This window comes from Mycobacterium xenopi, from assembly GCF_009936235.1.
In the GTDB taxonomy this organism is placed as follows: domain Bacteria; phylum Actinomycetota; class Actinomycetes; order Mycobacteriales; family Mycobacteriaceae; genus Mycobacterium; species Mycobacterium xenopi.
Map to the genome: position 1 here is coordinate 2,349,058 of NZ_AP022314.1, position 57,384 is coordinate 2,406,441.

Annotated in this window: 54 protein-coding genes, 1 tRNA gene, 2 pseudogenes and 1 riboswitch (1 of these 58 only partly in view); of the genes and pseudogenes, 41 read left to right on the top strand and 16 right to left on the bottom strand. The window is 65.9% G+C overall.

Annotated elements, in window-relative coordinates:
* The first annotated feature begins 339 nt into the window (after window positions 1-339).
* The 5 genes from MYXE_RS10915 to MYXE_RS10935 all read left to right on the top strand — a co-directional run bounded on the left by MYXE_RS10915 (window position 340) and on the right by MYXE_RS10935 (window position 5,123).
* The gene (locus MYXE_RS10915; RefSeq protein WP_014379994.1) at window positions 340-813 is read left to right on the top strand and encodes an ArsR/SmtB family transcription factor; all 474 of its coding nucleotides are present in this window, start codon (window positions 340-342) and stop codon (window positions 811-813) included.
* A 171-nt stretch (window positions 814-984) separates the two neighbouring features.
* Complete coding sequence (locus MYXE_RS25285; RefSeq protein WP_075362272.1) at window positions 985-1,461, top strand: DUF1490 family protein; 477 nt, start codon at window positions 985-987, stop codon at window positions 1,459-1,461.
* Window positions 1,462-1,466: 5 nt separating this feature from the next.
* Entirely contained in the window at window positions 1,467-3,833 is a 2,367-nt protein-coding gene (locus tag MYXE_RS10925; protein ID WP_224120009.1) for a heavy metal translocating P-type ATPase, read from the top strand.
* A gap of 48 nt (window positions 3,834-3,881) precedes the next feature.
* The gene (locus MYXE_RS10930) at window positions 3,882-4,163 is read left to right on the top strand and encodes a DUF1490 family protein (protein ID WP_369798138.1); all 282 of its coding nucleotides are present in this window, start codon (window positions 3,882-3,884) and stop codon (window positions 4,161-4,163) included.
* Window positions 4,164-4,586: 423 nt separating this feature from the next.
* Complete coding sequence (locus MYXE_RS10935; protein WP_033712782.1) at window positions 4,587-5,123, top strand: HD domain-containing protein; 537 nt, start codon at window positions 4,587-4,589, stop codon at window positions 5,121-5,123.
* A gap of 10 nt (window positions 5,124-5,133) precedes the next feature.
* Here MYXE_RS10935 and MYXE_RS10940 read toward each other — a convergent pair whose 3' ends face one another.
* Complete coding sequence (locus MYXE_RS10940) at window positions 5,134-5,601, bottom strand: NUDIX hydrolase (protein WP_014379999.1); 468 nt, start codon at window positions 5,599-5,601, stop codon at window positions 5,134-5,136.
* A gap of 7 nt (window positions 5,602-5,608) precedes the next feature.
* Window positions 5,609-6,424 (bottom strand): helix-turn-helix domain-containing protein, encoded by an 816-nt coding sequence (locus tag MYXE_RS10945; RefSeq protein WP_019733121.1) that lies wholly within the window; start codon window positions 6,422-6,424, stop codon window positions 5,609-5,611.
* A 236-nt stretch (window positions 6,425-6,660) separates the two neighbouring features.
* On the opposite strand from MYXE_RS10945, the gene MYXE_RS10950 reads away from it, so the two are divergent.
* The 4 genes from MYXE_RS10950 to MYXE_RS10965 all read left to right on the top strand — a co-directional run bounded on the left by MYXE_RS10950 (window position 6,661) and on the right by MYXE_RS10965 (window position 11,861).
* Window positions 6,661-7,005, top strand: a complete 345-nt coding sequence (locus MYXE_RS10950) for a hypothetical protein (protein WP_014380001.1) — start codon at window positions 6,661-6,663, stop codon at window positions 7,003-7,005.
* Window positions 7,006-7,092: 87 nt separating this feature from the next.
* Window positions 7,093-8,526 (top strand): FtsK/SpoIIIE domain-containing protein, encoded by a 1,434-nt coding sequence (locus MYXE_RS10955; protein WP_085193352.1) that lies wholly within the window; start codon window positions 7,093-7,095, stop codon window positions 8,524-8,526.
* Window positions 8,523-10,028, top strand: a complete 1,506-nt coding sequence (locus MYXE_RS10960; protein ID WP_014380003.1) for a replication initiator — start codon at window positions 8,523-8,525, stop codon at window positions 10,026-10,028. The genes MYXE_RS10955 and MYXE_RS10960 overlap by 4 nt, the downstream gene beginning before the upstream one ends.
* 186 nt (window positions 10,029-10,214) lie before the next feature.
* A complete protein-coding gene (locus MYXE_RS10965; protein WP_023899425.1) occupies window positions 10,215-11,861 on the top strand; it encodes a recombinase family protein in 1,647 nt (548 codons plus the stop codon).
* Here MYXE_RS10965 and MYXE_RS10970 read toward each other — a convergent pair.
* A tRNA-Leu gene (locus tag MYXE_RS10970) sits at window positions 11,843-11,928 on the bottom strand. The two genes, MYXE_RS10965 and MYXE_RS10970, sit on opposite strands and share 19 nt — an antisense overlap.
* Window positions 11,929-12,056: 128 nt before the next feature.
* Here MYXE_RS10970 and MYXE_RS10975 point away from each other — a divergent pair.
* Complete coding sequence (locus tag MYXE_RS10975; protein WP_085194034.1) at window positions 12,057-13,412, top strand: M20/M25/M40 family metallo-hydrolase; 1,356 nt, start codon at window positions 12,057-12,059, stop codon at window positions 13,410-13,412.
* 19 nt (window positions 13,413-13,431) lie between these two features.
* Window positions 13,432-13,962 carry a YbhB/YbcL family Raf kinase inhibitor-like protein gene (locus MYXE_RS10980; RefSeq protein WP_003919017.1) on the top strand — a complete coding sequence of 177 codons (531 nt, stop codon included), beginning with the start codon at window positions 13,432-13,434 and terminating at the stop codon, window positions 13,960-13,962.
* Between the two features lie 24 nt (window positions 13,963-13,986).
* Here the strand turns inward: MYXE_RS10980 and MYXE_RS10985 are convergent, their stop codons facing one another.
* From MYXE_RS10985 to MYXE_RS10995, 3 genes are read right to left on the bottom strand one after another with little or no spacing between them, the layout of a single operon-like run.
* Window positions 13,987-15,075 (bottom strand): quinone-dependent dihydroorotate dehydrogenase, encoded by a 1,089-nt coding sequence (locus tag MYXE_RS10985; RefSeq protein WP_112650032.1) that lies wholly within the window; start codon window positions 15,073-15,075, stop codon window positions 13,987-13,989.
* Between the two features lie 5 nt (window positions 15,076-15,080).
* Window positions 15,081-15,332, bottom strand: coding sequence for a DUF5703 family protein (locus MYXE_RS10990; RefSeq protein ID WP_003919014.1), 252 nt, complete (start codon window positions 15,330-15,332; stop codon window positions 15,081-15,083).
* Window positions 15,329-16,366: a YncE family protein gene (locus MYXE_RS10995; protein ID WP_086009134.1), complete on the bottom strand. Its 1,038-nt coding sequence runs from the start codon at window positions 16,364-16,366 to the stop codon at window positions 15,329-15,331. The genes MYXE_RS10990 and MYXE_RS10995 overlap by 4 nt, the downstream gene beginning before the upstream one ends.
* A gap of 130 nt (window positions 16,367-16,496) precedes the next feature.
* On the opposite strand from MYXE_RS10995, the gene MYXE_RS11000 reads away from it, so the two are divergent.
* The 9 genes from MYXE_RS11000 (at window position 16,497) to MYXE_RS11040 (ending at window position 23,451) form a co-directional block, all read left to right on the top strand.
* A complete protein-coding gene (locus MYXE_RS11000; RefSeq protein ID WP_003919010.1) occupies window positions 16,497-16,796 on the top strand; it encodes a hypothetical protein in 300 nt (99 codons plus the stop codon).
* Window positions 16,797-16,870: 74 nt separating this feature from the next.
* A complete protein-coding gene (locus MYXE_RS11005) occupies window positions 16,871-17,755 on the top strand; it encodes an undecaprenyl-diphosphate phosphatase (RefSeq protein WP_003919008.1) in 885 nt (294 codons plus the stop codon).
* Entirely contained in the window at window positions 17,752-18,456 is a 705-nt protein-coding gene (locus tag MYXE_RS11010) for a histidine phosphatase family protein (RefSeq protein WP_003919006.1), read from the top strand. The genes MYXE_RS11005 and MYXE_RS11010 overlap by 4 nt, the downstream gene beginning before the upstream one ends.
* Window positions 18,457-18,548: 92 nt before the next feature.
* Window positions 18,549-19,136, top strand: coding sequence for a DUF3090 domain-containing protein (locus MYXE_RS11015; protein WP_003919005.1), 588 nt, complete (start codon window positions 18,549-18,551; stop codon window positions 19,134-19,136).
* Window positions 19,120-19,935: an SCO1664 family protein gene (locus MYXE_RS11020; protein ID WP_003919003.1), complete on the top strand. Its 816-nt coding sequence runs from the start codon at window positions 19,120-19,122 to the stop codon at window positions 19,933-19,935. The genes MYXE_RS11015 and MYXE_RS11020 overlap by 17 nt, the downstream gene beginning before the upstream one ends.
* Before the next feature lie 37 nt (window positions 19,936-19,972).
* A complete protein-coding gene (locus MYXE_RS11025) occupies window positions 19,973-20,479 on the top strand; it encodes a DUF2505 domain-containing protein (protein WP_003919002.1) in 507 nt (168 codons plus the stop codon).
* A 62-nt stretch (window positions 20,480-20,541) separates the two neighbouring features.
* The gene (locus MYXE_RS11030) at window positions 20,542-21,318 is read left to right on the top strand and encodes a 3'(2'),5'-bisphosphate nucleotidase CysQ (RefSeq protein WP_003919001.1); all 777 of its coding nucleotides are present in this window, start codon (window positions 20,542-20,544) and stop codon (window positions 21,316-21,318) included.
* Between the two features lie 22 nt (window positions 21,319-21,340).
* The gene (mshC, locus tag MYXE_RS11035) at window positions 21,341-22,576 is read left to right on the top strand and encodes a cysteine--1-D-myo-inosityl 2-amino-2-deoxy-alpha-D-glucopyranoside ligase (protein WP_085194038.1); all 1,236 of its coding nucleotides are present in this window, start codon (window positions 21,341-21,343) and stop codon (window positions 22,574-22,576) included.
* Complete coding sequence (locus tag MYXE_RS11040; RefSeq protein ID WP_003918999.1) at window positions 22,576-23,451, top strand: SDR family oxidoreductase; 876 nt, start codon at window positions 22,576-22,578, stop codon at window positions 23,449-23,451. Before mshC ends, MYXE_RS11040 begins: the two co-directional genes overlap by 1 nt.
* 17 nt (window positions 23,452-23,468) lie before the next feature.
* On the opposite strand, the gene MYXE_RS11045 is transcribed toward MYXE_RS11040, so the two are convergent.
* Entirely contained in the window at window positions 23,469-24,320 is an 852-nt protein-coding gene (locus tag MYXE_RS11045; protein WP_415624486.1) for a PAC2 family protein, read from the bottom strand.
* Between the two features lie 96 nt (window positions 24,321-24,416).
* Between MYXE_RS11045 and metH the strand changes: the two genes are divergently transcribed.
* The 4 genes from metH to MYXE_RS11065 all read left to right on the top strand — a co-directional run bounded on the left by metH (window position 24,417) and on the right by MYXE_RS11065 (window position 31,753).
* Window positions 24,417-28,007 carry a methionine synthase gene (gene metH / locus MYXE_RS11050; protein ID WP_085194040.1) on the top strand — a complete coding sequence of 1,197 codons (3,591 nt, stop codon included), beginning with the start codon at window positions 24,417-24,419 and terminating at the stop codon, window positions 28,005-28,007.
* A gap of 285 nt (window positions 28,008-28,292) precedes the next feature.
* Window positions 28,293-29,258 carry a hypothetical protein gene (locus MYXE_RS11055; protein WP_232061794.1) on the top strand — a complete coding sequence of 322 codons (966 nt, stop codon included), beginning with the start codon at window positions 28,293-28,295 and terminating at the stop codon, window positions 29,256-29,258.
* Between the two features lie 141 nt (window positions 29,259-29,399).
* Window positions 29,400-31,199, top strand: a complete 1,800-nt coding sequence (locus MYXE_RS11060) for a putative alpha/beta hydrolase (protein ID WP_085194047.1) — start codon at window positions 29,400-29,402, stop codon at window positions 31,197-31,199.
* A gap of 140 nt (window positions 31,200-31,339) precedes the next feature.
* The gene (locus tag MYXE_RS11065; protein ID WP_085194043.1) at window positions 31,340-31,753 is read left to right on the top strand and encodes a hypothetical protein; all 414 of its coding nucleotides are present in this window, start codon (window positions 31,340-31,342) and stop codon (window positions 31,751-31,753) included.
* A 125-nt stretch (window positions 31,754-31,878) separates the two neighbouring features.
* On the opposite strand, the pseudogene MYXE_RS11070 reads toward MYXE_RS11065, so the two are convergent.
* The 3 genes and pseudogenes from MYXE_RS11070 to MYXE_RS11080 all read right to left on the bottom strand — a co-directional run.
* A pseudogene (locus MYXE_RS11070) lies at window positions 31,879-32,694 on the bottom strand (ISL3 family transposase); the annotation flags it as partial.
* Between the two features lie 62 nt (window positions 32,695-32,756).
* Window positions 32,757-34,003 (bottom strand): annotated as a pseudogene (locus MYXE_RS11075) (IS256 family transposase).
* 89 nt (window positions 34,004-34,092) lie between these two features.
* Window positions 34,093-34,566, bottom strand: coding sequence for a helix-turn-helix domain-containing protein (locus tag MYXE_RS11080; protein WP_197904896.1), 474 nt, complete (start codon window positions 34,564-34,566; stop codon window positions 34,093-34,095).
* Window positions 34,567-34,876: 310 nt separating this feature from the next.
* Between MYXE_RS11080 and MYXE_RS11085 the strand changes: the two genes are divergently transcribed.
* From MYXE_RS11085 to MYXE_RS11115, 7 genes are all read left to right on the top strand, one after another.
* Entirely contained in the window at window positions 34,877-35,296 is a 420-nt protein-coding gene (locus MYXE_RS11085) for a hypothetical protein (RefSeq protein WP_139821179.1), read from the top strand.
* 1,714 nt (window positions 35,297-37,010) lie between these two features.
* Window positions 37,011-37,622: a DUF5632 domain-containing protein gene (locus MYXE_RS11090; RefSeq protein ID WP_139821180.1), complete on the top strand. Its 612-nt coding sequence runs from the start codon at window positions 37,011-37,013 to the stop codon at window positions 37,620-37,622.
* 20 nt (window positions 37,623-37,642) lie between these two features.
* Complete coding sequence (locus MYXE_RS11095; RefSeq protein WP_139821181.1) at window positions 37,643-38,194, top strand: hypothetical protein; 552 nt, start codon at window positions 37,643-37,645, stop codon at window positions 38,192-38,194.
* 116 nt (window positions 38,195-38,310) lie between these two features.
* Complete coding sequence (locus MYXE_RS11100) at window positions 38,311-39,753, top strand: sugar porter family MFS transporter (protein ID WP_085196840.1); 1,443 nt, start codon at window positions 38,311-38,313, stop codon at window positions 39,751-39,753.
* Between the two features lie 58 nt (window positions 39,754-39,811).
* Window positions 39,812-40,093 (top strand): phosphoribosyl-ATP diphosphatase, encoded by a 282-nt coding sequence (locus MYXE_RS11105; protein ID WP_039889450.1) that lies wholly within the window; start codon window positions 39,812-39,814, stop codon window positions 40,091-40,093.
* Window positions 40,093-40,953 carry an ATP phosphoribosyltransferase gene (gene hisG, locus MYXE_RS11110; protein ID WP_085196842.1) on the top strand — a complete coding sequence of 287 codons (861 nt, stop codon included), beginning with the start codon at window positions 40,093-40,095 and terminating at the stop codon, window positions 40,951-40,953. Before MYXE_RS11105 ends, hisG begins: the two co-directional genes overlap by 1 nt.
* Window positions 40,954-41,032: 79 nt before the next feature.
* Window positions 41,033-41,515 (top strand): DUF4126 family protein, encoded by a 483-nt coding sequence (locus tag MYXE_RS11115; RefSeq protein WP_085196844.1) that lies wholly within the window; start codon window positions 41,033-41,035, stop codon window positions 41,513-41,515.
* Here the strand turns inward: MYXE_RS11115 and MYXE_RS11120 are convergent.
* A complete protein-coding gene (locus MYXE_RS11120) occupies window positions 41,512-42,414 on the bottom strand; it encodes a RecB family exonuclease (protein ID WP_112649958.1) in 903 nt (300 codons plus the stop codon). The genes MYXE_RS11115 and MYXE_RS11120 overlap by 4 nt on opposite strands.
* A 74-nt stretch (window positions 42,415-42,488) precedes the next feature.
* On the opposite strand from MYXE_RS11120, the gene trmI reads away from it, so the two are divergent.
* Complete coding sequence (gene trmI, locus MYXE_RS11125) at window positions 42,489-43,322, top strand: tRNA (adenine(58)-N(1))-methyltransferase TrmI (RefSeq protein ID WP_003918988.1); 834 nt, start codon at window positions 42,489-42,491, stop codon at window positions 43,320-43,322.
* A 25-nt stretch (window positions 43,323-43,347) separates the two neighbouring features.
* Here trmI and MYXE_RS11130 read toward each other — a convergent pair whose 3' ends face one another.
* The 3 genes from MYXE_RS11130 to MYXE_RS11140 are packed head-to-tail and all read right to left on the bottom strand — an operon-like array spanning window position 43,348 to window position 44,705.
* Window positions 43,348-43,644 (bottom strand): DUF503 domain-containing protein, encoded by a 297-nt coding sequence (locus MYXE_RS11130; protein WP_003918987.1) that lies wholly within the window; start codon window positions 43,642-43,644, stop codon window positions 43,348-43,350.
* Window positions 43,645-43,652: 8 nt separating this feature from the next.
* Window positions 43,653-44,195 carry a lipoprotein LppK gene (gene lppK / locus MYXE_RS11135; protein WP_003918986.1) on the bottom strand — a complete coding sequence of 181 codons (543 nt, stop codon included), beginning with the start codon at window positions 44,193-44,195 and terminating at the stop codon, window positions 43,653-43,655.
* Window positions 44,196-44,210: 15 nt separating this feature from the next.
* A complete protein-coding gene (locus MYXE_RS11140; protein ID WP_085196846.1) occupies window positions 44,211-44,705 on the bottom strand; it encodes an MTB12 family secreted protein in 495 nt (164 codons plus the stop codon).
* Window positions 44,706-44,856: 151 nt separating this feature from the next.
* On the opposite strand from MYXE_RS11140, the gene arc reads away from it, so the two are divergent.
* Complete coding sequence (arc, locus tag MYXE_RS11145) at window positions 44,857-46,671, top strand: proteasome ATPase (protein ID WP_039889448.1); 1,815 nt, start codon at window positions 44,857-44,859, stop codon at window positions 46,669-46,671.
* Window positions 46,672-46,730: 59 nt separating this feature from the next.
* On the opposite strand, the gene MYXE_RS11150 is transcribed toward arc, so the two are convergent.
* Window positions 46,731-47,363: a hypothetical protein gene (locus MYXE_RS11150; protein ID WP_003918983.1), complete on the bottom strand. Its 633-nt coding sequence runs from the start codon at window positions 47,361-47,363 to the stop codon at window positions 46,731-46,733.
* 587 nt (window positions 47,364-47,950) lie between these two features.
* On the opposite strand from MYXE_RS11150, the gene dop reads away from it, so the two are divergent.
* The 6 genes from dop to MYXE_RS11180 all read left to right on the top strand — a co-directional run bounded on the left by dop (window position 47,951) and on the right by MYXE_RS11180 (window position 53,771).
* Window positions 47,951-49,447 carry a pup deamidase/depupylase gene (dop, locus tag MYXE_RS11155; protein WP_003918982.1) on the top strand — a complete coding sequence of 499 codons (1,497 nt, stop codon included), beginning with the start codon at window positions 47,951-47,953 and terminating at the stop codon, window positions 49,445-49,447.
* Between the two features lie 95 nt (window positions 49,448-49,542).
* Entirely contained in the window at window positions 49,543-49,737 is a 195-nt protein-coding gene (locus tag MYXE_RS11160) for a ubiquitin-like protein Pup (protein ID WP_003918980.1), read from the top strand.
* Entirely contained in the window at window positions 49,734-50,633 is a 900-nt protein-coding gene (prcB, locus tag MYXE_RS11165) for a proteasome subunit beta (protein ID WP_085196848.1), read from the top strand. Before MYXE_RS11160 ends, prcB begins: the two co-directional genes overlap by 4 nt.
* The gene (prcA, locus tag MYXE_RS11170; RefSeq protein ID WP_003918977.1) at window positions 50,630-51,370 is read left to right on the top strand and encodes a proteasome subunit alpha; all 741 of its coding nucleotides are present in this window, start codon (window positions 50,630-50,632) and stop codon (window positions 51,368-51,370) included. Before prcB ends, prcA begins: the two co-directional genes overlap by 4 nt.
* A gap of 59 nt (window positions 51,371-51,429) precedes the next feature.
* Window positions 51,430-51,906: an NADAR family protein gene (locus tag MYXE_RS11175; protein WP_039889457.1), complete on the top strand. Its 477-nt coding sequence runs from the start codon at window positions 51,430-51,432 to the stop codon at window positions 51,904-51,906.
* A 112-nt stretch (window positions 51,907-52,018) separates the two neighbouring features.
* A riboswitch (M-box (ykoK) riboswitch) is annotated at window positions 52,019-52,192 on the top strand.
* 79 nt (window positions 52,193-52,271) lie between these two features.
* Entirely contained in the window at window positions 52,272-53,771 is a 1,500-nt protein-coding gene (locus MYXE_RS11180; protein ID WP_003918975.1) for a stealth family protein, read from the top strand.
* 44 nt (window positions 53,772-53,815) lie between these two features.
* Here the strand turns inward: MYXE_RS11180 and MYXE_RS11185 are convergent, their stop codons facing one another.
* Window positions 53,816-54,739: a phosphodiesterase gene (locus tag MYXE_RS11185; RefSeq protein ID WP_003918974.1), complete on the bottom strand. Its 924-nt coding sequence runs from the start codon at window positions 54,737-54,739 to the stop codon at window positions 53,816-53,818.
* A gap of 313 nt (window positions 54,740-55,052) precedes the next feature.
* Here MYXE_RS11185 and pafA point away from each other — a divergent pair, with 313 nt between their 5' ends.
* Window positions 55,053-56,411, top strand: coding sequence for a Pup--protein ligase (gene pafA, locus MYXE_RS11190; protein WP_003918972.1), 1,359 nt, complete (start codon window positions 55,053-55,055; stop codon window positions 56,409-56,411).
* 74 nt (window positions 56,412-56,485) lie between these two features.
* Window positions 56,486-57,384, top strand: partial view of a helix-turn-helix transcriptional regulator gene (locus tag MYXE_RS11195; RefSeq protein WP_003918971.1) — the 5' portion only. The gene runs 103 nt beyond the window's last position; only the first 899 of its 1,002 coding nucleotides appear in the window; its start codon is at window positions 56,486-56,488; its stop codon lies beyond the right edge, outside the window.

The following is a 57,384-nucleotide window of genomic DNA, read 5'->3' on the forward strand; positions in this document are numbered from 1 at the left end:
GCGGCGGGCTGGGCTCGGCGGCCGCCGCGGCTCTGGTCGGTCTGGCGATCATCGCCAGCTGGTCCGGCGGTTGGTGGTTCGACCCCGCGATCGGGCTGGCGGTCGCCGCCGTCGCGATTGGCAGGGCATCCGCTCCTGACGCGGCAAGGATTGCTCCTGCTGAAGGGACGCGAGGGCCGCACGCGATTCGCCGACTCTGTCAGCGGTTGTGCAAGTGTGAATCGGTCGGTCATCGTGGCCAGTTCGGTGTTGTGATCGCGTCACGTCAAAGCCGCCACCATGTGCGACGGTTGACACCGAAGGCTTGTAATCAATTAGCTGGGCCGCTATCATCGGGTTATGTCGATGAAAAGTCTCGATGCTGTCCCGCCCGCCGCGTCACCGCGTAAGGATTTGGCGGACGCGGTCGCGTTGTTTCATGGCCTGTCGGATCGGACCCGGCTAGCGATCGTCCGCCACCTCGCCCATGGGGAAGCGCGGGTGGTCGACCTCACCCGCATGCTGGGGTTGCCGCAATCGACGGTGTCTTCACACCTGGCGTGCCTGCGTGACTGTGGACTTATCGTCGGCCGACCCGAGGGGCGGCAGGTGTTTTACGCGCTGGCCGTGCCCGAACTGCTGGACTTATTCGCCGCCGCGGAAGCCGTCTTGGCGGTGACAGGCAACGCGGTGGCACTGTGCCCCACCTACGGCACCAAGGCCAACGCCCGCCCTGACGGAGCTGGAACGGGGGTCTCGTTGGACGAGCCGATTGAGGTGGGCATCGCCACGCCGACCGATGACGGGCCTGTGACGGCTGGGAGCAGGGCATGACGAACACGACATTTGTCGGTAGCAGTCATTCGTTCAGGCACGTGCGGCAGGTGATTGAGGCGTGATGCCAGCCACCGAGAGTTGGCCGGGGTCAGAAGTAGAAGGTGGCGGCGGGGGCTGTGACTGCCCGCAGCGCTGTGATGGCGCAACGTTTGGAAGGGAGCGGTCGGGATGGTGAAGCACGGACTTTCGGCGAAGGCGGCACCCACGGCGGGTTTTGTGGGGGCTGCGGCGTTTGAGGCCGTAGGCAGGGCATGGGCGAAGGTTCCCTGGCGGGAGGCGACGGTTTCCGCTAGCGCCTGTGGTTTGCGCGTTGCCCGTGAGGCCCAGAAAAGCGTCAAGCGGGCTCGACTCGCGGTCGTCGACGTGGTCGCCGAGGCGCGAGAGCGCGTCGGTGAGGAAGTCGAGGAGGAAGTTGCACCGCCGGCGGTGGCTGAACCTGCGCCCCGCAAGCGTCCCGGCAAAGCGGCCAAGCGGCCACCGCAGGCGGCGGCGGAACTTGAGCCTCGCAAGCGTCCCGGCAAAGCGGGCAAGCGGCCACCGCAGGCGGCGGCGGAACTTGAGCCTCGCAAGCGTCCCGGCAAAGCGGGCAAGCGGCCACCGCAGGCGGCGGCAAAATCCGGCGACGACCACCACCACGGAGGCTGATGATGCTGACCACTGACGTTCGCCCTGATGCCGGCGCCAAGCTGACCGTCGTATCCGACGCGGCGGGCCGGATGCGGGTGCATACCAGTGGGTTTCGGTTCGACGCAGTGCGGGCCGCCGCGATCGAGGACACGGTCGGCAAGGTGACCGGTGTGCGGGCCGTATATGCCTATCCGCGAACGGCATCGGTGGTGATCTGGTATTCGCCGGGGCGCTGCGACAGTGCTGCCGTGCTGTCGGCGATCGCCGATGCCCAGCACATCCCCGCGGCGTCGGTGCCCGCGTATGCCCCGCACTCGGCTGACATCCGCGGTGTAGTGCACAGCGTCATCGACTGGACCGCGCGAACGCTATCGGGCCGTCCGGCGGCTGTCGTCGCCGGGCAGCGACCGCGGGTGGTGAGCGATGCCTGCGGCTGCGACCACGATGACATTGAGTGCGAGCCGGAACGGCTCTGGCAAGTCTCCAAGTTGCGACGAGCCGCGCTGTCCGGGGTGCTGCTGGGCGCCTCGGTGGTTACCGCATGGGTCACCCCAGTTGGGCCGATCGCGCTGGGACTGAAGGTCTTCGCGTTGGCGGTGGGGGCCTCGACGTTTGTGCCCTCCAGTCTGCGACGACTGACCGAGGGCCGTATAGGCGTGGGCACCTTGATGACCATCGCCGCGGCGGGCGCTGTCGCACTGGGTCAGGTCGGCGAGGCCGCCATGTTGGCGTTTTTGTTCTCGATCAGCGAGGGCTTGGAGGAATACGCGGTGGCGCGCACCCGCCGTGGCCTGCGTGCCCTGCTGTCGCTGGTGCCGGATCAGGCCACCGTATTGCGCGAGGGCATCGAAACCGTGGTCGCCGCCGCCGACCTGCGTGTCGGTGATCAGATGATCGTCAAACCGGGGGAACGCCTGGCTACCGACGGCATCATTCGTGCCGGGCGCACAACCCTGGACGTCTCAGCGATCACTGGCGAATCGGTGCCGGTCGAGGCCGGACCCGGTGACGACGTGTTCGCCGCCTCGATCAACGGCTCGGGAGTGCTGCAGGTGCAGGTCACCGCGACCGCAGAGGACAACTCGCTGGCGCGCATCGTGCACATCGTGGAAGCCGAACAGGCCCGCAAAGGCGCCAGCCAGCGGCTGGCCGATCGCATCGCGCGACCGCTGGTGCCCGGCATCATGATCGCCGGGGCGTTGATCGCCGCGACGGGCATTGTCGTCGGTAGCCCGTTGATCTGGGTCGAACGTGCTCTGGTGGTGTTGGTCGCGGCTTCCCCGTGTGCGCTGGCCATCGCCGTGCCGGTATCTGTGGTGGCCGCCATTGGCGCCGCCTCCAAACTCGGCGTGCTGATCAAGGGCGGCGCCGCGCTGGAAGCGCTGGGCACCATCGGCGGGATCGCCCTGGACAAAACTGGAACGTTGACGGCCAACCGGCCTGCTGTCATCGACATCGCCACCACCAACGGCGCCACTCGCGAGGAGGTGCTGGCGGTGGCCGCCGCGTTGGAGGCCCGCAGTGAGCACCCCCTGGCCGCGGCCGTCCTCGCCGCCGCCCCAGCCCCGACGGCCGCCGGCGACGTGCAAGCCGTCCCGGGGGCCGGGCTGACCGGCCAACTCGACGGGCATGCTGTGCGGCTGGGGCGCCCGGGCTGGCTCGAGCCCGCCGACCTCGCCGATGATGTGGCGCGCATGCAACAAGCCGGGGCCACAGTGGTCCTCGTCGAACGCGACACGCTGCTGCTCGGGGCCATCGCCGTGCGTGACGAACTACGCCCCGAAGCCGGCGAGGTCATCGCCGCCCTACGCGCCGCCCGCTACGAGGTGGCGATGCTCACCGGCGACAACCACGCCACCGCTGCCGCTCTGGCGGCCCAAGCCGGAATCAAACATGTGCATGCCGAACTGCGCCCTGAGGACAAGGCGCAACAGGTCAGACAGCTGCGTGCCCGGCGACCGATCGCGATGGTCGGCGACGGCGTCAACGACGCTCCGGCCCTGGCCGCCGCGGATGTGGGAATTGCGATGGGGGCGATGGGAACCGACGTCGCCATCGAAACCGCCGATGTCGCGTTGATGGGCCAAGACCTGCGCCACCTGCCCCAAGCGCTGCAGCACGCGCGCCGCTCGCGGCGGATCATGCGGCAAAACGTCGGACTGTCGCTGGGAATCATCACCGTGCTGATGCCGCTGGCGTTGTTCGGGTTCCTCGGCCTGACCGCGGTGGTGCTGGTGCACGAGCTCACCGAGGTCATCGTCGTCGTCAACGGTGTGCGCGCCGGACGCACCAAACCACTTACAGCTCAGGGCAAGACACCCGAGAGTATTACGACTCACGGTGAGACGAGGATCGTCGCGACAGGTCGGTCGGCGCGGCAACCGACATAGTCTTCGCAGGATAGCGTGAACGGGTGCCAACCAGCAGAAAAAATGGCGGTGGAGATCCAGGAGTCCTTCGGGAAGTCGGGCACGATGGTACTCGCCGGGGTTGTCGGGGTGGGCGCCTACGAGCTGCTATGCAAGGTGGTGGGCAAGGCGCCGATTCATCAAGCCCGTGTGGCGGCGACGGAGTTGGGTCTGCGCGGGACTCGGCAGGCCGAAAGGGCTGCCGAGTCGGCCCGGCTCAAGCTCGCCGACGTGATGGCCGAGGCGCGTGAACGCATCGGTAAGGAGGCGCCGGCGCCTGCGGTCACCGGTGTCGACGAGCATGAACACTGATCCCCCGCCATGACTGTGGCGGCTGTGAGCAACGCTGCCCTGGAATCTGTTTCGGATACCTCGATATCAGTAGAGAAAGTTCTCACACCGTAGGTCGGAGGCGGTGTATGAGCGTTTGCGCGCCTGCTGCCACGGCAGCTCGGCGCGGCGAGGAGCGAGGACAGGTCTGGGTTGTCGTGAGACCCGGGGTGCTGAGGCCTTTGAGGTGTGGGCGCTGACTGGTCGTAGACAGCTGGTGGGGCGGCGGACGGAGGGCGAAGCGTAGCGACCGGCGCGGACGGCAGCGCCAGCGGACGGGAGCAAAGGGAGCGGAGCGAAGCCCGCAGGTAGCCGCCAGATTCCTGCGGGGCCTGTGCGGTCACGGCTGCGCTGAGCATCAGCTGTGGGTCTGCGCGGCGGCGATGAGACTCGTAGGCTGGTGGTGTGAGCGGGGTTCTGGCGCAGCGTGCGCGGCGGGAGGCCGAGGCCCGGTTGGTGGGGCAGCCTGGGCGGTTGGCGCATGTGCGGGGTGTGGTGGCGGCAGCGCAGCAGCTTGGTCGGCATTTCGACGCAGAGACTGCCGATTGTTTGGTGGCGGCGGCGTGGCTGCACGATATCGGCTACGCGCCGTCGGTGCGCCGGACGGGGTTTCATCCGCTCGATGGGGCGGAGTTTGTTCGATCGGCCGGATTTGGGAAGCTGGTTGCGTCTCTGGTCGCGTTTCATACCGGAGCGCATGTGGAGGCATCCGAGCGCGGTCTACAGGGGTTGTCAGAGTTCGGTGATCCGCCCAGCGACGTTCTGGATGCGTTGACGTTTTGTGATTTGACGACCGGGCCGGACGGGTCGCCGGTGTCAGCCGATGATCGATTAAGCGACGTATTGACTCGTTACGCGCCCGAGGATCCGGTGCATCGCGCGGTCGATGCGGGCCGCGAGGAGCTGTTAGCCGCGGTCCAGCGAGTGCGCGACTGGCTCTAACCGCGGTGGCTCAGCCGAGATAGGGTTTGTCGCGGTGTTGGAGGTAGTGGTCGATGCGCAGTCGCATCGACGGGTGCATATCCAGGGTGGGGATGTCGTCGGGATGGGCCCAGGCGATGTCGGTGCTTTCGTGGTCTATGGCTAGCTCACCGCCGATTAGGGTTGTGGTGAAGCACAGGGAGAATTGTTGGCGGACTTCACCGTCGGTGAACGCCACGACGTGGTGCGGGTTGGTGTAGACGCCGACCAGGGCGGTGACTTCGACGTCGAGACCGGTTTCTTCTTTGACTTCGCGCACGGCGGTGCCTGCGATCGTTTCGCCGATGTCGTGCCCGCCGCCGGGTAGCGCCCACAGGGTGTTGTCGCGGCGTTTGACCAACAGAATGCGGCCTTGTTCGTCGGTGACGATGGCCGAGGCGGACGGGACCACGCTGTTGGGCTGGGGGGCGTCGGGGTCGTTGTAGTAATCGGTCCGCATTCCAGAATCAGCCTTTCCTGATCAGTGGGTTGGCACTGTCCCAGATATGGGCAAATGCTTGTTCGAGGGTGGCCCACAGTCGGGGTTCGTGGTGGCGGGAGAGCACGAGCACAGGGTTGTTGCGTCCCGGTGAGCCGTAGATGTGGAAGTTGACGATCATGGTGTCGTCGACCCGGAAGGTTGACGTGTACAGCGTGGTGTCGTGGGTACGGATGTGCAGCCCCGGTGTGCCGGCGTGCGGAGCGAGCAGTTCGACGGAGGTGCGGCAGCGTGCGATGACGGCTTCGCCGATGCCTTCTTCCTCACCGCGCAGGATCGTGGCGGCGGTGTCGGGGTCACCAATGAGGAATCGCACCTGAACACCACGGGCGGCGGCGGCGAGCAGGGTGTCGAGAAATCCGTCGAGCGTGTCGAACAGGAACGTGGCCGCCAAGACGAGTATGTCGATACCTGTGGCGGCGTCGGCGAAATGCTGCTGCCACGCAGTGATCGGTAACTGGGTGCGGCTGGCGTACAGCGTCGCAGTGAACGGCCCACCCGGGTTTGTCGCCAGCGCGCGTGCGGTGGAGGGTTGGAATTGATTGGGCCACAGGTCGTGCGGGGTACAGCCGAGTACCTCGGCGGCACGGTGGGCGTTATCGTCGCGGACCTTGTAGGTGGCGTTGGCCAACCAGCGACGGACCGTTTTGACATCCACACCCGCCTCCGTGGCAAACCGCCGATGGGACAGCCCCTTGGTCCGTAGCCGTTGTGCTAGGCGATCGTTCGGGATTGCTGCGGTGCCAGCATCGCCGTCCTGATTGTCTGTCGTCTCAGCGCACATCTTCCCGTGTCGTCCCTGTCCGTCCCCAGCCCGTGGTTCCTAGTTTGCCACGCGCCGGTCTCAAACTGGGTCGGTGATGTCCCGCAGATGTCCGGCGTCATGTCCCTCTCGTGTCGGAAATGTCTGGGTCGTGTCGGCAATGCCTGCAAACGTCCTCGCAACGTCCGCGGTGTCCATGTGAACTGAGTCCAGCGCCTCACCTGGCGCAGACAGATCACGAAAGGAACAGCAGGACAATGCGTTTGAGAATCGACACGTCAGGAACCCGGTTCATCGTCACGCGGGCGGCCGAACCACGGCTGAACTTCGATACCGGCAGCCCCAAAGTCGACACCGCTACCGGCGTACCGCTCTACGCCGCGCAGCTGCTGGCGCTCGATGACAGCGGCGGTGAGGTGCTCAATGTCACCGTCGCTGGGGATCCGAAAGTAACAGTGACACAGCCAGTGTCGGTGTCGGGACTGGTGGCCATCCCGTGGGCTCAAGGCGATCGCAGCGGTGTGGCGTTCCGCGCCGATGCCATCGGCCCCACGAACCCCGCCGCTGTGCAGAGTGACCAGGCGTCCCGCGCGCAGAAGTAACGAGATTGCTGGGGCGCGGCGCTCGTGGGTGTCGCGCCCCCGCACCGGAGCTGCTATCGGCCATTCACTCACGGAGGGACGCCTGTCATGGCATCGAACAACAAGAACGGCAACAACTCTCAATCCAACGATGACGACTGGATCACCGACCTCATCCTCGCACTGTTCAAGGCGCTCGGATATCTGCTGTGGTGGGCGGTGCTCTTCCCGGCCGTCAGCATCCCGATCATCGCCAGCGTGGGGATAGCCATCACCCATGGCCCACGCTCGGGGCTGATCGTCGGTACTGCTCTCGTTGCTGCGTATGGGGTATGGGCGTGGCTGGAGCCGCGATCGTTTCGCGGATGGGTCACCGAGCCGGTGCGGCGGCGCTGGTTAGCCTGGTTGCGCTACACGCGCACCTGGGAATCGCTGTGCACCCTGCACGGGCTGACCGCCACACTTGGCGAACGCACTTTGGTGCCGACCTTGCAGTCGGTGCGCATCGGCAAGACGACCGACGTCCTGGCGCTGCGCGTGGTGACCGGCCAATCCCTGACCGATTGGCACAAGCAATCGGAGGCGCTGGCCGCCGCCTGGCGTGCCGACCGGATCACCATCCGCGCGACCGCGCCCGGAGAGCTACGCATCACCTTGATGCGAGGCGACGCGCTGGCCGACCCGATTGCTCTGCGCATGCCCACGACGACGACTGCGGTGGATGTGGGGTCGGTCCGGGTCGGCATCACCGAAACCCGCCGCTGGTGGCACCTACCTCTGCTCGGCAACCACCTGCTGGTGGCTGGCGCGACCGGCGCGGGCAAAGGCTCGGTGTTGTGGTCACTGATCGCCGGCATCGCCCCCGCAGTGAAAACCGGGCAGGTACGGCTCTGCGTCATCGACCCCAAGGGCGGCATGGAACTGGGCGCTGGAAGACCGATGTTCACGGTGTTCACCCACGACGCGACCGACTCGACCTTGCACCTGCTGCGGCAACTGGTGGAGGTGATGCACGCCCGCGCCAATCGGTTACGCGGCAAGACGCGCCTGCACACCCCCACCTCATCCGAACCGCTTTTTGTCGTGGTTATTGATGAGATCGCCGCTCTGACCGCCTATGTCACCGATCGCAGGGTGCGCAGCGAAATGGAACAACTGCTGGGTCTGCTGCTCTCCCAAGGCCGCGCCGTCGGCATTTCGCTGGTGGCTGCGGTACAAGACCCGGCCAAAGACACCCTGTCAGTGCGGCAGCTGTTCACCGTGCGGATCGGGCTGCGGTTGACCGAAGCCACTCAAACCGCCATGGTTCTCGGCCAGGGAGCAAGGGATGCCGGTGCGGAGTGCGACCGGATCGCTGATGCGACGCCGGGTGTCGGGTACATGATGATCGATGGCACCGCCCGCCCGGTGCGGGTACGGGCATTTCACGTCACCGACCACGACATCACCACCCTGGCAGCACGATTCCGGGCGCCCCGTGCCGCGACCCGCCCCGACCAGGCTAACGGCGAGCGCACTGACACCGATCGGGGTCAGCGGTGACTATTGCAACGACGGCCCCCACGCTGGTGTTGCCCGGCATAGCCGCCACAATCGACACCAACACGGCGGTGGATCAGATGGTGCGCCGCGCGTCCTCGATGGGGTTCGAATCGTGGTGGCGGCGAGCGGAATCCGTTGGCTTCTGCGCCAACCCCATTCAACTCACGGGTATCGACGAGTTCGGCCGCGATCGGGTGGTGTGGACACGGTGCAATAACCGCCGCGCCCAGATCTGCCCGTCGTGCTCGGACCTTTACGCTCGCGACACGTGGCAACTCGTGCACGCTGGCACCGCCGGCGGCCACCACGATATCCCCGAAGCCGTGGCGGACCGCCCGCAGGTGTTCGTCACGCTGACCGCACCCAGCTACGGGCCGGTCCACACCACCGCACGTGCGGGCGACAAGCGCCTCCGGGTGTGCCGCGACCACCACGGGCCTGGCGGCTACCGCCGTTGCCCGCATGGAAAACCACTGTGGTGCAGCACAACCCACGGAGAAGGTGACATCCATGTGGGACAGCCGATCTGCGCGGACTGCTATGACTACACCGGGCATGTGCTGTTCACCTGGCATATGCCAGAACTGTGGCGACGCTTCACCATCACCCTGCGACGCGCGCTGCGCCGCGAGCTACGCGCCTCGGGCGCCGACCCGGATGCGGTGCGGGTCAGCTTCATCAAAGTCGTCGAGCTGCAAGCCCGGCTCGTCCCACATATTCATGCCCTGATCCGTCTCGACCCGCGCGACAGCGACAACTGCGGTGGTCCGGAGTGGCAAGCGCCCCTCACAGCCACTGAACTGGCCACCATCATCCAACAGGCCGCTCGAACCGTAGCCGTGACGGTCACCGACCCATCCTCAGATACCGCGACACGGGTGATCAGGTTCGGCACACAAGTCGACACCCAACCCATCGAGAACCGGCACGCTGGCACGGACAGCCCTGCTGTGCAGGAGGATTCATCACACGGCCGGGTGCTGCCAGGCCACCGCGTAGCTCGCTACCTCGCGAAATACGTCACCAAATCCTTAGCTGACGTCGGGATCAGCGCACGACGCATCTCCACCGAGGCCATCGCCGACCTGGATGTGTCCGATCACGTCCGGGCGATCCTGACCACCATCAGCCAACTCGCCGATAGGGGATTGGCCGGTGTCGGCCGGTGGCTGCACACCCTGGGCTACCGGGGCCACATCACCAGCAAATCCCGCCGCTACTCCACCACGATGACCGCGCTACGCGAACGTCGCGCCACCTGGACACGTGAACAACGTCTGAAAAGCACTGGACACCAACATGGTTTCGGCTTCAACTCCACCGATGGCGATGATCTAGTGGTGTGGGAGTTTGACCGTGCCGGCCTCACCAGTCTCGGCGACCGCACCCTCGTGAACTCCGCGGCCCTCCGACGCATGGAAATCCGCCGGATCGGACTGATGGAAGTCCGTGGCCTAGCCCGCAACCAACGATGGGATTCGCAAGGGGGCAGCGATGGCTGACGGATCCCGAACAGCACATGCCCGGTATGAGCGTGACGCTCGAATCGATGCGCCGACGATGTCAGAGAGGCGTGTTGAAATTGTCGTGCCCGACCACTATCGACTTCCGCGCGAGGCGAACAGCGCGCTGGTAGACGTGATAATGGCTGTGCGGGACCGGATGCTGGGATCAGGGAGGGGAGTGGCGTGAGCCTGAGGTTCGCCTTCTATGGCCGAGTGAGCACGGAGGACGCTCAAGACCCGGAGGCGAGCCGCAGCTGGCAGAAGCGGCGTGCCATAGACCTGATCGCTCCGCACGGCGGAGTCCTCGCCGCTGACTACTTCGATGTGGGACAGAGCCGTTCGCTGCCGTGGAAGCGCAGGCCGGAGGCATCACGTCTCCTTGGTGATGTCGCTTGTCGGGACCGTAACTTTGATGCCGTAGTGATCGGGGAACCCGCCCGTGCGTTCTACGGGCCGCAGTTCGCGCTCACCTTCCCTATCCTCACGCACTACGGCGTCGGCCTGTGGGTACCCGAGGTCGGCGGAGCAGTCGATCCCGGTTCTGAGGCACACGACCTGGTGATGACTCTGTTCGGCGGCATGAGCAAGGGAGAGCGCGCACGAATCCAGATGCGGGTCCGTACGGCGATGTCAGCACTCGCGCAGGACACGTCGAGATACCTCGGTGGTCGACCACCCTACGGTTACCGGCTCGTCGACGCCGGCCCGCACCCAAACCCTGCCAAGGCAAATCTTGGGCAGCGGCTTCACCGCCTCGAACCTGACCCCGCGACGTCGCCGGTCATCGAGCGAATCTACCGCATGTACGCCGACGGAGCGGGCCTGCGCTACATTGCGCAACAGCTCACCGACGATGGCGTGCCGTCACCGAGCCAGTACGACCCGGCGCGGAATCGTCATCGTGACCCGCGAGGCTGGTCCCATTCTGCGATCCGCGCGATACTCGACAACCCGGCGTACCGCGGTATCCGTGTTTGGGGCAAGCAGGAGAAATACGAGGTCCTGGTCAGCCCCGACGATGTCGCGGCGGGGTACGAGACTCGTATGCGGTGGCGTGATCAGGCCGACTGGATCGCACCAGACCGCCGCACGCATGAAGCGCTGATTCCCGATGAACTGGTGCAGGCTGTTCGTCTTCGGACGCAGGCACGGCGTGGTCCCGGTCTCGTGTGCAGCAGAGAATCGACCGTGCCGTATGCGCTGCGCGGGCTCCTGTTCTGTGCCGCGTGTGGACGGCGGATGCAGGGCGCCGCTCGCGTCGGGAAACGAACGACCCGCATCCTCTACCGTTGTGAGCTGGGCAAGTCGCGTTCTGTACCTGTTGACCTGAGTGATCATCCGCGCACCGTCTATCTCCGTGAAGACGAGGTGACTGCGCGACTTGACGAATGGATCGCCACCCTGGCCGATCCGGAAGACCTTGCACGCGGGCAGGACGTGGACCCGGCAGGCGGTACTGGCTACGCCGCCCTACAGCGCCAGCTTCGCGAGGCGAATGCCAAGGTTGCTGCTTTGGTTACCGCCGTGGAGTCTGGCGTGGCCGTGGAGGACTTGACCGCCGCATTGCGTCGCCGCACCGCCGAGCGCGACGAGCTGAAGGCCCGTCTTGAGCAAGCGGAGCGGCCCCGTCTCATGTCTGCCGCACAGATCAGCGAATTGGTCGAGGAACTGGGCGGGCTGTCAGCTGTGCTCGGTGCGGCGACCGGGGCGGAACGCGCCGAGGTGTACGCGACCCTTGGGCTCCGCCTTGATTACGATCCGCATCTGCGACAAGTTAAGGCGACGGCCGATTTGAGTCGTGTCGCCGGCTGTGTCCGAGGGGGGACTTGAACCCCCACGCCCAGTAATAGGGCACTAGCACCTCAAGCTAGCGCGTCTGCCATTCCGCCACTCGGACTAGACCAACAATTGTGGCAGCTAAGGCTATCGGATTGGCCTCTCTCGACCCAAACTAGCGCGGCCAGGACGTGGGCTGTGTGACTGCGGCAGACCAGCGGGCGCAATACGGTCGAGGCGCACCCACCAATGGTAGGAAAGGTGACTGTGACGGTTCCAACCGGAGTTCCAGCCGACGACGTGGTCGACGTCGTCAGCACGCTGATCCGGTTCGACACCACCAACACCGGCGAACCCGAGACCACCAAAGGCGAAGCCGAATGTGCCCGGTGGGTCGCTGACCAGCTGGACCAAGCCGGCTATCGAGTCGAATACGTCGAATCCGACGCGCCCGGGCGCGGCAATGTGTTCGCCCGGCTGGCGGGGGCGGACCGCGCACGCGGTGCGCTGCTGATCCACGGTCATCTCGACGTGGTGCCGGCCGAGGCGGCCGAGTGGAGTGTGCACCCGTTCTCCGGCGCGGTCGAGGACGGCTACGTGTGGGGCCGCGGCGCGGTCGACATGAAGGACATGATCGGCATGATGATCGTGGTGGCCCGCCAATTCCGCCGGGCCGGCATCGTGCCGCCTCGGGACCTGGTGTTCGCGTTCGTCGCCGATGAGGAAAACGGCGGCAAGCTCGGGTCGCATTGGCTGGTCGACAACCGCCCGGATCTGTTCGACGGCGTGACCGAAGCGGTCGGCGAGGTCGGTGGTTTTTCGTTGACGGTGCCGCGCCGCAACGGCGGTGAACGGCGCCTCTACCTGATCGAGACCGCGGAGAAGGGCCTGCAGTGGATGCGGCTGACCGCTCGGGGCCGGGCGGGGCACGGCTCGATGGTGCACGACCACAACGCGGTGACCGCGCTCGCCGAGGCGGTCGCACGGCTGGGCCGCCACCGGTTCCCGCTGGTGCTCAGCGACACCGTGGTGCAGTTCCTGGCCGCGGTCGCGGAAGAAACCGGGTACAGCTTCGACACCGATTCCCCCGACCTGGAAGGGGCGATCGACAAGCTGGGCCCCATCGCCCGCGTCGTGAAGGCCACCCTGCGCGACACCGCCAACCCCACGATGCTCAAGGCGGGTTACAAGGCTAACGTGGTCCCCGCCACGGCGCAGGCCATGGTGGACTGCCGTGTGCTTCCCGGCCGCCAGGCGGCGTTCGAGGCCGAAGTCGACGAGCTCATCGGGCCGGACGTGGTTCGGGAATGGATCCGCGACCTGCCCTCTTATGAAACCCGCTTCGACGGCGACCTGGTCGACGCGATGAACGCGGCGCTGCTGGCGGTCGATCCTGGCGCGCGCACCGTGCCCTATATGCTGTCCGGCGGGACAGACGCAAAAGCGTTCGCGCGCTTGGGTATTCGCTGCTTTGGCTTCGTTCCGCTGCGGCTGCCGCCGGAACTGGACTTCACCGCGCTGTTCCACGGCGTCGATGAGCGGGTACCCGTGGACGCGCTGAGGTTCGGCACCCGAGTGCTGGCGAATTTTCTGACACACTGCTGACGAGACGAGAGGACTGATCATGGCCACACCGCCCGACCCATATGCCCGGCTACCCAAACTGCCGTCATTCACGCTGACGTCGAAGTCGATCACCGACGGCCAGCCGCTGGCCAGCGCCCAGATCAGCGGCATCCTGGGGGCTGGCGGCGAAGACGCGAGTCCCCATTTGAGCTGGTCCGGTTTTCCCGAGCAGACCCGCAGCTTCGCGGTCACCGTCTACGACCCCGACGCGCCAACCCTGTCCGGTTTTTGGCATTGGGCGGTGGCCAACCTGCCGGCGAACGTCACCGAGTTGCCGGAAGGCGTGGGCGACGGGCGCGAACTGCCGGGCGGGGCGTTGACGTTGGTCAACGACGCCGGCATGCGCCGTTACGTCGGCGCAGCGCCGCCGCCCGGTCACGGCGTCCACCGCTACTACGTCGCGGTGCACGCCGTCGACGTCGACAAACTCGACCTCACCGAAGACGCCAGCCCGGCGTTTCTCGGATTCCAGTTGTTCCAGCACGCGATCGCCCGCGCGGTCATTTACGGCACCTACGAGCAGCGGTAGCTCACGGCGAGGTCAGCTCGCCCGCTAACGCTTGCGTGTCGCCGACCCGACCGCCTCGCTCAGCGAGGCGAACCCGCCCTCGCGCAGGCGACGGGCGATGCCGTCATGAATCTGCTTGGCCCACAAGCCACCGCCGTAGACGAAGCCGGTGTAGCCCTGCAGCAGTGACGCGCCTGCGGTGATGCGCTCCCACGCGTCGTCAACGGTTTCGATGCCGCCCACGCTGATGAGCGCCAACCGGTCGCCGACGCGGGCATAGAGCCGCCGCAGGATCTCCGTGGCGCGGGGCGCCAGCGGCGGCCCCGACACGCCGCCGCCGCCCAGCGCGGCCGCACCCGCGGTGGCCAGGCCGTCGCGGCAGACCGTGGTATTGGTCGCCACAATGCCGGCCAAGCCCAGCTGCACGGCCAAATCCGCGATCTCGTCGATGTCGGAATCGGCAAGGTCCGGGCCGATCTTCACCAGCACCGGCTTGGACGTCTCGGAGCGCACCGCCGACAGGATCGGTCGCAGGGACTCGACCGCCTGCAAGTCGGTCAGGCCCGGCGTGTTGGGCGAGCTGACATTGACCACCAGATACGACGCCAGCGGGCCCACCAGGCGTGCGCTGGTCCGATAGTCCTCGGCGGCGTCTGCGGCCGGGGTGGCCTTGGTTTTGCCGATGTTGACCCCGATCGGCACGTCAGCCCGGTGGTGTGCCAGCCGGATCGCCAACTGACCGGCACCGGCGTTGTTGAACCCCATCCGGTTCAGCAGCGCCCGGTCGTCCGGCAGCCGGAACAGGCGGGGACCCGGATTACCCGGCTGCGGCTCGGCGGTGACGGTGCCAATCTCGGCATAGCCAAAGCCCAGCGCACCCCAAACGTGCAGCCCGCGGCCGTCCTTGTCGAAGCCGGCGGCCAACCCGAGTGGTCCGGCGAAGCTCACCCCGAAGACCGTGCTGGCCAGCACCGGATCGCTTGGCGCCAACAGCCGACGCAGGTGTCGGCGCAGGGGCGGCACGGCGGTCACCGCGCGAAGCAGCAGAAACACCAGTCGGTGGGCGGTTTCGGCCGGCAGCAGAAATAGCAGTCCGCGCACCGCGCGGTAGAGCCGATGACGCTCTGTGCGCAGACCGGTCACAGTTCGGGCTGGTCGGGCCGCCGGTCGAGGAGGGACTTCTTGCGGCGCAACAGCACTCGGCGGCTGCCGTCGGTGTAGAGCCGCACCCGGGTCAGTTCCCAGCCGCGGTACTCCGCCTCAATGGACAGCCGGGTCGACGCGCTGACCCTGGTCACCTCGGGTGGCAGGCGCAACGGCACCCACTCGTATTCGTCGGACATCTCGGTGTCCCAGTCGGCGGGCAATCGGCTGCGGCGCGCTGCGGTCAACGCCCACCCGCCGCGTGCTCGATCACCTGGACTCCGTCACCTGACCCCGACACCACATACAGCGTGCCCGACGCATCGTCAAAAGTCAGCGAGTTGGGTTGCCGCACGGTTGGGTAACGTACCCTTTCGACGGGTATTCCGGTGCTCAGATCGTAACCAATGACCATATTTGTGGCGGTCTGCGATACCCACGCCAGTTGCCGGGAACCGGCCAGACCGTACGGCGCCTGGCGCACCGGGTAGGCCTGGCGCAAGATCAGCGGGTCGACGCCGAACACCAGCAACTGACCGCCGCGGGTGTCGGCGACCAGCACCCGGCCCACCGGGTCGGCGGTCACGGTGGTGGCGCCCAGGCCGGCACGCAGCGCCTGCTCGGCGTTGCCGTCGACGCCAACCGCCGTCACCGAGGTTTGGCCGCGGTCCAAGACGACGGCCGTATTTCCTTGTGTTGCAATCGAATCCACGCGTGCGAAGATCTTGTTCCGTTTGGCGACGGCGGCGGTGGCGCCCGTCGGCTGGTCAAGCAAGTAGATGGCCCCGTCGGCGCTGCCCAACATCAGCTTGCCGTCGGCGCGGCGGGCGATGGCGGTGAAATCGCTGCCGCGTGCGCCCGCGACGTCGATCCGCGTGGCGTGGCCTGCCGCCAGGTCGACCACGAAATAGCCCCCGCGCCCCGACACGTAGGCCGTGCCGCGGTCGTCGCCGGTCAACGCGGTCGCGGGGCCGGGCAGCGCGACGGCCTGCGGCGGTTGGGCGGCGCTGATCACGGTGATGAAGGCCGGCGCCGTCGGCTGCGGGCCGGGGCTCAACACCGCCAGCCGCGATGTGCCCGCATCGAACATCGCCGCGTGCGGATGGCCGCCCAATGGCAACACCACGCCCGCCGGCCGGTCGATCGGCGGAGGGGAGTCAGCCGGCTTCGCCGGCGAGATCGTCGGCGGTGTCGCATCAAGGGGGTGTGACGAACATCCCGCGGCCAGCGTCACGCAAAACAGCAGGCCAGCGACGCGACGACGATCTAGGGGTTTACAGATTCGCGTCACCGGGTAACTCTGGAAGCATGCAATGGGAGCTGGGATCGAGGTCCGATTCTAGGGAACATTGCCGGTTGCGGTCCGGCCTCGTGGCGCATGTCTGGCGGTTCGCGGGAGGTATCGTCAGCGCATGACCGTCGCCGAAGACCGTCACTATGCCCGCCCCGAATTCGTCATCGAGGACATGTCGACCGGGATCTTCGCCAGCGGGTATGGGCAAGCCGATGGGCGCAGCTTCTCCTTCCACACCGACCGGCGCTCGCTTGTCGTCGAGGTCTACCGGCCCCGGTTGAGCGGGCCGGTGCCGCACCCTGAAGACATCGTCGCGACGGCAACCCGCAGCCTGGTCGGCATCGACGTCACCGACGAACGTAGTCTCGCCGCCGCCGTTCGTGATTCGGTCGCTCAGGCCGCGCCGGTCGCCCGCTAGTACCGTCTGCCGCACCCGTCGGCCGGTGCCGTTGCGCACCCGGTACGGTCGTCGTCGTGACTGTGGCCCCGGCGATGTCTTGGTGGCAGGTCGTCGTTTTGTCGGTGATCCAGGGGTTGACCGAGTTCCTGCCCGTGTCGTCATCGGGGCATCTGGCGATCGTGTCGCGGATCATGTTCGGTGCCGATGCGGGTGCCTCGTTCACCGCGGTCACCCAGCTGGGCACCGAGGTCGCCGTGCTGGCGTACTTCGCCCGGGATATCGGGCGCATCGCCGTGGCCTGGGTCAACGGGCTGGTGCGCTCGCCGGCGACGGCGCGACCCGGCCCCGGCGCCCGGGCGAGCCGCGGCCACCACATTGAGCGGCGCGACATCGACTACCGGCTGGGCTGGTACGTCATCGTCGGCACCATTCCGATTTGCGTGCTCGGTCTGGTCTTCACCGACGAAATCCGCTCTGGCGCACGCAATCTCTGGGTGGTCGCCACGGCGCTGCTGGTGTTTTCGGCCGTGATCGCGGCCGCGGAGTATCTGGGACCGCAGACTCGAGGTGTCGAGCAGCTCACCGTTTGGGACGCCGTCGCCGTGGGCTGTGCCCAGACGCTGGCGTTGGTTCCCGGGGTGTCTCGCTCCGGGGCCACGATCAGCGCCGGGCTGTTTGTCGGGCTCGAGCGCGAGCTGGCTGCCCGGTTCGGTTTCCTGCTGGCCATTCCCGCGGTGTTCGCCTCGGGGTTGTTTTCGTTGCCCGACGCCTTCCACCCGGTACGCGAGGGGATGAGCGCGACCGGACCCCAGTTGCTCGTTGCCACCGTGATCGCATTCGTCGTCGGGTTTAGCGCGGTGGCGTGGTTCCTGCGGTTTCTGGTGCGGCACAGCATGTATTGGTTCGTCGCATACCGGATGGTCGTCGGGACGGGCGTGCTGGCCTTGCTCGCCGCCGGGACGGTGGCCGCGACATGACTGTCATCTTGTTGCGGCACGGCAGGTCGACGTCGAATACCGCGCAGGTGCTGGCCGGCCGCTCCGAAGGCGTCGACCTCGACGACACCGGCCGCGAACAAGCCGCCGACCTGATCACCCGGCTCCGTGAGCTGCCTATCCGGGCGCTGGTGTCCTCGCCTATGCTGCGCTGCCGGCGCACGCTCGAACCGCTCGCCGAGGCGCTGGGTCTGCAGGCGGTGGTCGACGAGCGGCTCTCCGAGGTCGACTACGGCCAGTGGACCGGCCGCAAAATCTCCGAACTGGCCAAAGAGCCGTTGTGGGCGGTGGTGCAGGCGCATCCCAGCGCAGCGGTGTTTCCCGACGGCGAAGGGCTGGCGCAGGTGCAGGCGCGCGCGGTGGCCGCGGTGCGCGAGCACGACCGGCGCCTGGCCGACCAGCACGGCGGTGACGCCCTGTGGCTGGCCTGCACCCACGGCGACGTCATCAAGGCGGTCGTTGCCGACGCACTGGGCAATCATCTGGACAGCTTTCAGCGGATCACCGCCGACCCGGCGTCGATGAGCGTGATCCGCTATACCCAGCTGCGCCCGTTTGTGTTGCACGTCAACCACACCGGCGCACAGCTGACCGCCGCGCTGGCCGCGGCACCGTCCCCGGATGCCGCGCCAGGCGGTGACGTGGCGCCCGGTGACGCCGTGGTGGGAGGCTCCACCGGCTGATCCCCCTGCGGCGTGAATCGGGCGAAATGGGTACGCCGAGTAATTGCCGGGCATTACATGAGAAAGACAATTGCCGGTATTTTGGAGATGCCATGGCCCGAGCAATTCACGTGTTTCGCACACCCGACCGCTTCGTCGCCGGGACCGTCGGCCAGCCCGGAAACCGCACCTTTTACCTGCAAGCCGTCCACGACAACCGGGTGGTGTCGGTGGTCCTGGAGAAGCAGCAGGTCGCGGTGCTCGCTGACCGCATCGGCGCGTTGCTGTATGAGGTGCACCGCAGGTTCGGCACGCCGGTGCCGCCGGAACCCACCGAGGTTGACGACCTCAGCCCGCTGATCACCCCAATCGACGCGGAGTTTCGGGTCGGAACAATGGGGCTGGGCTGGGATTCTGAGGCGCAGACCGTGGTGGTCGAGTTGCTGGCGGTCACCGACACCGAGTTCGACGCGTCGGTGGTGCTTGACGACACCGAGGAAGGACCCGATGCTGTCCGGGTGTTCCTGACCCCGGAGTCGGCCCGGCAGTTCGCGACCCGGTCGCATCGCGTGATCTCGGCGGGCCGTCCGCCGTGCCCGCTTTGCGACGAACCGCTGGACCCGGACGGGCACATTTGCGCGCGCACCAACGGCTATCGGCGCAGCGCGCTGCTCGGGTCTGACGATGACGCCGAGGCCTGATGATCGCGACGTTTTGCGGCGCGGCGAGCTGACGGTCCTGGGACGCATTCGCTCGGCCAGCAACGCCACCTTTCTGTGCGAGGCGACGTGGGGCCAGCGCAGCGTGCACTGCGTCTACAAGCCGATCGCCGGTGAGCAGCCGCTGTGGGACTTTCCCGACGGGACGCTGGCCGGCCGAGAACTCGGCGCATACCTGGTGTCGGCGCAGCTTGGGTGGAACATCGTGCCCTACACCATCATTCGCGACGGGCCGGCCGGTCGCGGCATGGTGCAGGTGTGGGTGCACCAACCCGGCGACACACCGGACCACGATCCCGATCCGGGCCCGGACTTGGTCGACCTATTTCCCGCCGGCAAGCCGCCACCGGGCTACCTGCCGGTGCTGCGGGCCTACGACTACGCCGGCGACGAAGTCGTGCTGATGCATGCCGACGACATCCGGCTGCGGCGGATGGCGGTGTTCGATGTGCTGGTCAACAACGCCGACCGCAAGGGCGGTCACATCCTGCGCGGACTCGACGGCCAGGTCTACGGTGTGGACCACGGCGTTTGTCTGCACGTAGAGAACAAGCTGCGCACCGTGCTGTGGGGCTGGGCCGGCAAACCGGTCGACGACGAAACCCTGGATGCGGTGGCCGGACTGGCCGAAGCTCTGCGCGGCCCGCTCGCCGAGACCCTGACCGGGCACATCACCGCCCGCGAAGTCGCGGCGCTGCGCCGGCGCGCCCGCGCGTTGCTGGATAACCCGGTAATGCCGACCCCGGACCGCCATCGCCCCATCCCGTGGCCGGCGTTTTGACGCGTGATGCTCGTCGAAAACGGTAGCGTGCCTTGCTATGCCGCGTTCATTCGCCTATTCGGTCGACTCTTCGGCCGGAGTTGACCAAATACTTTCGGCGTTCGGCGACAACGATTACTGGCAGGCCAGGCTGGCGGCCGCGGGCAACAACACTGCCAGGATAGCCGCGTTCAACGTCGACAGCCGCGGTGCGGTGAGCGTGGTGGTCAAGGCCAGCGTGCTGCGCGACCATCTGCCGAAAGTCGTGGCCAAGGTCGGTCGCGGTGATCTTGAGTCCACGCACAGCGAAACGTGGACGCCGATCGACGAAGGACGGGTGCGCGGGGAGATTGTCGTCGCGATGCGCGGGATCCCGCTATCCGGACACGGTGAGGCGCTGCTGGTGCCGGCCCAGTGTGGGTCACGGCTGCAGGTGCGCGGGGCCGTCGCGGTCAAAGTCCCGCTGATCGGGGGCCGGATCGAAGGCTTGATCAGCGGCCAGCTCGGCACCGGCCTTAGCGAGCTGCAGCGCTTTACCGCCGACTGGATCGCGGAAAACCGCTGACTTTCCCGGGCGTCAACTGCGCGGCGACCGGTGCATGCGCGCCCGTCGGCAATACTGGTCGGGTGAACCCGGCCTGCCATCACCCCACTGACGCGGCGCTGGCCGCGCAATTGGCCGAAGAGGCGGGCGAGCTATTGCTGGCGGTGCGCGACGAGGTGGGCTTCGACTATCCCTGGCTGCTCGGCGACGTCGGGGATGCACAGGCCAATGCGCTGCTGTTGCGCAGGCTGCAGGCCAAGCGCCCGGCCGACGCGGTGCTCAGCGAGGAAGCCCATGACGACCTGTCCCGGCTGGGCGCCGACCGAGTCTGGATCATTGACCCGCTGGACGGCACCCGGGAATTTTCCACGCCTGGATGCGACGATTGGGCTGTCCACGTGGCGTTGTGGCAGCGGGACGGCGGGCCGTGCGGCGCGATCACCGACGCAGCGGTCGCGCTGCCCGCCACCGGCGAGCTGTACCGCAGCGACACCGTCGTCTCGGACGGCGCGCCGCATGCCGGACCCATTCGCGTCACCGCCAGTTCCAGCCGGCCGCCACCGGTGCTGTACCGGCTGCGAGAACGCTTGGACATCCAACTGGTCCGACTCGGCTCAGCCGGCGCGAAGGCGATGTCGGTGGTGCGCGGCGACACAGACGCCTACATTCATGCCGGCGGGCAATGGGAATGGGACTCGGCCGCCCCCGCAGGCGTGTTGTTGGCCGCGGGTCTGCACGCCTCGCGGCTGGATGGCTCCGAGCTGGTCTACAACCGGCCCGACCCGTATCTGCCTGACCTGCTGATGTGTCGACCCGAGCTCGCTGACGTGCTGCTGGGTGCGATCCGGTTGGCAGGCTGACGAGACCTTTAGAGTCGACGCTATGCAATCGTGGCCCTCTCCGCCGCTTCCGGTGCTGCCGGGACGCGGGCCGGAGCTGCGACTGTATGACACAGCCGATCGGCAGGTGCGCCCGGTGACGGCAGGCCGCACCGCGACCATGTACGTCTGCGGAATCACCCCCTACGACGCCACGCATCTGGGCCACGCCGCGACCTACCTGGCGTTCGACCTGGTGCACCGGTTGTGGCTGGATCTCGGGCACCAGGTGCGCTACGTGCAGAACGTCACCGACGTCGACGACCCGCTGTTCGAACGCGCCGACCGCGACGGCGTCGACTGGCGGGAGCTGGCCGCGCGCGAGGTGGACTTGTTTCGCGACGACATGGCTGCGCTGCGGGTACTGCCTCCGCAGCAATACGTCTCGGCGACCGAGGCGATCGCGGAAGTCGTTGAGCTCGTTGAGAAAATGCTGGCATCGGGTGCGGCGTACACGGTCGACGACGGTTACCCCGACGTGTACTACCGGGCCGACGCCACACTGCAATTCGGCTACGAATCCGGCTATGACCGCGACACCATGCTGCGGTTGTTCGCCGAGCGCGGCGGCGACCCGGGCCGTCAAGGCAAGAGCGACGAGCTCGACGCGCTGATGTGGCGGGCCGCGCGTCCGGGCGAACCGAGCTGGCCGTCGCCGTTTGGGCCCGGCCGGCCCGGCTGGCACGTCGAATGTGCGGCGATCGCGCTCAGCCGGATCGGCACCGGCCTCGACATCCAGGGTGGCGGCAACGATCTCATCTTCCCGCATCACGAATTCACTGCCGCGCACGCCGAATGTGTAAGCGGGGAGCGCCGATTCGCTCGCCACTATGTGCATGCCGGGATGATCGGCTGGGAGGGCCACAAAATGTCCAAGAGCCGAGGCAATCTGGTTTTGGTGTCGACGCTGCGTGGGCAAGGCATCGAGCCGCCAGCGATCCGGCTGGCTTTGTTGGCCGGCCATTACCGCGCCGACCGGTATTGGGATGCACAGGTTCTCGACGAGGCGATAGCGCGGTTGCACCGCTGGCGCACCGCGACCGCCCTGCCCGCTGGCCCCGATGCCACCGACACCATCGGCCGGGTGCGGCGATACTTGGCCGATGATCTCGATACCCCCAAAGCGCTTGCCGCCCTTGATGGTTGGGCTACCGATGCGCTGGAGTACGGCGGCCACGACGCCCAGGCGCCTGAAGCGGTAGCAACCGCGATCGACGCACTGTTAGGAGTGAAGCTGTAATGACCGCAGCCAGTTACCAAGTCGTGTTCATCACCGGTGCGGCAGGCGGAATCGGCGCCGAAGTAGCCCGTCGCTTGCATGCCAAGGGTGCCAGGCTGGTCTTGACGGATTTGGACCAGGCACAGCTCAACAAACTGGGCGCCGAACTCGGCGACGAGCGGGTGCTCACCGTGGTCGCCGATGTCCGCGACCGTGCCGCCATGCAAGCCGCGGCCGACCACGCTATAGACCGGTTCGGCGGTATCGACACGGTCATGGCGAACGCCGGGATAGCCAGCTACGGGTCGGTTCTGCAAGTCGATCCCGAAGCATTCCGCCGGCTCATCGACGTCAACGTGCTCGGGGTGTACCACACGGTGCGGGCCGCGCTGCCGTCGGTGATCGACCGTCGTGGCTATGTGCTGATCGTGTCGTCGCTGGCCGCCTACGCCGCAGCCCCGGGCATGGCGCCGTATAACACCTCCAAAGCCGCGGTCGAGCACTTCGCCAACGCGCTGCGGCTAGAGGTTGCCCATCTGGGCGTCGACGTCGGATCGGCCCACATGTCGTGGATCGACACGCCGATGGTGCACGACACCGAGGCCGACCTGTCCACGTTCACCGAGATGCTCGGTAAATTGCCGTACCCACTCAACCGCACCACCTCGGTGCAAAGGTGCGCACAGCTGTTCGTCGAGGGCATCGAGCGGCGCAAACGCCGCATCAACTGCCCGCGCTGGGTCGGAGCGGTCCGTTGGCTGCGGCCGGTGCTGTCGACCGGGCTGGGCGAGGCGCCGGTCCGCCGGTTCGTGCCCGACCTGCTTCCCCGAATGGATGCCCAAGTCGCCGCGCTCGGTCGGTCCATCAGCGCCCACACCGAGGCACTCGAGAGGTAACGCGCGCCCGCGGCCCGCTAGCGGCCAAAACCCGGGCGGCGCCGTCGCAGGTAGCGCTCGAACTCCGCGGCCAGCGCGTCGCCGTCGATTTTGCCCAGCGCCTCGTGCATGTCGACCTCGGCGTCGCCGCGCTGCTCCAACGAGGCGACATACTCGGCGATCTCCTCGTCCTCGGCGGTCATCTCGCTGACCGCCTGCTCCCACTCCTCGGCCTGCGCCGGCAGGTCAGCCAGCGGCACCTCGATGTCGAGCACGTCCTCGACCCGGCGCAGCAGCGCCACCGTGGCCTTCGGGTTCGGTGGCTGAGACACGTAGTGCGGGACCGCCGCCCAGAACGTCACCGCCGGAATCCCAGCGGCCACACAGGCGTCCTGAAACACTCCGGCAATGCCGGTCGGGCCTTCGTAGCGGGTTTCCTCTAAACCGAAGCGGCGCGCCGACTCCGGTGAGTAGGCCGCCCCGGACACCGGGACCGGCCGGCTGTGCGGCGTGTCGGCCAGCAGCGCCCCGAGGATCACCACGGTCTCGACGTTGAGCTTGTCGACGATCGCCAGCAACTCGGCGCAAAACGTGCGCCAGCGCATGTTCGGCTCCACCCCGTGCATCAGCACGATGTCGCGGTCGCTGCCCGGCGGGCGGCAGTGCGAGATCCGCATCGCCGGCCACACCAGTTCGCGGGTGACGCCGTCGACCTGCCGGATCACCGGGCGGTTGACCTGATAGTCGTAGTAGGCCTCGTCGTCGATTTCCACGATCGGCTCGGCCTCCCAGATGGCCTCCAGATGCTCGACCGCGTCGCTAGCGGCGTCGCCGGCGTCGTTCCAGCCCTCGAAAGCCGCCACCACGACGGTGTTGTGGAGTTCAGGCAGCGCGGCGCTGGCATCCGGCGGGGTCACAGCATCAGCGTACGGCGTTACACCGGTTGCCCGCGCCGCGACGAACGGACCCATTTGGATAGGACAGCTATGCTTGCCGGGGTGACTCTCGTAAACGATCACGCCTACGACACCGACCTGCTGGACGCCTTGGCTGAGCGGGTCATGGTGGGCGACGGTGCCATGGGCACCCAGTTGCAGGCCGCGGAGCTCACGCTCGACGACTTCCGGGGCCTGGAGGGCTGCAACGAGATCCTCAACCAGACCCGCCCCGACGTGATCGAACGGATTCACCGCGCGTATTTCGAGGCGGGCGCCGACGCGGTGGAGACCAACACCTTCGGCTGTAACCTGTCCAACCTCGGCGACTACGACATCGCCGACCAAATCCGCGAGCTTGCGCACAACGGCACCGCGATCGCGCGCCGGGTCGCCGACGAGCTCGCCACGCCCGACCGCAAGCGCTACGTGCTGGGATCGATGGGACCGGGCACCAAGCTGCCCACCCTCGGCCACACCGAGTACGCGCTGATCCGCGATGCTTACACCGAGGCCGCGCTGGGCATGCTCGACGGCGGCGCCGACGCCATCCTCGTCGAAACCTGCCAGGACCTCCTGCAGCTCAAGGCCGCGGTGCTGGGCTCGCGGCGGGCCATGGCCCAATCCGGGCGTTACATCCCGGTGTTCACCCATGTGACGGTGGAAACGACCGGAACGATGCTGCTGGGCAGCGAGATCGGCGCGGCGCTGACCGCCGTCGAGCCGCTCGGCGTCGACATGATCGGGCTGAACTGTGCCACCGGGCCCGCCGAAATGAGCGAGCACCTGCGTCACCTGTCCCGCCACGCCCGCATCCCGGTGTCGGTGATGCCCAACGCCGGCCTGCCGGTGCTGGGACCCAACGGTGCCGAATACCCGCTGCAGCCAGACGAATTGGCCGAGGCGCTAGCCGGTTTCATCGCCGAGTTCGGGCTATCACTGGTCGGCGGCTGCTGCGGCACCACCCCCGAACACATCCGCCGGGTCGCCGAGGCCGTGCGTACCGTCACCCCCGGCGAACGGCACATCACCTACGAGCCGTCGGTGTCGTCGCTGTACACCGCGGTCCCGTTCAAGCAGGAAGCCTCGGTGCTGGTGATCGGGGAGCGCACAAACGCCAACGGCTCCAAGGCTTTCCGCGAGGCGATGATCGCTGAGGACTACCAGAAATGCCTCGACATCGCCAAGGAGCAGACCCGCGACGGCGCGCATCTGCTAGACCTGTGCGTAGACTACGTGGGCCGCGACGGGGTCGCCGATATGACGGCGCTGGCCAGCCGGCTGGCCACCGCGTCGACGTTACCGATCATGCTCGACTCCACCGAAACTGCGGTGTTGCGAGCGGGTTTGGAGCACCTGGGTGGCCGGTGCGCGATCAACTCGGTCAACTACGAAGACGGCGACGGCCCCGAGTCACGGTTTGCCAAGACCATGGAGCTCGTCGCCGAACACGGCGCCGCAGTGGTCGCGCTGACCATCGACGAGGAAGGACAGGCCCGCACCGCCGACAAGAAAGTCGCGATCGCCGAGCGGCTCATCGACGACATCACCCGCAACTGGGGTGTCGACGAGTCGTCGATCCTCATCGACTGCCTGACCTTCACTATCGCCACCGGACAGGAGGAGTCACGCCGCGACGGCATCGAGACCATCGAGGCGATCCGCGAACTGAAGAAACGCCACCCGAATGTGCAAACCACGCTCGGGTTGTCCAACATCTCGTTCGGCCTCAATCCCGCTGCCCGCCAAGTGCTCAACTCCGTTTTCCTGCACGAGTGCCAGGAGGCCGGGCTGGATTCGGCGATCGTGCATGCGTCGAAAATCCTGCCCATCAACCGGATTGCGGAAGACCAGCGCACTGTCGCGCTGGATCTGATCTACGATCGCCGCCGCGAGGGCTATGACCCGCTGCAAGAGCTGATGCGGCTCTTCGAGGGGGTGTCGAGCGCGTCGTCGAAGGAATCCCGCGCCGCGGAGCTGGCCAGGCTGCCGGTGCTGGAGCGGCTGGCCCAGCGCATCGTCGACGGCGAGCGCAACGGCCTGGAAGCCGACCTGGACGAGGCGATGACCCTGAAGCCGCCGCTGGAGATCATCAACGACAATCTGCTTGCTGGCATGAAAACCGTGGGCGAACTGTTCGGTTCCGGGCAGATGCAGCTGCCGTTCGTGCTGCAGTCCGCCGAGGTGATGAAGGCCGCGGTCGCCTACCTGGAGCCGCACATGGAGAAATCCGAAAACGACTCTGGCAAGGGCCGAATCGTGCTGGCCACTGTGAAGGGCGATGTGCATGACATCGGAAAGAACCTCGTCGACATCATCTTGAGCAACAACGGCTACGAGGTGGTCAACCTCGGGATCAAGCAGCCGATCGCCAACATCTTGGAAGTCGCCGAAGACAAAAGCGCCGACGTGGTCGGCATGTCCGGGCTGCTGGTCAAGTCGACCGTAGTGATGAAGGAAAACTTGCAGGAGATGAACACCCGCGGGGTCGCCGGCAAGTTCCCGGTGCTGCTCGGCGGCGCGGCGTTGACCCGCAGCTACGTGGAGAACGACCTCGCCGAGGTCTACGAAGGCGAAGTCCATTACGCGCGAGACGCTTTCGAGGGCCTGAAGCTGATGGACAATATCATGAGCGCCAAGCGCGGCGAGGCGCCAGACACCGCCAGCCCGGAGGCGATCGCCGCCCGCGAAAAAGAGGCCGAGCGCAAGGCCCGTCATGAGCGCTCGAAACGGATTGCGGCACAACGCAAAGCAACTGAGGAGCCGATCGTCATACCGGAGCGCTCCGACGTCGCGGCCGACGTCGAGGTGCCGGCGCCACCGTTTTGGGGCTCTCGCGTCGTCAAAGGTTTGGCGGTAGCCGACTACAGTGCCCTGTTGGATGAGCGCGCGCTGTTTTTAGGCCAGTGGGGACTGCGCGGCGCCCGCGGTGGCAAAGGCCCGTCGTATGAGGAACTGGTGGAGACCGAAGGGCGCCCGCGGCTGCGGTACTGGCTGGACCGGTTGTCCACCGACGGCATCCTGGCTCACGCCGCGGTGGTGTACGGCTATTTCCCGGCGGTCTCCGAGCGCGACGACGTCATCGTGCTCGCCGAGCCGACCGTTGATGCGCCCGAGCGGTTCCGGTTCACCTTCCCGCGCCAGCAGCGCGGCCGTTTCCTGTGTATCGCCGACTTCGTCAGGTCTCGGGCGCTGGCCGCCGAACGCGGTCAAGTTGACGTGCTGGCCTTCCAATTGGTGACGATGGGCGACCCCATCGCCGAGTTCGCCAATCAGTTGTTTGCGTCCAATTCCTACCGCGACTACCTCGAGGTGCACGGCATCGGGGTGCAGCTCACCGAGGCGCTGGCCGAATACTGGCACCGGCGTATCCGCGAGGAGCTGCGCTTCGCCGGCGACCGGGCCATGGCCGCCGAAGACCCGGAGACGAAAGAGGATTACTTCAAGCTCGGCTATCGTGGGGCCCGGTTCTCCTTCGGCTACGGCGCATGCCCCGACTTGGAGGACCGGGTTAAGACCATGGCCCTGTTGCAACCCGAGCGGATCGGAGTGACGTTGTCGGAGGAAATGCAACTGCATCCCGAGCAGTCCACCGATGCCTTCATCTTGCATCACCCTGAGGCCAAGTACTTCAACGTCTGAATTGAGCGCCAGCCGGGCTGTCGTTAGCCTGTCGGCAGCTCACTTAGGGGGCGCGATGTTTGTTTGCACCGGACTGCCGCGCTCGGAAACAGCCGTGTGTCGGAGCATGCTCGCGCGCTGTCGCAATATCCAAACGCCTTACGAACACCTGCCGCGCTTCGCGAGCGGGGAGCTCGGCCGTATGCTAAGCGTCGATGATCACGCTAGAGCGGTCCGCGGATTACTGTCGAATGACAAGACCGTAGTGAACTACCGGGTCGGCGACGTTGGGCGGGAGGGAATCTGATGGGTAATGGCGATGAGTTGAAAGCCGACATTCCAGGCTATGCAGCTGGCGGCGCGGCGAACACGCCACCACCACCGATCACGCCGGTCCCTATTGCCGCGCCGGGTTCGCTCATGGACGCTCTGATCGCCGTCTTGGGTGCGGCCACTAATGCTGATGTCCCGACTGACAACACCGCGGGGCAGGCTGGGTATGCGGAGCGCGAGCAAAAGCTCAACGAGGCGATGACGAAGTTCCCGGCCAATGAGGAGCAATCGGCTGCGCAGCTAGCCGCGGTGGGTGACCCGAACCAGATGCTGCAGATGGCCCAGCAGGTTCCGCAGATGGCGTCGGGCATTGCGCAGGGAATGACCGGTGCGCTCAGTGGTGTGACTCAGCCGCTCAACCAGATTCCGCAGCAGCTGTCGCAAGTCGGTCAGCAGGCCATGCAGATGGGTATGGGTGCCCTGCAGCACGGCGGCGGCGCGGCGGCCGCCGAGTCGGTGCCAGCCGAGCTGCTAGGTGTGGGCGGTGGACTGGGCGGTGCTGGAACCGATTTGGCGGGCGCTGGCGGCGGTGGTGGGGCAGCTGGCCTGGGAGGAACCACCCCGGCCGCGATGCTCGGGCCGCCGCCCGCTCCTTCAGCTAGCACCGTGCCGATGTCCTCGCCGAGCACGCCTGTGGCGCCGACGAGTACACCGGAACCGGCCACCGCGCCGCGCGGCGGGATGGGGGCTATGCCGATGGTCCCTCCTGGCGGTATGCACGGTGCTGGCGGAACAGGTAAGGATGAAAAGCCCGACACCAAGCGGGTCGTTGCGCCGACGGTGAAAAACGGGGGTCCGGTGCAAGGGCGCATTGTCAGCGAAGCGCCGCCCACACTGATCGGGGCGACCAAGCGGGTCGAGGGCAAGCCGGTCGTCAGCAAGCGCATACTGTTGCCCGACGTCACGCCCGACGGCGACGGTGCTGACGACACCCGTTGACGGGCCGGTATGTTTGCAGCCATCCGCGCATTGTGCCGGAGATCGGCGGCAAAGGTAAGGGTGCTCATTGCCAGCGGATCATGTGGCCACGACCTAGTGGTGGCCCATGAGGACATCGCCTCGTGGCGGTGAGCGGCGATGGTGCAACTCAAATACATCAGTGTCGAGCAGCTGATCGTTGAGGCCGGCGGTGACCCCTGGTCAATCAACGACAGCTTGCAACAGGGTCGGCCAGCTCAAATTGCCTCGCTGGCACAGGCGTTTCACAGCGCGGGACAGTCCACCGAAGAAGCCAATACCACCTTCAATCAAGCCAAGCAACGGTTCGAGAAGGCATGGAACCGCGAAAATGACCAGCACCCGATCAACGACTCCGACGAAGTACAGCGCGTCACCCAAACACTGAAACTGCAAGGCACGCAATTGGGGCAGATCGGCACCGATTTGGAGACCATCGCGGCCAGTCTGGCAGAGGCGCAGAAATCTTCTGACTGGTATATCGCGGCCCTCGATCATGACTTGCAAGCCATCGATGCCGAGATCGGGGAAGCGCTCGCTCGCAAACAAGACGCTGAGGGTCTGTGTGACCAAGCCATCGAGGTCACAAGGATTGCATTGGCGCAAGTCAAGCATTTCCGTGACGGGTATTCAGGCACCCTGCAGCAGGCGTTGTCTCGGCTGCGAACCGATGGCGGTGACCCGGTGGAGATCAAAGAATTCGACGCGAAGGATTCACCTGGCCTAGACGCCACGGATCAAATTCCGTCGCCACAGACCAAGCCCGACGACGTCAACAAGTGGTGGAATTCGCTCAGCACTGAAGAAAGAGACCGGTTGCTCGGCGAACACCCGCCGAAGCTCGGCAACTTAAACGGAATCCCAACCGACGTTCGCGATAGAGTCAACCAGGCGGTGATGAACGACGATATCCGCTGCGTCGAGAATGCAGCTGCGCTTAACCACGTGTCGGTTGAGCAGGTGACCCAACACCCTGAGCTGTACGGATTGTCGCCGACCGCAATCACTCGCTACACCAATGCGGTACAGACGCGAGAAGGACTCAAGACCGACTCGGCCGGCGGTAAAAACCCAGTCTTTCTGCAAACCTACGATCCCGAGGCATTCAGCGGACGCGGGCGCGCGGCCATCGCCATCGGCAATCCGGATAAGGCCGCCAACACGACGGTGCTGGTTCCGGGAACCGGCAGCAGTGTCCGCGATGGTTATCTCTCTCATCCTGACGGGCTGAATGTTTACAGAGAAACCAACCGAGCCGATCCGGAAAACCCCACTTCTGTTTTGGTGTGGATGGGATATCACGCGCCCGATAGCCTGACCGATCTGCAGGTGGGGCAAATCACGTTGGCCCGTGAGGGCGGCGCTCTGCTCGCGACCGATGTCAACGGTCTCAGCGCGACTCATGTGGGCGCTTCACACGTCGCTGTGATCGGGCATTCCTACGGCTCTACCACGGTGGCCGACGCCGCTGCCGGCTCAGGCATGCATACCAACGACATCGTGCTCGTCGGGTCTCCGGGAACGGACCTGGCGCATAGCGCCGCCGATTTCCACCTGCCGCAAGGTGGCCATGTCTACGTGGGCGCGGCGTCGTCTGACCCGATAACCGGTCTTGGGGGTTTGCAGGAACACGTTCCAGGAACGGGGCTCACTGTTGGGCTGGGGCTGGACCCGGCCGTAGAAGGTTACGGCTCGACTCGGTTCAAAGCCGAAGTGCCCGGCGCGACTTGGCCGTGGAAAGACCACAGTTCTTACTTCACCCGAGGAAGTGAATCGCTGTTCAGTATCGGCGACATTGCTTCTGGACACGGTGACGCGCTGGCCCGCGACCACATGACCGCACCACATCGCGGCTCGTACTGGCTACCCGATCCGATCGACCCCGAGACTCTCCGGCCAGCAACGAGTGGTCACGAGCATTGAAAAGGAACATTAGCAGCGTAAAAGTGATCCGTGCAGTTGTCTTGCGCTTGGCCGCTGCGTGTGCTGTTGCTAGCTTAGTCGCTACCGCACTTCAATCCTGCGGCGCAATGAGGAATTCCAGCGAAGGAGTATTGGTTCCCATGACGCCAGAACAATCCAAAGCGGAGGTAATCGATGCAGCCCGCGAGATTGTAAGGGTTCTTCGTCTCAACGGCGTGTCCGCCACTTTTCACCGCGAGTCGTGCAATGACCAGGGGCAACCGCCTTTCCGAGGCATAGTCGAACTAAACTACAACCACGCCCCGACGCTTAAGGAGTCACGGGCCGAGATTCAAAAAATGGTACAGGTGCTAAAACAACATGGCTGGAGCGATCAGAGCGACTTCCACTCTCATTCCCCGCATGTCACAAAGCAGGGTGTCACCGCGATCTTCGACCCTTACTCCCCGATTCAAAACTGGGGCGGTTCAGTCGAGATTGATGGGCAGTGCCGGGACATGACCACGAATAGAAACACTCTGCCCGAGCCGGTACTACCTGACCAGCTCACATGATCGGCCAAAATTGGCCGTACGGAAGTCGAGGCGTGACTTGAGGAAGGTGTGCACGGTTTTCTTGTCGTCTGCCATCGCAAATGCTGGCCGATACGGGGTCTCCTGACGTTTCCGTGGGTGGGTTTTCATGCTGCTCGACCAGGTAGTGCGGGGCATAGGCCGCCGCGGGTGAGCATGGCCATGCCGATCAGCGCCTCGGGACTGTGAAACCCGTAGGCGCGCTTGGTCAAGGCCCGCAGGTGGGTGTTGGTGGCTTCTGAGCGAGCATTCGACAGGCCATGATCGAGGGTGTTCAACAGCAGGTGGCGGTACCGGTCGATGGTGGCCGCGACCTTGACGAACTCCGGGATGCGGGAATGCTTGGCCCATGACAGCCACCCGGCCAGCAACTGGCGTCCGTCGGCGCCTTTGACCCGAAACAGTTCCCGGAGTTGCTCTTTGAGCAGGTACGCCCGATACAGTGTCTTGTTGGTGGCCTGGATGGCGGCCAGGCTGGTGCGCTGCTCACCGGAGAGATCGGCGGGATTCTTGCGCACCGCCCACATCGCGTGGCGGTCCCGGGTCCCGGTAGCCGCGGTGGTGCGCACCCGGACCTTGTCGAGAGCTTTCATCGCCCAGACCACAACGTGGAACGGATCCAGACAGATCACGGCCTGTGGGGCGCGTTCGGCGAGGACGGCGTGGATCCATTCGGCCCCATCACAGCTGACATGGGTCAACGCCGCGGCCCGCTCGGCGCCGAGTTGGTCGAAGAACCGGCCCAGGGTGTCTTTGTTGCGGCCCTCGGCAGCCCACACCAGCCGACCCGTCGTGTGATCGATCACGCACGTCACGTAGCGGTGGCCTTTGCGGTAGGCGATCTCGTCGATGCCGATGCGGCACAACCCGGCCAGCAGATCATTGGTGTCGCGGCCATCGGCGACCACCCGGCCCACGATCGCGGGCCAAGCCCAGTGACGTGGTGTAAGAGTTCGTTCGATCGCGTGACCCTTCGGGTGGCAGTCTAGGCGGTCAGGGCTGGGGTGGTGTTGGTTTGCTGTCCGGCGGGCTCGTCGGTGCTGGTCAGTGCTGTGCGGGCGCGGGTGAGCACGTCAAGGCCCAGGTAGCGTCGTCCTTCGATCCATTCGTCGTGTTGTTCGGCCAGCACGGCACCGACGAGGCGGATGATCGAGGCCCGGTCGGGGAAGATGCCCACGACGTCGGTCCTGCGCCTGATTTCTTTGTTGAGCCGTTCCTGGGGATTGTTGCTCCAGATTTGGCGCCAGATCTGTTTGGGAAAAGCGGTGAACGCCAACAGATCCGGGCGGGCTGCGTCGAGGTGTTCGGCCACTTTGGGGAGCTTGTCCGACAATGCGTCGAGGACTCGATCGTATTGGGCAACAACCGATTCGGCGTCGGGCTGGTCGAAGACCGAGTGCAGCAGAGTGCGCACCCACGGCCAGGAGGACTTCGGGGTGGCCGCCATCAGGTTGTTCGCGTAATGGGTGCGGCAGCGCTGCCAGGCCGCTCCGGGCAAGGTGGCCCCGATCGCGGCGACCAGGCCGGGGTGGGCGTCGCTGGTGACCAGCGCGACCCCGGACAGGCCGCGGGCGACCAGGTCGCGGAAGAACGCCAGCCAGCCTGCCCCGTCCTCGGCGGAGCTGACCTGCACACCCAGGATCTCGCGGTAGCCCTCGGCGTTGACGCCGGTGGCAATCAGGGTGTGCACGCCCACGACGCGGCCGTTCTCGCGGACTTTGAGCACCAGGGCATCAGCGGCGACGAACGTGTACGGGCGGCGTCAAGCGGGCGGGTGCGAAACGCCTCAACCTGCTCATCGAGTTCTTTGGCCATGATCGACACCTGCGACTTGGAAAGCCTCGTCACACCCAGTGTTTCAACGAGGCGTTCCATCCGCCGGGTGGACACTCCCAGCAGATAGCAGGTGGCCACCACGCTGGTCAGGGCACGCTCAGCGCGTTTGCGTCGCTCCAATAGCCAGTCCGGGAAATAGCTGCCCTGACGCAGCTTGGGAATGGCCACATCGATGGTGCCGGCGCGGGTGTCGAAATCACGATGCCGGTAGCCGTTGCGGCTGTTGGACCGCTCATCGCTGCGCTGGCGGTAGCCGGCCCCGCAGATGGCGTCGGCTTCCGCGCCCATCAAGGCGTGGATGAACACCGACAGCAGCCCTCGCAGCAAGTCCGGGCTGGCCTCGGCGAGTTGGTCGGCCAACAGCTGCTCGGCGTCGATAAGGTGTGGTGAGGTCATCGCGTTGCTCTCCTTCGGTTGACTTTGCTGATCGTTCGAAGGATCACGCGATGACCGCCCTCTACCGCGCTACGACACGCCCACCGGCCCTACCGGCTCATACACCACGCCCCTGGACGCAACTCGATCGCGGCGATGGTGCGCCAGGCAACCCGCAAAAACACCGCGACCACACTGATGGCGGCGTGCGCGGCCAGCCACGCGCAGGTGTCCTCAAACGCCCAGGTGTGGCGGGCACCGGGCCGCGCCCACGGCACATGGGCCACCACCACGCCATGCTGCGGGCAGGTCACCCGCGGCGCCGCGGCTTGCAGATAGGCCTTCGTCGTGCCGAGATCCAGGGTGCGCCACCGCCTGATCCCGTCCCCGCCGTCATAGCCAGGGCAGCGTTTCCGGCACCGCGAGCACCGGCTGGCCTGGTTGGCCTTGGGCCGCACCGCAAACACCAGCACCTCGCTGCTCACCGGCCGTTTGCCGCGCGAGGTCTCAGTCTCGATCATGACGTCATCAATGACCATGTCCTGGCCACCGAGGACCGTCGCGAATACCCTAGATTTGCGCAACGCCGTACACCCTCCTTCGTCTTGAACCCTGTAACAGTCCAAAACGTAAGCAGGACACGGCGTTGCGCCCCAAAACCCCAGGTCACAGACCCACGACTATGGCAGAAGAGCCCCGATACGGTAGTCCTAAGCCGAGGGATCGGGCATCATGGACAAAGCTACAATCGCTGACCAGCGCTACCATCCACCTATGTCGAGTCTGCCTCCTAACCAGACGGGGCCTGCATTGCCCCCGTGGCCTCCCGCAGCGCTGCCTGGGCGCAGCAGGCGCGCAAGGTGGGGATTAGTCGCGCTTTTTTTGGTAGCCCTCATGGTCGGTGTCGGAATCGGCGCGGGGTTGATTTCGCTTATAGACGCGAGGCCAGCTAACCCGACATACACCAGTCACCAAGTTGCCGACGCCAAATCAAAAGTTTGCGCTGTCTATCAGGAAGTGCATCATGCTGTCGGTGTTAACTCAGCCCGGGACAAGGGCACCGACCCCGTCCAACAACTCGCCGTCACAGCTACCATGCGGCAAGCGTTCCTTGCAGGAAGCCTACGTCTCCTAACCACGCTTTCTGATGAGCCTGCGACGCCGCGCGATCTAGCAGGAGCTGTTCATGATCTCGCTAATGTCTTTCAAGAGGTCACGGTTGGCTATCTGGACGGCAAAACTAATTCTGAGTTAGAACCGACGCTCACAGCTGGAGACGATGCCACGTCGAGAATCGAAAGGCTGTGCAAATGAGCTTTCCACCGGGCGAATGGTCGCCATTGCTTGTGGGTCATGTATGGCCGACCGACCCCGCGATGGCTCTTCTCAGCGATTGGGAGCCTCATTGGCAGAATATTGAAAGCATGTATCAGGACCATGAAAACCAACTCCAGCAGGCACTTATGGGTCCGCTCTCCCAAGAGCTACAGCAGGGGAAAACAGCTGATGACATCCGCGAAGCACATTTTCGCGGTATAGAGCACGACCGACAGGTAGCCGAAAAGAGCGGCGTGAAAAAAACAGCGTGTGGAAGCGCCCATGACAGCATGCTATGCCTTCGCGACAATCTGACAAATTTGGCGGAGGACGGCAACAAAGAAATCAACGATATCAAAAACTCCAAACAGCCTACAGAGGCGAAGGTGGGAGAGATTGCAGCCGTAATAAGCCAGTATCGCGCGCTGGCCAATCTCGCCGCAGCAAAATATGGCGGAAACTTGCTCGACACAGCGCAATCAGTTTTAGACAGGCAGGGATCTGGGCAATCCTCTCGCGAATTCGCTCAAAGTCAAGGTGTCGAAGTAGGTGAATTGTTTCGTCAACCTAGTGACGAAAACACTTTGCAGCAGCAAGTCCGCGCCGTGCTCGGCAACTCTGGCTCAACGCCAGGTATTTCGGAACCCGGGAACAATCCCGGATCGTCGCCTGGCACGATAGCAGGTATTACCAACGCACCATTAGCGCAAGTCCCAGCATCAAGCGGTCCAATACCTGGCGCATCCATGAATGCGCCTGGAGCCGGCGCGGCCCCACCAGCGTCCCCTCCTACGTCGCAATCACAAAGTCCCGTTGCGCCTGGTGCGTCGATGCTTATGCCTGCAGGCGGCGCGGCCCCACCAGTGCCGCCTCCCACCTCGCAACCACGAGTTTCTGGTGCGCCGGGTGCATCGATGAGTGCTCCCACTGGCGGTGCTGCGCCCCCAGCGCCCGTACCGCCTGCCACACAGGCGTCGCCGACACCAGCTATACCAACCGCACCACACCTGCCCACCGCGCCTGCGATGCCGACCGGCGGTCTGCCTGGCGCTCCGTCGCTGCCTAGTTTGGGCGCGCCGTCCTTACCGGGTGGGCTGGCGCCGCCGTTGTCGGGTGTACCGCTCACACCGCCAACGGGCGCAATGCAAGGCTTGCAAGGCTTGACGCCTGCAAACCTCATGCAGAGTTTTAATGCCGGCTTGCAATCGGGAGCGCCGATTGCAGCGGCTGGTGATGCGCTGCCACCGCCAGCCCCGGCCGCCCCGGAACCACAAGTGCCGCCGACTGCACCCACGACCCCGATGGCGGGTGCAGGCGCACCAGTTCCGGCATTTGCGATGCCACCGCCTGTCGAACACCCGCCGGTGCCAGAAGCGCCGTCGCGTCGACGGCCCCGCCGGTAGTTGCCGCACCTGCCGCGTCAGCAGGCCCAACCCCGGTAGCGCCGGCGGGTCCGCTGCCGGCTTATGGTGCCGACCTGCGACCCCAATCCGCAGCGGCCTTAACACCATCCGCAGCGCCCAGCATGCCGTCGCCGTCAGCACCGACTGCGGCGCCGGTGCATCCCACATCCGGGCAAGCCAGCGTCAGTCAGCCCACCATTATGCGGCAATCGCCTCCGCCGACCGCATCGCCACCAGCGTCCGGCGTCGGGACCCAGGCCGGTGCCGCAACCATGGCCGGTGCGCTTGCTGGCGCAGCATCGAAGGAGGTGACGGCGAAGGCGCGCCTCCAGCGCATCGTCGATGCCATGGCGCGCCAAGAGCCACGGTTAGCCTGGGCCGTTGGTGAGCGCTCGGATGGTACTACCTTTCTGGTGACCGACCTGGCCAGCGGTTGGATTCCGCCCGGCATTGACATCCCGGCGGCTGTCACGCTGCTGGAACCCGCGCGTCGCCGCGGTGAGCCGGAAGCCATGTTGGGCGAGGTCAACGTCGTCGCTACATATACTCCCATCCACCAGCTTCCCGAGCCCGACGAGCCAATCCAATTCTCTGTGCGGCCGCGGCGCGCACCCGAAGTCGACGAATTTGGTTGGCAATTGGCCGAGGCTACCCATTGGCGCGACGGGCTGCCGCGGCTCGCCCACACGCTCGCCAAGGCTGGGTGGCGGGGCACCGGGGTGCTAGACCGCGAAATCGATGTGCTGCACGATGAATTGGCCAAAGTTGCCGACGAGGTGCTCACCGCATACCCCCACCACGATCCGCATACTGTCGGCAACTGGCAACTGCTGGCCGCGATCGACTCCCTGATCGCCCGTAACAGGACTGCGGCCAATTACCACCTCGCGTGGTTCATTTCAATGGAGCAGCGGCGATGAGTGATGATCTGGCCAATCTGATGGCCGCCGCGATCGGCGACGCTCGGCCAGCGATCTCGGCGCGCGCAGAAGTCCCAACTGGCGATTCTCCGGCGGAGCAGGCCTTCACGGGGTTCGTCATGATGGTCAATCTGGCTATCGAAAGCGCCGAGTTGGACCTCGAATTGAACTGGAGTTGCCGCCAAAAGATTTATGCCGCCGAGATCTCTCGCCTGGCAGCCGAGGGCGGCATGGCCAACCCCGCGGTGATCGACAAACTCAACGAGTATCTTGAGCGCGCAGCAATTAGCGACTGCTATCTCGCTGATGTGAAGAAGGTCGCCGAAAGCGGCTATGAGCGCGTTCTCGAAATCATGGCTAGCCTCCGCGGGGACCTGTGCCAAGTTGGCTCCGAGCCAATGACTTTGCCTCCCGCCAGTAGCAGCCGAGCTGAGATGCTCTCGCGCATCGCCGGTGCAGTTGACCAGATTAACCGGCAGACCCAGCGCCTCATCGACCTGCACTGCCCAGAAGGTTCCGTCGACGAGTTCCTAGCCGCCCGAAAGCTCGACACCACGGTGCGGCTCTACTAACGCACGGATCAAGCTGTGCGAGCAGTAGAGGTGATCTGCGTTCGGGCGACAGCGCGGTGCGCCCGTCACTAGGCGGGCGGCTAACCTTTCGCCGGCTCAACGACAGAAGGACTGCTGTGGCTGACGATGATCCCTGCGGCGATGCCCCACCGGCATTGCAGCAAGAACCCTCACGGGTCCGGACCGCCGTCCGGTTCGCCTCCGTGGCCGCGCTCGGTGGGCTGATCTTCGGCTACGACGTCTCGGTGACCAACGGGGCGGTGGCCGCGCTGCAAGACCAATTCAGGGTCGGCAATACGCTGTTGGGTTTGGCCGCCGGCGCGGGCCTGCTGGGTGCCGCCGGGGGAGCGATTACCGCCGGGCGCATCGCAGACCGGATGGGTCGGCGGGCGATGATGAAACTGGCGGCGGCGCTGTTTTTGGTCTGCGGGCTGGGCACCGGGCTGGCCGGCGACATCTGGATGTTCGTCGCATGCCACAGCGTGGGCGGGTTCGGTATCGGTGTCGCGTCGGTGGTGTCGCCGGCCTACATCGCCGAAATCTCGCCACCGGGTATCCGCGGCCGGCTCGGCTCACTGCAGCAGCTGGCCATTGTCTGCGGAATCTTCCTTGCCCTGGCCGTCGCGTGGCTGCCGTTTCACATCGCGGGCGGCTCGCGCGCAGAACTATGGCTGGGGCTAGCCGCGTGGCGCTGGACGTTTCTCGCCGAGACCATCCCGGCGCTGCTCTACGGCGCGTTGGCCTTCACGATCCCGGAGTCGCCGCGCTATCTGGTTGCCGCACAACGGGTGTGGGAAGCACGCCAGGTGCTTTCCGAGGTGCTCGACGAGCGACACGTCGACGCCACGGTGCAGCGCATCCGGGAAACGTTGCGACGGGAGCATCCGCCGTCATGGCGTGACTTGCGCAAGCCAACGGGCGGCTTGTACGGCATCGTGTGGGTGGGACTGGGGGTGGCGGCCTTCCAGCAGCTGGTCGGGATCACCGTGATCTTCTACTACGGCAGCGTGCTGTGGCAGGCCGTCGGTTTCGGGGAGAACGCCTCGTTCGGCATCGCTGTCGCCACCGCCTTCGTCAACGTCGTGATCACGCTGATCGCGATGGCGCTGATCGACAAGGTCGGCCGCAAGCCGCTGCTGTTGACCGGATCGGCCGGCATGGCATTGATGTTGGCGACGCTGTCGCTTGTCTTCGCCCACGTTCCGATCATCGGCGGCAAGCCGCATCTCAGCGGAACCTCCGGGGTGGTCGCACTGGTCGCCGCCAACGTGTTCGTGGTCGCGTTCGCTGTCTCGTGGGGGCCCGGGCTTTGGGTGCTGCTCGGCGAAATATTTCCCAACCGCATCCGTGCAGCGGCGGTGGGATTGGCCAGCGCCTGCCAATGGCTGACCAACTTCGCGGTCGCGTTCACCTTTCCGGGTCTGCGTCACGCCCTCGGATTCGCCTACGGCTTTTATGCACTGTGCGCAACGCTGTCATTGGTGTTCGTGTGGCGATACGTGCGGGAGACCAAGGGCGTATCCCTGGAAGACATGCACGCCGAGCTGCTGCGCGAGTGAACCTGCAAGCCGCGTCGGCGCCGGGCGTCAAAACCGCCGTGACTTTGCTGGCTGGGACGTGAAACAATCGCTGGCCGTGAAGACCTTCGAGGACTTGTTCGCCGAACTGGGCGAGCGCGCCCGCACCCGGCCCGCCGGCAGCGCCACCGTGGCCGCGTTGGACGGCGGGATTCATGAGCTTGGCAAGAAGCTCCTCGAGGAAGCCGGTGAAGTGTGGCTGGCTGCCGAACACGAGCCCGACGACGCCCTGGCCGAGGAGATCAGTCAGTTGCTGTATTGGACGCAGGTGCTGATGATTTCGCGTGGGCTCACGCTCGATGACGTGTATCGGAAGCTGTGATGCTGCGCGTCGCGGTTCCCAACAAAGGTGCGCTGAGCGAACCGGCCATCGAGATCTTGTCGGAAGCCGGCTACCGCCGTCGCACCGACCCGAAGGACCTGACCGTTCTCGATCCGGTCAACAACGTCGAGTTCTTTTTCCTGCGGCCCAAAGACATTGCTGTTTACGTCGGATCCGGCGACTTGGATTTCGGAATCACCGGCCGTGACCTGGTGCGTGAGTCCGACGCGCCGGTGCGCGAACGGTTGGCGCTTGGTTTCGGGTCCTCCAGCTTCCGCTACGCCGCACCCGCTGGACGTGAGTGGACCACCGCCGATCTGGCTGGCATCCGGATCGCCACCGCTTACCCCAACCTGGTGCAAAAAGACTTGGCCGCCAAAGGAATTGAGGCAACAGTGATCCGGCTAGACGGTGCCGTGGAGATTTCGGTGCAGCTGGGAGTGGCCGACGCCATCGCCGACGTGGTGGGCTCCGGCCGCACGTTGGGCCTGCATGATCTGGTGGCCTTTGGTGAACCGCTGTGTGATTCGGAAGCGGTGCTCATCGAACGAACCGACCACGACCGGCACGACCCCGCCAAGGTTGCCGCCCGCGAGCAGATGGTGGCCCGCATCCAGGGTGTGGTGTTCGGCCAGAAGTATTTGATGCTGGACTATGACTGCCCGCGCGCGGCGCTCGACCAAGCCACCTCGATCACACCGGGATTGGAGTCACCGACCATCGCGCCGCTGGCCGACCCGGACTGGGTGGCGGTGCGCGCCTTGGTTCCCCGCAGCGACGTCAACGCGATCATGGACGAGCTTGCCGCGATCGGGGCCAAGGCGATCCTGGCTTCCGACATCCGTTTCTGCCGATTCTGATCACGCCGGGGTTCCGGCGCGGCGGGTGTGTTAGCGTCCGGCTGAGCCGATTATCCGGCTCCGGGGCAGGAGGATCGCCGTGACGCACTTTCTGGTGCTGCTGCTTGCGGTATTGATCGGTGTGGTCGCCGGGTTACGCGCCTTGACAGCTCCGGCTGTTGTTGCCTGGGCGGCCGTGCTCGACTGGATCAACTTGGCGGGGACATGGGTATCGTGGATCGCCCACCCGGTGACGGTCATCATCTTCACCGTGCTTGCGGTCGGCGAACTCGTCACCGACAAACTGCCAATGACGCCGAGTCGCACCGCCGTTGCCTCGTTCATCGCGCGAATCCTGTTGGGGGCCTTCGCCGGCGCGGTTATCGGCACCGCGTGGGGCTACACCTGGGGTGGGCTCGGCGCGGGCATCGTGGGTGCGGTACTGGGCACCCTGGGCGGTTACACGGCACGGACACGACTGGTCGGCGCCACCGGCGGCCACGACCTGCCGGTCGCGCTGGTCGAAGATGCGGTCGCAGTCCTCGGCGGGTTCGCGGTCGCGGCGATGACAGGCATTCTCTAGCAGAGCAATTCAGTCATGTCCCCACGTGAGTTCGCTGGGCCCGCCGGCTCGATCGCCGCGACGGCTGGCCAGCCCGGGTAGGGCGGCGGTGTCCCACCGAACTCTGGGCAGTGCTGCTGATGCGGGCACCACTCACACAGCCGCGACGGCCTGGACCGGAAATCCCCAGTCGCACCAGCGGATTGGATAGCTCGCCAGATCGCCATCAACGTCTTCTCGAAGCGCAGCAGCTCCTCGCGTTCGGGGGAGTAGTCGAGCAGCTCACCGTCTGCCAAGTAGATGAGCCGCAGCCGGGTCGGCAGTACACCCCGCGAGCGCAGCAGCGCCACCGCATAGAACTTCATCTGGAACAAGGCCTTGAACTCGGCAAGCGCGCGTGCCGCCGGCGGTGCCTTGCCGGTCTTGTAGTCGACCACCCGCAGCTCGCCGGTGGGCGCGACGTCGATGCGGTCGATATAGCCGCGCAGCAGCGTGCCATCGGCCAGCTCGACCTCGACGCGCAGTTCGCAGCTTTGCGGGTCGAACCGGGTCGGATCCTCTAACCGGTAGTAGCCGGACAACAACGCGCGGGCCTCGTCGAGCATCTCGGCCTGCTCGGCGGGGCCCAGCGCGGTCGCCAAAGCGGGTTGCCCGGCGACCAGCTGCTCCCACGCCGGTGCCACCAGCGCCATGGCGGCGTCGTGGCCGCGCCGCGCCGGCGGCAAGCCGTACAGCTGTTCGAGCGCGGCGTGGACCACCGATCCGCGCAGCTGCGCCGTCGACGGCGGCTCAGGCAACCGGTCGATCGCCCGGAACCGATACAGCAACGGGCACTGCTTGAAATCCGCTGCCCGCGACGGTGACAGCGCTGGGCGGGTTCGAGTACCCGGCTCGTCGCGCACCACAGCCTCGCCGCACATAGCAGCAGCCTAGAAGCGAGGTGCGACAAACCCGCGCACCGATTTCGGCGCGTCTGCTGGCAGGCTAGACAACTGTGTCCGCCACCGGCCCATTCGCTGTGGGAGATCGTGTCCAGCTCACCGACACCAAGGGTCGGCACTACACGATGCTGCTCAGTGCCGGCGCCGAGTTCCACACCCACCGAGGCGCCATCGCGCACGATGCGGTGATCGGTATGCCAGAGGGCAGCGTGGTGAAATCCAGCAGCGGCGACGAATTCCTCGCCCTGCGCCCGCTGCTGGTCGACTATGTGATGTCGATGCCCCGCGGCGCCCAAGTGGTGTACCCCAAAGACGCCGCGCAGATCGTGCATGAAGGCGACATTTTTCCCGGGGCCCGGGTGCTGGAAGCCGGCGCCGGCTCCGGCGCGCTGACCTGCTCGCTGCTGCGGGCGGTCGGGCCGCATGGACAGCTGACCTCCTACGAGGTGCGCGCCGACCACGCCGAGCACGCCCGGCGCAACGTGGAGGCGTTCTTCGGGCGTCGCCCGGACAACTGGCAGCTGGTCGTCGGCGACGTCGCCGACTGTGACCTGGCCGCCGGCTCCGTCGACCGGGCGGTGCTCGACATGCTGGCGCCGTGGGAGGTGCTGGACGCCGTGTCGCGGGTGGTGGTCGCCGGCGGTGTGCTGATGGTCTACCTCGCCACCGTCACCCAGCTGTCCAAGACGGTGGAGGCATTACGGCAGCTGCGGTGCTGGACCGAGCCGCGCGCGTGGGAGACGCTGCAACGGGGCTGGAATGTTGTCGGGCTGGCGGTGCGTCCGGAGCACACCATGCGCGGCCATACCGCGTTTCTGGTGTCGGCGCGCCGCCTCGCCCCCGGCACGATCGCGCCGACGGTGTTGCGCCGCAAGCGCACACTGTAGGCCGGCTGCAGGGTTCGCCGGCAGCTCAGTCGTCGTCGCTGCGATGCAGGCCGCGGCGCACCGACAACAGCTCGAACTCCGGGTGCGCGGCCACCAGGCGTTCGGCGGCGTCGAGCACCTCGACGGCGTGGCCGCGGTCGGCGGATACCATGGCCACCCCGATGCCGGCTCGCCGGTAAAGGTCATGTGAACCGGTCTCGGCGGCGGACACGCTGAACTTGCGCTGCAGCTCGGCCACCAGCGGGCGGACCACCGACCGCTTCTGCTTGAGTGAGCGCACGTCGCCGAGCAGCACGTCGAATTCGAGCCAGCCGATCCACATGGCCGCGATCATGGGGTCGGCGTGGGTGACGTGCCGGGCGGCGAGTTGCCCAAGCCCAGCAGCATGTCAGCTGTTTGCTGGGACAACTGCCAGCCGCCTTGGTACGGCTTGAACTCCATCGGGAACGAAAACCCGGCAGCATCCCGCTTCGGTGAGCTGACGTTGACGGTGGCCACCACATCGGCGGGATGCTTGTCCGACCAGGCGATGTCGGTGGCGTTGAACGTCACCGGCGCATACCCGCCGTCAATCAACGCGGTGGGGAATTTGTCCAAGGCGGCGACGTTGTCCGGTGTTGCGCTTTCAACCAGGCTCAGCTTCTGATTGCCGGGCACCGCCGGGTCAGCCAGCCGGTAGAGCACGTCGGTGAGGGCCTCCGGCGGGGGCAGCGGCGCCACCTGCACAGGCATCGGTGTGGGGGCCAAAGGCTGCGACGACGGCACGGCCTGTGACGGCGGGGCAGAGCCGCGTTCGCCATGTGCGCACCCGGATAGCCCGAGCGCCGCCACAACGGTGGCGGCGCTCAACGCCGTGGACAGCTGGCTGCGCATCCCGTCCAGGAGCGGTCAGCCGGCCGCCTGCACGGCCTGTAACAGCGACATCGCTGAACCGCGGGAGAGCTTCCAGCCGCCCTGGTTGACGAACGTGATGTTTTGTGTCGTGGGCGCAAGGTTTGGACCCGAGGCCGTGATGTCCGCCGACGCCGCGCCAGGACCGGCCGGCGTGATGTTCGCCACATTGAACGTCAGCGGCAGCGAGCCGTTGCGCGCGGCTTTTTGCAGCTGCCGGTCGGCGATGCGGCCCTCGACCCCGCCGACTCCGCCTTCAACCAGGTAGCTCTTGCTGGCAAACGGGACGTTGGGATTCTGCAGCCCGTTGAGAACGTTGATCAGCTGGTCGGGAGTTGGCACGTCCGCCGCCGGATCCAGCGGCAGCGGTGCGCCAAACACCACCGGCTGCACATGGGCAGCGGACACGGCTTCGGATGCAAGCGACGTCACACCGGCGGCGGCCGCGCCGACTGCAGCGACGGCCGCCAAGCCTGTGGCTAGGGATTTCACGGTCTCGGATGTCCTTTCGATCGGCCCGATTCAGTGCGAAGGTTACCAATGGCGGTTAAGTGTTGAATTTTGATCCCCGCACGAATGCCAAATCGCCGGTAGCGTTGAAGTATCCGCCGCGCCAACATCCGGCGCGCGAAAGGAGCTCAACATGGGTGACTCAGAGCGTGAAACGTTCGGACCCCCGATGTCCAGCGACGACGCCGCAGAATTAGAAGAGCTGCGGCGCGAGGCCGCCCTGCTCCGCGAGCAACTCGAAAACGCCGTCGGACAGCAGGGGTCAGTCCGTGGTGCCCGCGACGTGCATCAGCTGGAGGCGCGGATCGACTCCCTCGCCGCGCGCAACTCCAAACTGATGGAAACCTTGAAGGAGGCGCGCCAGCAGCTGCTGGCACTGCGCGAGGAAGTGGACCGGCTCGGGCAGCCGCCCAGCGGTTACGGCGTGCTGCTGTCGACACACGACGACAACACCGTCGACGTGTTCACCTCGGGCCGCAAAATGCGCCTGACGTGCTCACCGAATATTGACGTCAAGTCACTTAAGAAAGGGCAAACTGTCCGGCTAAATGAAGCCCTGACCGTGGTCGAGGCCGGCAATTTCGAATCGGTCGGCGAAATTTCCACGTTGCGTGAAATTCTCGCCGACGGGCACCGCGCGCTGGTCGTCGGTCACGCCGACGAGGAACGCATCGTCTGGCTCGCCGAGCCGCTGGTGGCCGAGAACCTGCCCGACGGCGTCCCCGACGCTCTCAACGACGACACCCGGCCGCGCAAGCTGCGTCCCGGGGACTCGTTGCTGGTGGACACCAAGGCCGGCTACGCCTTCGAGCGCATCCCCAAGGCGGAAGTCGAAGACCTGGTGCTCGAAGAGGTGCCCGATGTCAGCTACGACGACATCGGCGGGCTCTCCCGGCAGATCGAGCAGATCCGCGACGCGGTCGAGCTGCCGTTCCTGCACAAGGAGCTGTACAAGGAATACGCGCTGCGCCCACCCAAGGGCGTGTTGCTCTACGGCCCGCCCGGCTGCGGCAAGACGCTGATCGCCAAGGCCGTGGCCAACTCGCTGGCCAAAAAGATGGCCGAGGTGCGCGGCGACGACGCCAAGGAGGCCAAGTCGTATTTCCTCAACATCAAGGGCCCGGAGCTGCTGAACAAGTTCGTCGGCGAGACCGAGCGTCACATCCGGCTGATCTTCCAGCGCGCTCGCGAGAAGGCGTCGGAAGGCACCCCGGTGATCGTGTTCTTCGACGAGATGGATTCCATCTTCCGCACCCGCGGCACCGGGGTCTCCTCCGATGTGGAGACGACGGTGGTGCCGCAGCTGCTGAGCGAGATCGACGGCGTGGAGGGGCTGGAGAACGTCATCGTGATCGGCGCCTCCAACCGCGAGGACATGATCGACCCGGCGATCCTGCGGCCGGGCCGGCTCGACGTGAAGATCAAGATCGAGCGTCCGGACGCCGAGGCGGCGCAGGACATCTTCTCTAAGTACCTCACCGAGGACCTGCCGGTGCACGCCGACGACCTCGCCGAGTTCGGCGGCGATCGCGCAGCCTGCATCAAGGGGATGATCGAAAAGGTTGTGGACCGGATGTACGCCGAGATCGACGAAAACCGGTTCCTGGAGGTCACTTACGCCAACGGTGACAAAGAAGTCATGTACTTCAAGGACTTCAACTCCGGGGCGATGATCCAAAACGTCGTCGACCGGGCGAAGAAGAACGCGATCAAGTCGGTGTTGGAGACCGGCCAGCCCGGATTGCGCATCCAGCACCTGCTCGATTCGATCGCCGACGAGTTCGCTGAGAACGAGGACCTGCCCAACACGACCAACCCCGATGACTGGGCGCGGATCTCGGGCAAGAAGGGCGAGCGGATCGTCTACATCCGCACCCTGGTCACCGGCAAGAGCTCGAGCGCGTCGCGGGCCATCGACACCGAATCCAACCTGGGCCAGTACCTGTAGCACTCCGGCGCCCACACTGAAACCGCCCGCCATGGTTTCGGTGCGGTTTTGCCCGCAGATCAGTCGGTCAGCAGCGAGTAGCTGTTTTTCAGGTCGTCCTGCAGCACCTGGGCCGCGCGGGTGGTGGTGTCAATATGCAGTGGGCTGTCCAGCACTCGTGACTGGTAGGTCCATCCGTCCGGTAGGGCAAGCCGTGCGCCAAGGTGGGGCAGGTCAGCGAGCGAGAGGCCGGGATCGACGATCTGGCTGCAGGTCTGCATCACCCAGCGCCGGTAGGCGGGGTCGTGCAGTTCGTAGACCTCTTGCCCGGCATCGAAGATGAAGACGGTGTGGCGGTTGACCTGATTGGCGGCGTAGGGCACTGGGTTGATCGCGGTCAGCAAGACCGTGGCCTGCAGCAGCATGTCGATGCCGCCGAAATTTTTGATTATTCGCGGACCTTGTGGCGTCTTCTCGATGGTGTTCATCAGCCAACGGCGCGGTCCGTTGAGCAAAGCGGTGGCAGCACCGTTTTCGGTCGCGATGGCCTGCGGATCGAGCGCCGACCACAACTCGGCGGGACAGTCGTTGAGCGGGAAGCTGTTGTACACGGTGGCCTGCGGACCCGCCTCGCCAGGGGTCACCAGGAGCACCTCGCCGTAGCGCTTTCCGAAAACGTCGGTCAGGCGCTCGCGTACCATCTCGCCGGACATCTCGGTGAAGGTAATCGGTGAGCTGGGTCGGGTCAAACGCAGCCGCCGCCCCGGGTCGGGGCGCGTCGCTAGGCGGCGGTTCCGGTATCAAAACGCCCGTCAAGGACCGCCACAACCTCGCGCGCTGCCCGCTGACTGGATTCGACTGCCCATCGATGGATCCGGTTGAACGCCTTGCAGTTTCGCTGCCCGTCCAGTGCACTGGGCCGACGGGCGCCCGTGGTGTCCGGCCGAATCGGGTCAGGGTCGACGGCGCGGTGAACGCGGCGTAGCACCCGGCGGTGTTGACGGCGTCTCTGAGCGCCGGCAGTTTGCGGCCCAGGCGCTGCAGACGCCACAACACTTGACCAATATCGGCCCTCCTCGCCCCGCTCCGCGGGCCGCATCGTCGCCACGCTGGGGCTCGATCGCGCGGCTCCTCCTCGCCCCGCTCCGCGGGCCGCATCGTCGCCACGCTGGGGCTCGATCGCGCGGCTCCTCCTCGCCCCGCTCCGCGGGCCGCATCGTCGCCACGCTGGGGCTCGATCGCGCGGCTCCTCCTCGCCCCGCTCCGCGGGCCGCATCGTCGCCACGCCTAGGCTTGAACCATGCAACGGATAATCGGGACAGAGGTCGAGTACGGCATTTCCTCGCCGTCGGACCCGACCGCGAACCCGATTCTGACCTCGACGCAGGCGGTGCTGGCCTACGCCGCCGCGGCGGGCCTGCAGCGGGCTAAACGCACCCGCTGGGACTACGAGGTGGAATCCCCGCTGCGCGACGCCCGCGGATTCGACCTGAGTCGCTCGGCCGGTCCACCGCCGGTGGTCGACGCCGACGAGGTCGGCGCCGCCAACATGATCCTGACCAACGGGGCGCGGCTCTATGTGGACCACGCCCACCCCGAGTACTCGGCACCTGAATGCACCGACCCGCTCGACGCGGTGATCTGGGACAAGGCCGGCGAGCGGGTGATGGAGGCCGCCGCGCGCCACGTCGCGAGCGTGCCCGGGGCGGTGAAGCTGCAGCTGTACAAGAACAACGTCGACGGCAAGGGTGCCTCCTACGGGTCGCACGAGAACTACTTGATGAGCCGCCAGACCCCGTTCTCGGCCGTCATCGTGGGCCTGACCCCGTTCTTGGTGTCCCGCCAGGTGATCACCGGCCAAGGCCGGGTGGGCATCGGCCCGGCCGGCGACGAACCCGGGTTTCAGCTGTCCCAGCGGGCCGACTACATCGAGGTCGAGGTCGGCTTGGAGACCACGCTCAAGCGCGGCATCATCAACACCCGCGACGAGCCGCACGCCGACGCCGACCGGTACCGCCGGCTGCACGTCATCATCGGCGACGCCAATCTCGCAGAGACGTCGACGTATCTCAAGCTGGGTAGCACAGCGCTGGTGCTCGACCTGATCGAAGAGGGCATCGACCTAAGCGACCTGGCGTTGGCGCGACCCGTACACGCCGTACACGCCATCAGCCGCGACCCCTCGTTGCGTGCCACGGTCGCGCTGGCCGACGGCCGGGAACTGACAGGGCTTGCCCTGCAACGGGTCTACCTGGACCGGGTGGCCAAGCTCGTCGACTCCCGCGACCCGGATCCGCGCGCCAACGACATCGTGGAAACGTGGGCCCACGTCCTCGACCTGCTCGAGCGCGATCCGATGGAGTGTGCCGAGCTGCTGGACTGGCCTGCCAAGCTGCGAATCCTCGAAGGGTTCCGCCAGCGGGAGAACCTCAGCTGGTCGGCGCCACGGCTGCATCTGGTGGACCTGCAGTACTCCGACGTCCGGCTGGACAAGGGCCTGTACAACCGGCTGGTCGCCCGGGGGTCGATGCGGCGCCTGGTCACCGAACAGCAAGTGCTCAACGCCGTCGACAACCCGCCCACCGACACCCGGGCTTATTTCCGCGGCGAGTGCCTGCGGCGGTTCGGTGCGGATATCGCCGCCGCCAGCTGGGACTCGGTGATATTCGACTTGGGTGGTGATTCTCTGGTTCGGATTCCGACGCTAGAACCGCTCCGCGGCAGCAAGGCCCACGTCGGGGCGTTGCTGGATTCGGTCGACAGTGCCGTCGAACTCGTGGAACAACTGACGACGTGAGCTTCGTTACCCGAGGAAAGGTCGGTGTGGACCGGTAGGGTAGAGAAACCGGCGGACGCGTGACGCGCCGCCGATTGACGAAGCAGGAGGCAGCGATGGCTCAGGAGCAGACCAAGCGTGGCGGTGGCGGCGGCGATGACGACGACTTCACCGGCAGCAACGCCGCGGGCCAGGAGCGTCGCGAAAAGCTGACCGAGGAAACCGACGATCTGCTCGACGAGATCGACGACGTTCTCGAGGAGAACGCCGAGGACTTCGTGCGCGCGTACGTCCAAAAGGGCGGACAGTGACCTGGCCGTTCCGCGATCGCCTGGCCACTAACTCAGCACTTCCCGGAGTCCCATCTAGTCCCGTAGATCTGTCCTCGTTTGCCGACTTCCTGCGTCGGCAGGCGCCTGAGTTGTTGCCGGTGTGCGCCGGCGGTGCCGCCGAGTCTGGCGGGGCCGCTGGTAGCCAGCTGCGCCACGGCACCACGATCGTTGCCCTGAAATACCCGGGCGGCGTCGTGATGGCCGGTGACCGGCGGTCGACGCAAGGCAACATGATCGCCGGGCGCGACATCAAGAAGGTGTATATCACCGACGACTACACCGCGACCGGTATCGCCGGCACCGCCGCGATCGCGGTCGAGTTTGCCCGCCTCTACGCCGTCGAACTCGAACACTACGAAAAGCTTGAGGGTGTGCCGCTCACGTTCGCCGGCAAGGTCAACCGGCTGGCGATCATGGTGCGCAACAACCTCGGGGCCGCTATGCAGGGGCTCGTCGCGCTGCCCTTGCTGGCCGGTCTCGACATCGACGACCCAGATCCGCAGAAAGCTGGCCGCATCGTGTCGTTCGACGCCGCCGGGGGCTGGAACTTCGAGGAAGAGGGCTACCAAGCGGTCGGCTCGGGGGCGATCTTCGCCAAGTCGTCGATCAAGAAGCTCTACTCCCAGGTGACCGATGCCGATTCGGCGCTGCGGGTGGCGGTGGAAGCCCTCTACGACGCCGCCGATGACGACTCGGCCACAGGGGGACCGGATCTGGTTCGCGGTATCTACCCGACCGCAGTCACCATCGGCGCCGAAGGCGCGGTCGAGGTGCCCGAGCAGCGCATTGCTGAGCTAGCCCGAGAGGTCATCGAAAGTCGTTCGCGTGCTGACACTTTCGGGCCAGATGCAGAGGCGCCACGGAGCGAGAAGTGAGCTTCCCCTATTTCATCTCACCCGAGCAGGCGATGCGCGAGCGCAGCGAGCTCGCCCGCAAGGGCATTGCGCGCGGCCGCAGCGTGGTGGCGCTGGCCTACGCCGGGGGTGTGCTGTTCGTCGCCGAGAACCCGTCACGATCCCTACAGAAGATCAGCGAGCTCTACGACCGGGTGGGCTTCGCGGCTGCCGGCAAGTTCAACGAGTTCGACAACCTGCGCCGCGGCGGCATCCAGTTCGCTGATACCCGCGGGTATGCCTACGACCGACGCGACGTCACCGGCCGGCAGCTGGCCAACGTCTACGCGCAGACCCTGGGCACCATCTTCACCGAGCAGGCCAAGCCCTACGAGGTCGAACTGTGTGTCGCCGAGGTGGCGCACTACGGCGAGACCAAACCCCCTGAGATGTACCGGATCACCTATGACGGGTCGATCAACGACGAGCCGCATTATGTGGTCATGGGTGGCACCACCGAGCCGATCGTCAACGCGCTGAAGGAGTCCTACACCGAAAACGCCGACCTGAGCACCGCGGTGCGCATCGCTGTCGAGGCGCTGCGGGCGGGAAGTGGCAATGGCGCCGCCGATCAGCCAGCCCTCGGCGTGTCCACCCTCGAGGTGGCGATTCTCGACCAGAACCGGCCGCGGCGGGCCTTTCGGCGGATCACCGGTGCCGCGCTGGAGGCGCTGCTGCCCAAAGCCGAGGGCTCGGCTGGTGGCAAGTCGTCGAAATAGGACGGCCACCACGTAGCTTGGCCGACAGGACCCGATGGCACGCCGCGGAGGTCGCACCAGTGAGCGAGCTGCATATCCCGGTGATCGACACCTTCGCGGGGGAGTATCTGTTCTTGTCGAATTTCGCGCCCGCACCCACACCGCATCGCGGTTGGCTTTACCCGACCAGCGAGCACGCCTTCGCGGCCGCGAAGACACGTGACCCGGCTGCGGTGGCCGCTATCCGCAACACCGACGATCCGGCCCGCGCCAAGCAGATCGGCCGTGCCGCGCCCCTAGTCGAGGGCTGGGAAGCCGGCGGCAAATTCGCGGCGATGGAAGAGGTGGTCACCGCGAAGTTCGACAACAATCCCGACCTGGCGCGCCGGCTGCTGGAGACCCATGGCGTTCTGCTGGTGGAAGGAAACACCTGGCATGACCAGGTCTGGGGATCGTGCCGGTGTGAGGAGCACTGCAACATTCCCGGCGGTAACGCCCTCGGTGTGATCTTGATGGCAGTGCGGCTGCGATTGGCGGCGCAGCGCACCCGGGTTTGAATGCCCCGTGGGCAAGCCAGGGGCTCGCCGGGCGCGGGACGTGAACGACATCAACGGCTTTGGCCGTGCCGGAGCCCGTGTTGCCGAGAGTTCAAATCGGTGCTACCTTGCGGGAGCACCTCGTTAGGCGAGGCTTCTGGACGAACATAGGCCACTGATCTGACGACGTCGAGAGACGCCCAAGATCAGGACAGATCTCCCCGGCTTAAGGGGTGGTCCCAAGTGGCTTTCCCGGCGCTGCGGGGATACGTCGGCCAGTGCCAAAGCTCAACGTGTGAGGGCGATGTCGCCGCTCGGCCGCGTCTGCGGTGTCCCTCTGTGTGCACGTAATTGACCGACATCGAGTACGGAAGGCAGGTGTTCCCATGACCAGCATGATCGACCTCCGCGTCGCCGCTTCGGGCGATGGGTTGCGCCTGACCCCGTACGAGGCGATGCGGCAGGACCTGTTGTTCATCCGCGGCGAGCTGGAGCGAGCGGGTATTCCGTTCTTGCTCATCCGCGGTGCCGACGGGCGCCCGGCACTCGTCGTTGACATTGCCCTGCGCGCCCGGGTCGCTGACGCGTTGATGGCGGCCTGCCTGGACGCGCCCCTGCGCGCGAAGATCCTCGACGGAACCGGGCGCCGCTCGGTGTATCTCGGCGACGGATTGCTCTCGGTGGACCCGGACCCGCGGCTGCTGCGCGTGTTCCGTCGGCGCGAATGCCCGCGCTCCGGCATGCGTTACGGCGCCTCCGCCGGGGTGGAGTTGCAGTTCTGGATGTTCGACGGGCAGCAGGCCATCTGCCCGGTCGAAAATTCGCTGACCCGCAAGACGTTGGCGCTCAACGAGGTTGTGTACACAGAAGTCGAATTGCATGGCCGCACCTGGCCGACGATCGCCGGGATGTTCACCCCGCACGCGGGCGACATCACGTTCGACATCGACATGGTTTTCTCCTGGGTGGACGGCAACGACCCAGAGTTCCGTGCACGCCGCGCAGCGGCGATGACGAATTATGTTGTCGGTGAAGGCGATGACGCCGACGCGCGGATCCGCCAGGTCGACGAGTTGAAGTATGCGCTGCGCTCGGTGCATGCTTTCGCGCCGTGGGTGCGCCGGATTTTCATCGCGACCGACTCGCCGGTGCCCGAGTGGCTCGCGCCGCACCCGAAGATCACCATTGTGCGCGCCGCAGAACACTTCACCGACCCTTCTGTGCTGCCGGTGTACAACAGCCACGCGGTGGAGACTCAACTGCATCACATTCCGGGTCTGGCCGAGCATTTCCTGTACTCCAACGACGACATGTTCTTCGGCCGAGCGGTTTCGCCGGCGACGTTCTTCTCCCCGGGTGGCGTCACCAAATTCATCGAAGCGCCCACCCGGATTGGACTCGGTAGCAACCACCCCGAGCGCAGCGGCTACGAGAACGCGGCACGGGTGAACCGCCAGCTGCTGTGGGAGAAGTTCGGCAAGATCATCACCCGCCACCTCGAGCACACCGCCGTCCCGTTGCGCAAGAGCGTCCTGTTTGAACTCGAGCGCGAGTTTGCGGCCGACTTCGCCCGCACCCAGGCAAGCCGCTTCCGGTCCAGCACTGACATCTCGGTGACCAATTCGCTGTACCACTACTACGCGTTGATGACCGGGCGCGCGGTGCAAAACGAGGCAGCGAAGGTACTCTACGTCGACACCACGTTGCGCTCGGGGCTGGCGAAACTGCCGAAGCTGTTGAAGAAGCGCAAGTTTGACTTCTTCTGTCTCAACGACGGCAGCTTCCCCGAGGTCAGCGCCCAAGAGCGGGCACAGGTCGTTGGCGAGTTCCTCGAAAGGTACTTCCCGGTGCCGGCGCCGTGGGAACGAGCGGCAGCCGACGAGTAAGACCTCCCAGCGGGCGGGCGCGCTGGACCCCGCCCGCTGGGAAATCACTCGTGACGCGCCAATTGCGGTGCGATGCGTGGTATTCGGGTGGCCGGCAAGATGCTCACTTGAGCGTCGGCGAGTTCACGCCGCACGGCGTCCGGAGAAACAAACCGTCCCACTGTTGCTCCGGCTACCAGGGGAATGACGGTGTGCACCACAGTATCTGGGTAACAGTGCACTAGGTTGAACGCCTGCGCACCGTCGCGGCCACGGGTTCCAGGCGTCAGCAGATCTTGGGTGTAACAGCTCGCCGAGGCCACCGACACCGGGATACCGGCGAAAGTGGCTGTGGTGGAATAGTGCAGGTGGCCGGCGAGGATGCTGCGCACATCGCTGCCGCGGAGAACGTCGGCCAGCGCGGCTTGATCGCGCAGCTCCACCATGACGGCCAGATCCTGCACGCACGGAACCGGGGGATGGTGCATCGCAAGCATGGTGCCGAAGGGAGCGGGTTCGGCCAGTTGGTCGGCCAGCCACTGCAACTGATCAGCCGCGACCTGTCCGTGGTGATGGCCTGGAACCGAAGTGTCCAACACGATCACGCGCAAGCCTGCTATGTCGTACACCCGGTCCATCGGCGCCATGGTGGGGGTTTCGCGAAGCAGATGTTCGCGCAGCGACGCCCGGTTGTCGTGATTGCCCATCACCCAAATGACCTGGGCGCCAAGACGATCGGCTAATGGCTCGACGAGTTCCCGTAACTTTCGGTAGGCACCGGGTTGGCCGGTGTCGGCGAGATCGCCGGTGAAGATCAGAGCGTCCGGTCGCGTTTGGGAGGCCTCGAGGCGCAACAGCAACTCGGATAATCGAGCGTCTGCGTCGACGTCCCCGTACAGGTCACCGTCGCCGGCTACTAAGTGGGTGTCGCTGATATGTGCAATGACGTGATCGGGCCGCGAATACTCCGCGACCCTGGGTCTGTCCACCGGACTAATAGGGACCTCTCAGGTGAGCAACCTCGCGCCAATCGGGTCGCTTCAACTCTACCCGAACGGTTACAGGTTGCCGGCAAGGCGTGCCTTGGCGTCAGTGAGTTCGTCGAACGAGCGGGCGCGAGTCGGACGAGGTCATGACCGCTTTTCGGCCCATCTGTGCAAGCCGTCGGCGTGCGCGCGTAGCGGCGTGACCTTTGCTTGTGCGGCCCGCATGCCTCACCCTGCACGCCAGCGCGGCGGACCGCCGCCATCATCCACAGCGGGCTTGCCCACCAGTTGCGGATTTAACCAGTACGCTCGAATCGTGCAGCGGCGAATCATGGGCATCGAGACCGAATTCGGTGTCACCTGCACGTTTCACGGCCACCGGCGTCTGTCCCCTGACGAGGTGGCCCGTTACCTGTTCCGCAGGGTGGTGTCGTGGGGCCGCAGCTCCAACGTGTTTTTGCGCAACGGCGCGCGGCTCTACCTCGACGTCGGCAGCCATCCCGAATACGCCACCGCCGAATGCGACAGCCTGGTGCAGCTGGTCACCCATGACCGTGCTGGCGAACGGGTGCTGGAAGACCTGCTCATCGACGCCGAGCAGCGGCTTGCCGACGAGGGCATCGGCGGCGACATCTACCTGTTCAAAAACAACACCGACTCGGCCGGCAACTCCTATGGCTGTCACGAGAACTACCTGATCGTGCGGGCCGGCGAGTTCTCCCGGATCTCCGATGTGCTTCTGCCGTTCCTGGTGACCCGCCAGCTCATCTGCGGGGCCGGCAAGGTGCTACAAACGCCCAAGGCGGCCACGTTTTGCCTGTCCCAGCGCGCCGAGCACATCTGGGAGGGCGTCTCCAGCGCGACCACTCGTAGCCGTCCGATCATCAACACCCGCGACGAGCCGCATGCCGACGCCGAGAAGTACCGACGCCTGCATGTCATCGTTGGCGACTCCAACATGTGCGAGACCACCACCATGCTCAAGGTGGGTACCGCGGCGCTGGTGCTGGAGATGATCGAAGCCGGGGTGGCGTTCCGCGACTTCTCGCTGGACAACCCCATCCGCGCGATCCGCGAGGTCAGCCACGACATCACCGGTCGCCGCCCGGTGCGGCTGGCCGGCGGTCGGCAGGCCAGCGCGCTGGACATCCAGCGCGAGTACTACGCGCGCGCCGTCGAACATCTGCAGACCCGGGAGCCCAACGCGCAGATCGAGCAGGTCGTCGACCTCTGGGGCCGCCAGCTCGACGCCGTGGAGAGCCAGGACTTCGCCAAGGTGGACACGGAAATCGATTGGGTGATCAAGCGCAAGCTGTTCCAGCGTTACCAGGACCGTTACGACATCGAGCTGTCCGACCCTAAGATCGCCCAGCTTGACCTCGCCTATCACGACATCAAGCGCGGCCGCGGCGTGTTCGACCTGCTGCAACGCAACGGCCTGGCCGCCCGTGTGACCACCGACGAGGAAATCGAAGACGCCGTCGACACGCCGCCCCAGACCACCCGTGCCCGGTTGCGCGGTGAATTCATCAGCGCCGCCCAGGCGGCCGGGCGCGACTTTACCGTGGACTGGGTGCATCTCAAGCTCAACGACCAGGCCCAGCGCACCGTGTTGTGCAAGGATCCGTTCCGCGCGGTCGACGAGCGGGTTAAGCGGCTGATCGCCAGCATGTAGCCCGACGACAAAACAGCCCGCGAAGCGGGGTCAGGAGGCGTCGGGCAATCGAGCCACCGCTTACCCTATTTCGGGTGGCGACTTCCAAAGTCGAGCGGTTGACGAACCTCGTCATCGCATTGCTGTCCACCCGCGGCTACATCACCGCCGAAAAGATCAGGTCCACGGTCGCCGGCTACTCCGACAGTCCCAGCGACGAGGCGTTCTCCCGGATGTTCGAGCGCGATAAAAGCGAACTGCGTGATCTCGGCATCCCGTTGGAGACCGGCAGGGTGTCGGCGCTGGACCCCACCGAGGGGTATCGCATCAACCGGGACGCCTACGCGCTTCCCCCGGTCGAGTTGACCCCTGAAGAGGCGGCAGCGGTGGCGGTGGCCACCCGATTGTGGGAGTCGCCAGAACTGATCACCGCAACCCAGGGCGCGTTGCTCAAACTGCGGGCGGCTGGGGTGGAAGTCGACCCCGACGCCCCGGTCACGATTGCCTCGACCACGGGGCTGCCGGGCTTGCGCGGGTCGGAGCACGTGCTAGGGGTGCTGCTGTCGGCCATCGATGCCGGGCAGGTCGTGCAGTTTCCGCACCGCCCGTCGCGCACCGAGCCCTACACCACCCGCACCGTCGAACCCTGGGGGGTGGTGACGCAGAACGGCCGCTGGTATCTGGTCGGGCATGACCGCGACCGCGACGCCACCCGTGTGTTCAGGTTGTCCCGCATCGGCGCCGAGGTGAAGCCCATCGGTCCGGTTGGCGCGGTCGTTCGGCCTGAGGGTGTCGACCTGCGCAAGATCGTCGCCGAGACCGTCGCTGAACCACCGACCGGTGTACAGGCGCAAGTGTGGGTGGCCGACGGGCGCGCTATGGCGTTGCGGCGCGCCGGCAAATCCCTGGGGCCACGGCGGTTGGGGGGACGCGACGGCGAGGTGATCGAACTCGACATCGGATCCAGCGACCGGCTCGCGCGTGAGATCACCGG

What these genes read in the sequence shown, in the direction of transcription:
- MYXE_RS10915 (WP_014379994.1), top strand. Translation starts at nt 340, where the DNA reads ATGTCGATGAAAAGTCTCGATGCTGTCCCGCCCGCCGCGTCACCGCGT.
- MYXE_RS25285 (WP_075362272.1), top strand. Translation starts at nt 985, where the DNA reads ATGGTGAAGCACGGACTTTCGGCGAAGGCGGCACCCACGGCGGGTTTT.
- MYXE_RS10940 (WP_014379999.1), bottom strand. Translation starts at nt 5,601, where the DNA reads ATGCGGACCGATTACTACAACGACCCCGACGCCCCCCAGCCCAACAGC.
- MYXE_RS10945 (WP_019733121.1), bottom strand. Translation starts at nt 6,424, where the DNA reads ATGTGCGCTGAGACGACAGACAATCAGGACGGCGATGCTGGCACCGCA.
- MYXE_RS10950 (WP_014380001.1), top strand. Translation starts at nt 6,661, where the DNA reads ATGCGTTTGAGAATCGACACGTCAGGAACCCGGTTCATCGTCACGCGG.
- MYXE_RS10955 (WP_085193352.1), top strand. Translation starts at nt 7,093, where the DNA reads ATGGCATCGAACAACAAGAACGGCAACAACTCTCAATCCAACGATGAC.
- MYXE_RS10975 (WP_085194034.1), top strand. Translation starts at nt 12,057, where the DNA reads ATGGTAGGAAAGGTGACTGTGACGGTTCCAACCGGAGTTCCAGCCGAC.
- MYXE_RS10980 (WP_003919017.1), top strand. Translation starts at nt 13,432, where the DNA reads ATGGCCACACCGCCCGACCCATATGCCCGGCTACCCAAACTGCCGTCA.
- MYXE_RS11000 (WP_003919010.1), top strand. Translation starts at nt 16,497, where the DNA reads ATGACCGTCGCCGAAGACCGTCACTATGCCCGCCCCGAATTCGTCATC.
- MYXE_RS11005 (WP_003919008.1), top strand. Translation starts at nt 16,871, where the DNA reads ATGTCTTGGTGGCAGGTCGTCGTTTTGTCGGTGATCCAGGGGTTGACC.
- MYXE_RS11010 (WP_003919006.1), top strand. Translation starts at nt 17,752, where the DNA reads ATGACTGTCATCTTGTTGCGGCACGGCAGGTCGACGTCGAATACCGCG.
- MYXE_RS11015 (WP_003919005.1), top strand. Translation starts at nt 18,549, where the DNA reads ATGGCCCGAGCAATTCACGTGTTTCGCACACCCGACCGCTTCGTCGCC.
- MYXE_RS11020 (WP_003919003.1), top strand. Translation starts at nt 19,120, where the DNA reads ATGACGCCGAGGCCTGATGATCGCGACGTTTTGCGGCGCGGCGAGCTG.
- MYXE_RS11025 (WP_003919002.1), top strand. Translation starts at nt 19,973, where the DNA reads ATGCCGCGTTCATTCGCCTATTCGGTCGACTCTTCGGCCGGAGTTGAC.
- mshC (WP_085194038.1), top strand. Translation starts at nt 21,341, where the DNA reads ATGCAATCGTGGCCCTCTCCGCCGCTTCCGGTGCTGCCGGGACGCGGG.
- MYXE_RS11040 (WP_003918999.1), top strand. Translation starts at nt 22,576, where the DNA reads ATGACCGCAGCCAGTTACCAAGTCGTGTTCATCACCGGTGCGGCAGGC.
- metH (WP_085194040.1), top strand. Translation starts at nt 24,417, where the DNA reads ATGCTTGCCGGGGTGACTCTCGTAAACGATCACGCCTACGACACCGAC.
- MYXE_RS11055 (WP_232061794.1), top strand. Translation starts at nt 28,293, where the DNA reads ATGGGTAATGGCGATGAGTTGAAAGCCGACATTCCAGGCTATGCAGCT.
- MYXE_RS11065 (WP_085194043.1), top strand. Translation starts at nt 31,340, where the DNA reads ATGACGCCAGAACAATCCAAAGCGGAGGTAATCGATGCAGCCCGCGAG.
- MYXE_RS11085 (WP_139821179.1), top strand. Translation starts at nt 34,877, where the DNA reads ATGGTCGGTGTCGGAATCGGCGCGGGGTTGATTTCGCTTATAGACGCG.
- MYXE_RS11095 (WP_139821181.1), top strand. Translation starts at nt 37,643, where the DNA reads ATGGCCGCCGCGATCGGCGACGCTCGGCCAGCGATCTCGGCGCGCGCA.
- hisG (WP_085196842.1), top strand. Translation starts at nt 40,093, where the DNA reads ATGCTGCGCGTCGCGGTTCCCAACAAAGGTGCGCTGAGCGAACCGGCC.
- MYXE_RS11120 (WP_112649958.1), bottom strand. Translation starts at nt 42,414, where the DNA reads ATGTGCGGCGAGGCTGTGGTGCGCGACGAGCCGGGTACTCGAACCCGC.
- MYXE_RS11130 (WP_003918987.1), bottom strand. Translation starts at nt 43,644, where the DNA reads ATGTGGATCGGCTGGCTCGAATTCGACGTGCTGCTCGGCGACGTGCGC.
- lppK (WP_003918986.1), bottom strand. Translation starts at nt 44,195, where the DNA reads ATGCGCAGCCAGCTGTCCACGGCGTTGAGCGCCGCCACCGTTGTGGCG.
- arc (WP_039889448.1), top strand. Translation starts at nt 44,857, where the DNA reads ATGGGTGACTCAGAGCGTGAAACGTTCGGACCCCCGATGTCCAGCGAC.
- MYXE_RS11150 (WP_003918983.1), bottom strand. Translation starts at nt 47,363, where the DNA reads ATGTCCGGCGAGATGGTACGCGAGCGCCTGACCGACGTTTTCGGAAAG.
- dop (WP_003918982.1), top strand. Translation starts at nt 47,951, where the DNA reads ATGCAACGGATAATCGGGACAGAGGTCGAGTACGGCATTTCCTCGCCG.
- MYXE_RS11160 (WP_003918980.1), top strand. Translation starts at nt 49,543, where the DNA reads ATGGCTCAGGAGCAGACCAAGCGTGGCGGTGGCGGCGGCGATGACGAC.
- MYXE_RS11180 (WP_003918975.1), top strand. Translation starts at nt 52,272, where the DNA reads ATGACCAGCATGATCGACCTCCGCGTCGCCGCTTCGGGCGATGGGTTG.